54 protein-coding genes (1 of these 54 only partly in view) are annotated in these 57,671 nt (G+C 38.1%); 11 read left to right on the top strand and 43 right to left on the bottom strand.

Features of this window, described 5'->3' with window-relative positions; translation table 11 throughout:
- Both COJ96_RS18400 and COJ96_RS18395 read left to right on the top strand, forming a co-directional pair.
- On the top strand, nt 1-176 hold the final stretch of the coding sequence (locus COJ96_RS18400; RefSeq protein ID WP_098575256.1) for an FAD-binding dehydrogenase. 1,480 nt of this gene lie to the left of the window's left edge; the window shows 176 of its 1,656 coding nt (coding positions 1,481-1,656); the start codon falls outside the window, past its left edge; the stop codon is at nt 174-176.
- Between the two features lie 36 nt (nt 177-212).
- The gene (locus tag COJ96_RS18395; protein WP_098575255.1) at nt 213-530 is read left to right on the top strand and encodes an antibiotic biosynthesis monooxygenase; all 318 of its coding nucleotides are present in this window, start codon (nt 213-215) and stop codon (nt 528-530) included.
- An 88-nt stretch (nt 531-618) separates the two neighbouring features.
- Here COJ96_RS18395 and COJ96_RS18390 read toward each other — a convergent pair whose 3' ends face one another.
- From COJ96_RS18390 to COJ96_RS18370, 5 genes are all read right to left on the bottom strand, one after another.
- Nucleotides 619-3,756, bottom strand: coding sequence for an AAA family ATPase (locus COJ96_RS18390; RefSeq protein ID WP_098575254.1), 3,138 nt, complete (start codon nt 3,754-3,756; stop codon nt 619-621).
- Nucleotides 3,753-4,898, bottom strand: coding sequence for an exonuclease SbcCD subunit D (locus COJ96_RS18385; RefSeq protein ID WP_098575253.1), 1,146 nt, complete (start codon nt 4,896-4,898; stop codon nt 3,753-3,755). The genes COJ96_RS18390 and COJ96_RS18385 overlap by 4 nt, the downstream gene beginning before the upstream one ends.
- Before the next feature lie 189 nt (nt 4,899-5,087).
- On the bottom strand, nt 5,088-5,288 hold the full coding sequence (locus COJ96_RS18380; protein ID WP_007083969.1) for a cold-shock protein: 201 nt from the start codon (nt 5,286-5,288) through the stop codon (nt 5,088-5,090).
- 654 nt (nt 5,289-5,942) lie between these two features.
- Nucleotides 5,943-6,296, bottom strand: a complete 354-nt coding sequence (locus COJ96_RS18375) for an ArsR/SmtB family transcription factor (RefSeq protein ID WP_098575252.1) — start codon at nt 6,294-6,296, stop codon at nt 5,943-5,945.
- A 21-nt stretch (nt 6,297-6,317) separates the two neighbouring features.
- The gene (locus COJ96_RS18370) at nt 6,318-8,066 is read right to left on the bottom strand and encodes a SulP family inorganic anion transporter (RefSeq protein ID WP_098575251.1); all 1,749 of its coding nucleotides are present in this window, start codon (nt 8,064-8,066) and stop codon (nt 6,318-6,320) included.
- 339 nt (nt 8,067-8,405) lie between these two features.
- On the opposite strand from COJ96_RS18370, the gene COJ96_RS18365 reads away from it, so the two are divergent.
- Nucleotides 8,406-9,200 (top strand): TIGR00266 family protein, encoded by a 795-nt coding sequence (locus COJ96_RS18365; RefSeq protein WP_098575250.1) that lies wholly within the window; start codon nt 8,406-8,408, stop codon nt 9,198-9,200.
- Nucleotides 9,201-9,332: 132 nt separating this feature from the next.
- On the opposite strand, the gene COJ96_RS18360 is transcribed toward COJ96_RS18365, so the two are convergent.
- The 7 genes from COJ96_RS18360 to COJ96_RS18335 all read right to left on the bottom strand — a co-directional run bounded on the left by COJ96_RS18360 (nt 9,333) and on the right by COJ96_RS18335 (nt 15,654).
- Nucleotides 9,333-10,322, bottom strand: a complete 990-nt coding sequence (locus tag COJ96_RS18360; RefSeq protein ID WP_098575249.1) for an ABC transporter permease subunit — start codon at nt 10,320-10,322, stop codon at nt 9,333-9,335.
- Nucleotides 10,319-11,194: an ABC transporter permease subunit gene (locus COJ96_RS18355; RefSeq protein ID WP_098575248.1), complete on the bottom strand. Its 876-nt coding sequence runs from the start codon at nt 11,192-11,194 to the stop codon at nt 10,319-10,321. Before COJ96_RS18355 ends, COJ96_RS18360 begins: the two co-directional genes overlap by 4 nt.
- Before the next feature lie 135 nt (nt 11,195-11,329).
- Nucleotides 11,330-12,802, bottom strand: a complete 1,473-nt coding sequence (locus COJ96_RS18350) for a DUF4153 domain-containing protein (RefSeq protein ID WP_257148559.1) — start codon at nt 12,800-12,802, stop codon at nt 11,330-11,332.
- 69 nt (nt 12,803-12,871) lie between these two features.
- Nucleotides 12,872-13,507, bottom strand: coding sequence for an HAAS signaling domain-containing protein (locus tag COJ96_RS18345; RefSeq protein WP_098575247.1), 636 nt, complete (start codon nt 13,505-13,507; stop codon nt 12,872-12,874).
- Entirely contained in the window at nt 13,488-13,835 is a 348-nt protein-coding gene (locus COJ96_RS18340; RefSeq protein ID WP_026566891.1) for a PadR family transcriptional regulator, read from the bottom strand. Before COJ96_RS18340 ends, COJ96_RS18345 begins: the two co-directional genes overlap by 20 nt.
- A gap of 110 nt (nt 13,836-13,945) precedes the next feature.
- The gene (locus COJ96_RS28775; RefSeq protein WP_180230173.1) at nt 13,946-14,119 is read right to left on the bottom strand and encodes a hypothetical protein; all 174 of its coding nucleotides are present in this window, start codon (nt 14,117-14,119) and stop codon (nt 13,946-13,948) included.
- Nucleotides 14,120-14,211: 92 nt separating this feature from the next.
- Nucleotides 14,212-15,654, bottom strand: coding sequence for an amino acid permease (locus COJ96_RS18335; protein ID WP_098575246.1), 1,443 nt, complete (start codon nt 15,652-15,654; stop codon nt 14,212-14,214).
- A gap of 481 nt (nt 15,655-16,135) precedes the next feature.
- Here COJ96_RS18335 and COJ96_RS18330 point away from each other — a divergent pair, with 481 nt between their 5' ends.
- Complete coding sequence (locus COJ96_RS18330; RefSeq protein ID WP_098575245.1) at nt 16,136-17,554, top strand: sigma-54 interaction domain-containing protein; 1,419 nt, start codon at nt 16,136-16,138, stop codon at nt 17,552-17,554.
- Between the two features lie 220 nt (nt 17,555-17,774).
- Complete coding sequence (locus tag COJ96_RS18325) at nt 17,775-17,981, top strand: DnaJ-like cysteine-rich domain-containing protein (RefSeq protein ID WP_098575244.1); 207 nt, start codon at nt 17,775-17,777, stop codon at nt 17,979-17,981.
- A gap of 87 nt (nt 17,982-18,068) precedes the next feature.
- On the opposite strand, the gene COJ96_RS18320 is transcribed toward COJ96_RS18325, so the two are convergent.
- Nucleotides 18,069-19,100, bottom strand: a complete 1,032-nt coding sequence (locus tag COJ96_RS18320) for a VanW family protein (RefSeq protein ID WP_098575243.1) — start codon at nt 19,098-19,100, stop codon at nt 18,069-18,071.
- Nucleotides 19,101-19,456: 356 nt separating this feature from the next.
- Between COJ96_RS18320 and COJ96_RS18315 the strand changes: the two genes are divergently transcribed.
- Nucleotides 19,457-20,599: a polysaccharide deacetylase family protein gene (locus COJ96_RS18315; RefSeq protein WP_098575242.1), complete on the top strand. Its 1,143-nt coding sequence runs from the start codon at nt 19,457-19,459 to the stop codon at nt 20,597-20,599.
- A 58-nt stretch (nt 20,600-20,657) separates the two neighbouring features.
- On the opposite strand, the gene aspA is transcribed toward COJ96_RS18315, so the two are convergent.
- Together aspA and COJ96_RS18305 are read right to left on the bottom strand one after the other, a co-directional pair.
- Nucleotides 20,658-22,076, bottom strand: a complete 1,419-nt coding sequence (aspA, locus tag COJ96_RS18310) for an aspartate ammonia-lyase (protein WP_098575241.1) — start codon at nt 22,074-22,076, stop codon at nt 20,658-20,660.
- A 209-nt stretch (nt 22,077-22,285) separates the two neighbouring features.
- A complete protein-coding gene (locus COJ96_RS18305) occupies nt 22,286-22,708 on the bottom strand; it encodes a MarR family winged helix-turn-helix transcriptional regulator (protein WP_098575240.1) in 423 nt (140 codons plus the stop codon).
- Between the two features lie 198 nt (nt 22,709-22,906).
- Here COJ96_RS18305 and COJ96_RS18300 point away from each other — a divergent pair, with 198 nt between their 5' ends.
- Nucleotides 22,907-24,151: an MFS transporter gene (locus COJ96_RS18300; RefSeq protein WP_098575239.1), complete on the top strand. Its 1,245-nt coding sequence runs from the start codon at nt 22,907-22,909 to the stop codon at nt 24,149-24,151.
- 43 nt (nt 24,152-24,194) lie between these two features.
- Here the strand turns inward: COJ96_RS18300 and COJ96_RS18295 are convergent, their stop codons facing one another.
- The 10 genes from COJ96_RS18295 to COJ96_RS18260 form a co-directional block, all read right to left on the bottom strand.
- Nucleotides 24,195-25,079, bottom strand: coding sequence for a YitT family protein (locus COJ96_RS18295; RefSeq protein ID WP_098575502.1), 885 nt, complete (start codon nt 25,077-25,079; stop codon nt 24,195-24,197).
- 197 nt (nt 25,080-25,276) lie between these two features.
- Nucleotides 25,277-26,005: a sirohydrochlorin chelatase gene (locus tag COJ96_RS18290; protein WP_098575238.1), complete on the bottom strand. Its 729-nt coding sequence runs from the start codon at nt 26,003-26,005 to the stop codon at nt 25,277-25,279.
- 95 nt (nt 26,006-26,100) lie between these two features.
- The gene (gene cysC, locus COJ96_RS18285; protein WP_098575237.1) at nt 26,101-26,700 is read right to left on the bottom strand and encodes an adenylyl-sulfate kinase; all 600 of its coding nucleotides are present in this window, start codon (nt 26,698-26,700) and stop codon (nt 26,101-26,103) included.
- A gap of 15 nt (nt 26,701-26,715) precedes the next feature.
- A complete protein-coding gene (gene sat / locus COJ96_RS18280; protein ID WP_098575236.1) occupies nt 26,716-27,864 on the bottom strand; it encodes a sulfate adenylyltransferase in 1,149 nt (382 codons plus the stop codon).
- Between the two features lie 111 nt (nt 27,865-27,975).
- Entirely contained in the window at nt 27,976-28,689 is a 714-nt protein-coding gene (locus tag COJ96_RS18275) for a phosphoadenylyl-sulfate reductase (protein WP_098575235.1), read from the bottom strand.
- Entirely contained in the window at nt 28,686-28,751 is a 66-nt protein-coding gene (locus COJ96_RS29615; RefSeq protein WP_373561726.1) for a DUF2292 domain-containing protein, read from the bottom strand. The genes COJ96_RS18275 and COJ96_RS29615 overlap by 4 nt, the downstream gene beginning before the upstream one ends.
- A 191-nt stretch (nt 28,752-28,942) precedes the next feature.
- A complete protein-coding gene (locus COJ96_RS18270) occupies nt 28,943-30,676 on the bottom strand; it encodes a YhgE/Pip domain-containing protein (RefSeq protein ID WP_257148558.1) in 1,734 nt (577 codons plus the stop codon).
- Nucleotides 30,677-30,762: 86 nt separating this feature from the next.
- Entirely contained in the window at nt 30,763-30,978 is a 216-nt protein-coding gene (locus COJ96_RS29310) for a YhgE/Pip domain-containing protein (RefSeq protein ID WP_257148557.1), read from the bottom strand.
- Nucleotides 30,979-31,101: 123 nt separating this feature from the next.
- A complete protein-coding gene (ltaS, locus tag COJ96_RS18265) occupies nt 31,102-33,051 on the bottom strand; it encodes a lipoteichoic acid synthase (RefSeq protein ID WP_098575234.1) in 1,950 nt (649 codons plus the stop codon).
- A gap of 256 nt (nt 33,052-33,307) precedes the next feature.
- Complete coding sequence (locus COJ96_RS18260; protein ID WP_098575233.1) at nt 33,308-36,451, bottom strand: efflux RND transporter permease subunit; 3,144 nt, start codon at nt 36,449-36,451, stop codon at nt 33,308-33,310.
- A 153-nt stretch (nt 36,452-36,604) separates the two neighbouring features.
- Between COJ96_RS18260 and COJ96_RS18255 the strand changes: the two genes are divergently transcribed.
- Together COJ96_RS18255 and COJ96_RS18250 are read left to right on the top strand one after the other, a co-directional pair.
- Nucleotides 36,605-37,465: a TetR/AcrR family transcriptional regulator gene (locus tag COJ96_RS18255; protein ID WP_098575232.1), complete on the top strand. Its 861-nt coding sequence runs from the start codon at nt 36,605-36,607 to the stop codon at nt 37,463-37,465.
- Nucleotides 37,466-37,575: 110 nt separating this feature from the next.
- On the top strand, nt 37,576-39,180 hold the full coding sequence (locus COJ96_RS18250; RefSeq protein ID WP_098575231.1) for an MDR family MFS transporter: 1,605 nt from the start codon (nt 37,576-37,578) through the stop codon (nt 39,178-39,180).
- Nucleotides 39,181-39,222: 42 nt separating this feature from the next.
- Here the strand turns inward: COJ96_RS18250 and splB are convergent, their stop codons facing one another.
- Both splB and COJ96_RS18240 read right to left on the bottom strand, forming a co-directional pair.
- On the bottom strand, nt 39,223-40,251 hold the full coding sequence (gene splB / locus COJ96_RS18245; RefSeq protein WP_098575230.1) for a spore photoproduct lyase: 1,029 nt from the start codon (nt 40,249-40,251) through the stop codon (nt 39,223-39,225).
- Nucleotides 40,244-40,492, bottom strand: a complete 249-nt coding sequence (locus COJ96_RS18240) for a transcriptional regulator SplA domain-containing protein (RefSeq protein ID WP_098575229.1) — start codon at nt 40,490-40,492, stop codon at nt 40,244-40,246. The genes splB and COJ96_RS18240 overlap by 8 nt, the downstream gene beginning before the upstream one ends.
- 190 nt (nt 40,493-40,682) lie before the next feature.
- Between COJ96_RS18240 and COJ96_RS18235 the strand changes: the two genes are divergently transcribed.
- Nucleotides 40,683-41,018: a hypothetical protein gene (locus COJ96_RS18235; RefSeq protein WP_098575228.1), complete on the top strand. Its 336-nt coding sequence runs from the start codon at nt 40,683-40,685 to the stop codon at nt 41,016-41,018.
- A gap of 64 nt (nt 41,019-41,082) precedes the next feature.
- Here COJ96_RS18235 and brnQ read toward each other — a convergent pair whose 3' ends face one another.
- From brnQ to COJ96_RS29490, 3 genes are all read right to left on the bottom strand, one after another.
- Nucleotides 41,083-42,396 carry a branched-chain amino acid transport system II carrier protein gene (gene brnQ / locus COJ96_RS18230; RefSeq protein ID WP_098575227.1) on the bottom strand — a complete coding sequence of 438 codons (1,314 nt, stop codon included), beginning with the start codon at nt 42,394-42,396 and terminating at the stop codon, nt 41,083-41,085.
- A 134-nt stretch (nt 42,397-42,530) separates the two neighbouring features.
- Entirely contained in the window at nt 42,531-43,742 is a 1,212-nt protein-coding gene (locus COJ96_RS18225; RefSeq protein ID WP_098575226.1) for a GNAT family N-acetyltransferase, read from the bottom strand.
- 142 nt (nt 43,743-43,884) lie between these two features.
- A complete protein-coding gene (locus COJ96_RS29490; protein WP_306460602.1) occupies nt 43,885-44,655 on the bottom strand; it encodes a L,D-transpeptidase family protein in 771 nt (256 codons plus the stop codon).
- 43 nt (nt 44,656-44,698) lie between these two features.
- Between COJ96_RS29490 and COJ96_RS30130 the strand changes: the two genes are divergently transcribed.
- The gene (locus COJ96_RS30130; protein ID WP_483861184.1) at nt 44,699-44,986 is read left to right on the top strand and encodes a YczF family membrane protein; all 288 of its coding nucleotides are present in this window, start codon (nt 44,699-44,701) and stop codon (nt 44,984-44,986) included.
- Here the strand turns inward: COJ96_RS30130 and COJ96_RS18215 are convergent.
- From COJ96_RS18215 to COJ96_RS18155, 13 genes are all read right to left on the bottom strand, one after another.
- A complete protein-coding gene (locus tag COJ96_RS18215; protein WP_098575225.1) occupies nt 44,943-45,911 on the bottom strand; it encodes a spore germination protein in 969 nt (322 codons plus the stop codon). The genes COJ96_RS30130 and COJ96_RS18215 overlap by 44 nt on opposite strands.
- Nucleotides 45,912-46,067: 156 nt before the next feature.
- The gene (gene kynA / locus COJ96_RS18210; protein WP_098575224.1) at nt 46,068-46,916 is read right to left on the bottom strand and encodes a tryptophan 2,3-dioxygenase; all 849 of its coding nucleotides are present in this window, start codon (nt 46,914-46,916) and stop codon (nt 46,068-46,070) included.
- Nucleotides 46,917-46,960: 44 nt separating this feature from the next.
- Entirely contained in the window at nt 46,961-48,373 is a 1,413-nt protein-coding gene (locus COJ96_RS18205) for an amino acid permease (protein WP_098575223.1), read from the bottom strand.
- A 23-nt stretch (nt 48,374-48,396) separates the two neighbouring features.
- A complete protein-coding gene (gene kynU, locus COJ96_RS18200; protein WP_098575222.1) occupies nt 48,397-49,668 on the bottom strand; it encodes a kynureninase in 1,272 nt (423 codons plus the stop codon).
- Between the two features lie 54 nt (nt 49,669-49,722).
- Nucleotides 49,723-50,511, bottom strand: a complete 789-nt coding sequence (locus COJ96_RS18195; protein WP_098575221.1) for a 2-keto-4-pentenoate hydratase — start codon at nt 50,509-50,511, stop codon at nt 49,723-49,725.
- A 44-nt stretch (nt 50,512-50,555) separates the two neighbouring features.
- Nucleotides 50,556-51,335, bottom strand: a complete 780-nt coding sequence (locus tag COJ96_RS18190; protein WP_098575220.1) for a 2-keto-4-pentenoate hydratase — start codon at nt 51,333-51,335, stop codon at nt 50,556-50,558.
- Between the two features lie 69 nt (nt 51,336-51,404).
- Nucleotides 51,405-52,871 (bottom strand): aldehyde dehydrogenase, encoded by a 1,467-nt coding sequence (locus COJ96_RS18185; RefSeq protein ID WP_373561716.1) that lies wholly within the window; start codon nt 52,869-52,871, stop codon nt 51,405-51,407.
- Nucleotides 52,864-53,337, bottom strand: coding sequence for a RidA family protein (locus tag COJ96_RS18180; protein ID WP_098575499.1), 474 nt, complete (start codon nt 53,335-53,337; stop codon nt 52,864-52,866). The genes COJ96_RS18185 and COJ96_RS18180 overlap by 8 nt, the downstream gene beginning before the upstream one ends.
- A 23-nt stretch (nt 53,338-53,360) precedes the next feature.
- The gene (locus COJ96_RS18175; protein ID WP_180230172.1) at nt 53,361-54,371 is read right to left on the bottom strand and encodes an amidohydrolase family protein; all 1,011 of its coding nucleotides are present in this window, start codon (nt 54,369-54,371) and stop codon (nt 53,361-53,363) included.
- Nucleotides 54,356-54,895: a 3-hydroxyanthranilate 3,4-dioxygenase gene (locus tag COJ96_RS18170; RefSeq protein WP_098575219.1), complete on the bottom strand. Its 540-nt coding sequence runs from the start codon at nt 54,893-54,895 to the stop codon at nt 54,356-54,358. The genes COJ96_RS18175 and COJ96_RS18170 overlap by 16 nt, the downstream gene beginning before the upstream one ends.
- Before the next feature lie 35 nt (nt 54,896-54,930).
- A complete protein-coding gene (locus tag COJ96_RS18165; protein ID WP_098575218.1) occupies nt 54,931-55,497 on the bottom strand; it encodes an NADPH-dependent FMN reductase in 567 nt (188 codons plus the stop codon).
- A gap of 60 nt (nt 55,498-55,557) precedes the next feature.
- A complete protein-coding gene (locus COJ96_RS18160; protein ID WP_098575217.1) occupies nt 55,558-56,082 on the bottom strand; it encodes an FAD synthetase family protein in 525 nt (174 codons plus the stop codon).
- Between the two features lie 32 nt (nt 56,083-56,114).
- A complete protein-coding gene (locus tag COJ96_RS18155; RefSeq protein ID WP_098575216.1) occupies nt 56,115-57,593 on the bottom strand; it encodes a 4-hydroxyphenylacetate 3-hydroxylase family protein in 1,479 nt (492 codons plus the stop codon).
- Nucleotides 57,594-57,671 lie beyond the last annotated feature (78 nt).

Genomic DNA, 57,671 nt, shown 5'->3' with positions numbered 1-57,671 from the left:
GCAGAGTACTTGATATAACTGGAAAACCTGTGCCCGGTCTATACGCAGCGGGCGAAGTTTCAGGTTTTGGCGGAGGCGGCATTCATGGTTATCGCTCGTTGGAAGGAACGTTTCTCGGTGGCTGTTTGTTTTCAGGGAAGCAAGCTGGTCGCGCCATTTCTAAAGAATTATCATAAGTATGATGACGTTATTAAAGGAGGTGAGAATATAATATGTCTTCATTAGTGTTCATGGCGCTCTATCGTCCCAACCCAGGAAAAGAGGAGGAATTAAAAGAACTCCTTAAAGTACATATCCCAACACTCCGCGAGGAAGATTTGATTACTAGTCGAGAATTATTAACCCTACAAGCAGAGGATGGGACGATCATTGAAATCGCAGAATGGCGGTCAACAGAGGCCATTGAAAAAGCACACCAATCTTCTAAAGTCATGGCAGTTTGGAATAAAATTGGTGAACTATCCGAATTAACGAGTCTTTCCACGCTTGCTGAAGCTCAGCATCCGTTTCCTAATTTTAAGCCTTTATAAGTTATGTACTAATGAATTAAATAAATCCTAACCAACACTAAAAGCAGTGAGATTTAATTGAATCCACTGCTTTTAGTTTAGATTAACATTAATTTGTAAACACAAACTCCGTTCTACTTCCTGTCTGATCGGCCCTAACTTCGAGTCTGACGTCAATTCGTTCTTTGAGTTCCGGAACATGCGAGATAATACCAACTAAACGGCCGCTGCTTTGAATATCCATTAATGCTTCGATAGCCTGATCCAGGGATTCAGGATCTAGCGTACCAAAACCTTCATCAATGAACATCGTTTCTAAAGAAACCCCGCCGGCATAATTTTGCACTACGTCTGCCAGACCGAGTGCAAGTGATAAGGAAGCTTTAAAACTTTCCCCGCCCGATAATGTTTTGACATGTCGTTCCTGACCCGTGTACTGGTCAAACACAAGCAATTCCAATCCGCTTTGAGCATTCCCTTTGGAACGGTCGGTTTTCCTCAGCAATTGAAAACGCCCGGAAGTCATTTTTCGTAAGCGGCCATTTGCTTCACGTAAAATATCATCCAAGAATGAAGCCAGTACATACCTTTCGAAGGTAATCCGGAAGTTATTCTGGCCTTTAGCAATCTCAAAAAGATGACCAATTAACTTATAACGTTCTTCAAGAACTTTCATTTGTTCATTCAATTTTTCCACACGGTTGTGTATTTCTTCGTTATCCCTCTTTTTAACAAATAGATTGGTTTGCTGCTGAGTAAGAGCCTCGATTTCACTTGTGATGTTGGCAATTTCGTGCTTCAATCCATCGACATCTGGTGTTTTTACATTCATTAACTCATCGGTTAATTCTTTCAACCGGTCAGAAACTGAACGTAATTCTTCTCGATAACTGCGGATTTCAGTTTCAAGACTACGAATTTCTACTTCCGTGCGTTTTGCTTCAGCATAAGTACCGTATTTTTCAAAGCCCTGCTCTGAGAGTTTGTTAATAAAGATTTCTCGTTCGGAATCCAGCTCCTGTTTTTTACTCTCATGATGCTTTTTAGCATCTAATAATCTTGCTGTTTCATTTGAAAGTTTTTCTCTCACTTGCTGCAGGCCCTGCTGTGCCTCTTCCAACTGTTTTACTAACATTTGCTGCAGGTTTTTAGAAACCGTAAGTGCTTTTTCGTATTCCACTTCCGAGCGTAGATTCTCTGGAACGACTTTCATCATCCGAGAAAGGGTAGTCTTCTTTTCAGTGAATTGAACGGTTAACTCATTGATTAAAGCTGAAACCTGCTGTAGTTTGTTTTGCATATCTACTTTTTCAACTTCTATGGTTTCTAATTCCCTCTTCACTTTATCAAGATTTTTTATCTGTTCCCCAAGCTTTCCTTGCTTCTGAACCAGCTGGTTCATCGCCGTCAATGCCTCCATTTTTGCATCCTCTAATAGATCAGCAGTAAAATTTGCTCGGATGGAACGAATTTCGTTCATTATTTCTGCTACAGCTTCCCTTTGCGCTGCCTCAGCTGACTGACTTTGGTAAAAGGCTGCTTCATCTGCAGACTTTGCTTTTTCCCAGTTGGCACTTTGAGCCTTGGCTGCCTTCATTCCCTCTTCTGTCGGAATACTACCACTATTTTGTATCGCTGGTGATGGATGGTGCTCCGAGCCGCAAACTGGACAGGCTTCACCTGTTCGAAGTTTTACTGCTAATATTGCGGCCTGGCCGTGCATCCATTTACTCTCTAGTTGTTCCACCAATGCTTTTGAATCTGTATATCTAGCAGTAGTATTTTCATATCTCGCAGTGATCGACCGTAAATTTTGCTCAGCTTTTTGATGGCGGGCAAGCAACATTTCGTATTTGTCTAAGCGATCAATTTCTAAATTCAGTTTATCGATTCTGCCTGTATTTTCTAGATAGATAAGTTTCCCTTTTTCAATTTCTTCCTTTTGACGTTGTAGATTCACTTGTTTCACTTCTAGTTGTTCGAGAAATTGTTCTGTTTGATTAAGCTTTTGTTGCGCAGCTTTTAATTCAGCATCCTTGTTTTGTGTTTCTTTAAGTAATGTTGCAAACGAATAGACATCCTCCCTCATATTGTCTAATCGATTTACCTCATCAAGGGCGGCCTGGCGTTCTCCTTCTCGTTCCAGTTCGTTTTGTAAATGTTGTTCATGCTGTTTTAAAAGTCCTTCAAATTTCTCGATTTCCATCTGAATGGATTTCAGATTCCCATCAAGTTGATCCACTTCGCGCTTTAAGCGGTGGCATAGTTCTTCTTGCTGCGCTAAAACGGCGGCCTTATGGGCAAGCTGCACCTGCTTTTCTTTCCCGTTATACACTTCTTCCTGAGAATCAAGTCTTGCCTTTTGCCCCTTTAACTCCTCTTTTAATTGAAGCTTCTTTAATACTCCCTCTGCTTCAATCAACTGCCCCTTCAGATTGTCCTGTTTCTGGGCTTTTTCTTTTAATTGGAGATTCAATTTTTCTAATACTTCAGCCATACCAGCAATTTCTGTTAGTAAAAGCGGCATGATGATTGTATCGTTCACACTGTCTGCATCCAAATATTCACGGAGTTCTTGATTGGTTACAGCTTGTATTCGTCGAATCTGCTCATTTCTTGCTAGGACTTGGTCCTCAACCGACTTTTTTAGTTCAGTTGCTTCAACCTTTAGTTTCTCTTCCACCATTTTATATAATTGGGTATGGAACAACCGCTGTAAAATAACTTCTTTATCCTTACTGTCTGAGGTGAGAAGTTTACGGAATTCACCTTGCGGAATCATTAAAATCTGCCGGAACTGATTGGCATCAATCAACATTATTTCCTTAATTTTTTCTTCAACATCATTAATTTTCGAAGCGAGCAGTTTCTTTTCACCATGTTCTGTCCATATATATAACTCTGCTTTAGCACCTACTTGTGTATAGCCGTCGCCTTTATCTTTCTTCTTCAATTGCTGAGGTGACCTCGTAATCGAATATGCTTTGTTACGAAGAGAAAAATCTAGTGAAACCTCGGTTAATAACTCGTCTTTGGCAAACTGGCTGCGGAGTTCAGGACCATTGCGGTCCTCCCCACTTGCTTTTCCATAGATCGCATAACTAATGGCATCAAAAATGGTTGTTTTTCCGGCGCCGGTTTTTCCGGAAATAACAAACATTGTCCGATTACCTAGTGAGGTAAAGTCAATTTCTTCAAAGCCAGCATAAGGGCCGAAAGCTTGCATCGTCAGTTTTAATGGCTTCATTTCAATCCCTCCTCCTTTAGCACTTTTTCAATGACTTCTATCATCGCCGTTTTTTTATCAAGCGAAAATTCGGAGGTTGTCATTTCTGTGTAAAATTGTTCAAACAACTCAATTTCTGATTTTTTTTCACTTCGAATCGAGGTGAATGATTGTTTTTTCTTTAAGTCAGTTAAATCTAATTTTCGTTCAAGATGGAGGACGTTGGGGTACACTTGACGTAATTTATTAATCGGGTCGATTAAGGCACCTTCATCAAGGAGAGTGATTTTTAAATAATCATGGATCGCTTCTTTTTCATAAAAACATGGATCAAGTAATTCTTCCAGATGCCCTTCTATTTCCCGCATATCATGTTTTGGTGTCAGCGAGCGGTACCGGTGTGTAAAGTTACCTTTATCATCCATTTCAATAATCGAAACCGACTTTTTCTGTTTAGCTTCCGAGAAAGAATATTTTAAAAGGGAACCTGAATATTTCACTTTATTGTGGTTAATGGCATCAGGACTGTGCAAGTGACCAAGAGCTGTATAGGAAAAGGGTTCGAACAATTCTGCCCCAACACAACCAGAACCTCCTACAGACAAGATTCGTTCAGAATCAGATGTTTGACCTCCTAATACAAAGGCATGTCCAACCAAAACATTAGGCTCATTCGGATTAAGATTTTCTTCCATTTTTCCTACCAGGGCTTTCATTGCCTCTTGATGGGAATGGATGGAATCATCCCCGAGTAATTGACGGACTACACCAGGCTCAGCATAGGGTACTAAATAAAAATTCACACCGTTAACTCGAACAGGAGTAAAGCTGTTTGTTAATTTTCCTGATAAATAAAATTGGCTGTGTTTATACCAGGAACTTCCAAATGAAAGTCTTTCTGCGCTATCATGGTTCCCAGCAATCGCCACAACCGGTGTTTCTAATTCAACATTAATTTTAAAGAGAATTTCATCGAGTAATTCTACAGCATCAGTTGGCGGGACCGAGCGATCATATAAATCTCCTGCGATAACAACAGCATCCGGCTTTTCTTCCGCAACAATGGCCACAAATTGCTCAAGTACTTCACGCTGATTCTCTGTCATATAGACCCCATGAACGAGTTTGCCTAAATGCCAATCAGCTGTATGGATAAATTTCATCTACTCACCCCAATTTATTATTCTGCATCTTTCCAATACTACTATTATAGCAAAATACAAATGGAAATGAGGTTGGAAATGCAAGCAGATTACTGGAATATTGGGTATTTTATACTAGGCAGCAATTATAAACTTGGAAATACAAAAAACAGCCCGGATCTAGTCCGGGCTGTTATAGTAGATAACAAATTATTTTTTAGTTACGTTAGCAGCTTGTGGTCCACGAGCTCCTTCAACAACTTCGAAAGAAACTTCTTGGCCTTCTTCTAAAGTTTTGAAACCTTCTGTTTGGATAGCAGAGTAATGAACGAATACATCGTTACCGTCTTCAGCTTCGATGAATCCAAAACCTTTTTCTGAGTTAAACCATTTTACTTTACCGTTTTTCATGAAAAAAAATCCTCCTATTGGCTTATACACGTAAGCCATGTGTAAATTCACCAAATTACAACGTGATAGCTTTACCTTCATTTCCTCATCCAAACATCGTTTAAAACTTTGAACAAGCTGTGTAACATAAATCTAATCTCGTGCAACGGCTGACTAAATTTTAGCATTCTAGTAGTCTATATGTCAACATAGGACAAACCAATATACACCTACAGTTTTCTACATTTCTCAACTGTTTTCTAGTAGAATTCGAGTCATTTCGACATCGCTTACAAAAACCATCTTTCAGAAAATGAAAGTGTTTTCATAAAAAACGAACGATTAGTTAGCTATTGTTATTTTGTGATGATGTCGATAAATTTTTTCGACTTTTTTCTTAATTCAGGTCTTGGGGATCGCTCTTCGGACACTCGCTTACTTATTTGGCGCTCTCTTGTCCGAAGTTGGCTCGGCTTCGGACACTCGCTTACTTATTTGGCCCTTCCTTGTCCGAAGTCCCCTCGGCTTCGGACACTCGCACACATTATTTAACCCTCACTTGTCCAAAGTTGGATCTACTTCGGACACGCTATTACTTCCCTGGCTCTTCCTAGTCCAAAGTTGGATTACTTACCTTTTAGTGTATGTTTCACAATAAAGAAAAAACCGAAGAATTTAGTTCTTCGGCAACGCTGGTTCTTCTTCATCATCTTTAAATTTATCTAGAATTGTGATTGTATCGACAAGATGGTTGTTAAAGATTTGTCTTGCAACAGCTAACAATTCGATAATCATCGGATCCTTAAGTGTGTAGATGACCTTGTTCCCTTCCTTTGTTCCAGAAACAATATTTTTTGCTCTTAGGACAGTTAGTTGCTGTGAAACTGCCGACCCTTCACTACCTACTAGGGTTTGAATTTCATTGACATTCTTATCCCCTTCAGCTAAAAGCTCTAAAATGCGGATTCTCAATGGATGTGCTAGTGCTTTGAAAAACTCCGCTTTAAATTGCTGCATTTCAAGATTCAATTCGTCCACTCCCATGCAATTTTAGAAAGTAGCAGTAAGCTTTGTTCTGCTTCCCTCTACAGCCTCTGCTGCTGATAGTTTTTTACATTCCCTAAATGCAAAATGCTTACAGCCGAGGCATTTATTTTTGTTAATATGCTCAAGGGCATATTGAATGGCTTCTCCAGTATGTTCAAAGAAATGTTCCTCACCGATGATTTGATATAATCCTGTCTTTATCAAAACACTTTCCGGCTGCGGATTTAAGCCCGATATCATAATTATACCACTTTTTGAAAAATGGCGAACAATACTAGATAAAGTCGCTTCACCGGTTGTATCCATTAATGGAACCCTACTCATACGCAACAAAAGAATCTTCGGCCGATAATTGATGGTGCTCATGATTGTTTTCTCAAAAGTTTCCGCCGCCCCGAAAAATAATGGCCCTTCCACATTAAAAATACTAATTTGCGGACAATCATTTGTATCAGAGACAATACCTGATTCGACTTTTTCATGCTTGTGTTTCCGGTTCGGTAATGCTTTCGCCGTAACCATGACGTCGCTCATTCGTTTGGCAAAAAGGATGGCAGACATTACTAAGCCCACCTCTACTGCCGTGGTTAAATTTACAAAAACCGTTAATAAAAAAGTAACCAATAAAACCAGTGAATCTGTCGATTTTGTTTTTAATATATAGGAGAAAACTTTTCTTTCACTCATATTCCAAGCCACGACCATCAAAATTGGCGCCATACTCGCTAACGGGATATACGATGCATAAGGTGCAAAAAACAATAAGACCAACAAGACAACTACCCCATGAATCATTCCAGAAAACGGTGAAATTGCTCCATTCTTTATATTTGTTGCAGTCCGTGCAATTGCCCCTGTTGCTGGAATCCCGCCAAATAGAGGGGTAATCATATTGGCAATTCCTTGTCCGATTAACTCTTTATTGCTGTTGTGTCTGCTATTCGTCATTCCATCTGCTACAACGGCTGATAACAATGATTCTATTCCACCGAGCATCGCAATGATGAAGGCTGGCTTTAGCATCTTAACAATCGTCTCAATGTTCAGATCCGGAATATGGAGTTCAGGTAAAGTACTTGGAATTTGTCCATAGGCAGTTCCAATCGTCGCAATTTGTGTTGGGTAGAACAATGTTGCAATGACCGAAGAAACCACTAAGCCAATCAGCGGACCAGGAACTCTTGGCGCTATTTTTGGTGTTAGAATGACCGTGGATAAACAAATTGCAGCCGTTAATAGACTAAACATATTAATAGTGCCTAAATGAACAAGAATTTCTTGGACATTTCTAATAAATTCCTCGTGTTTCTTTATACCCTCCAAACCTAGGAAACTAGCAACTTGACCAGTAAATATTGTCACGGCGATTCCTGTGGTGAATCCAATCGTTACAGGTCTAGGAATATACTTTATTAAAGATCCAAGTTTAAAAATGCCCATTAACATGAGAATAAACCCTGCTAGAAACCCAGCGATGAGGAGATTTTCATAACCGTAGGTCATTACAATACCAAATAAAATTGGAATAAACGCACCGGTAGGGCCGCCTATTTGATATTTCGATCCGCCACATAAGGAGATAAGAATCCCTGCAACAATAGTCGTATAGATTCCATACTCTGGTTTCACACCCGAAGCAATAGCAAACGCCATCCCCAGTGGAATCGCGATTACCCCGACAATCAATCCAGACAGGAGATCCTTTGGTACACTCCTTATGGAATAATTATGGAATCTTTTATCAATTAACATATTAACCCTTCTTATCTTCTTATTTTTGTATATCTGATTATTTGAATATATGATAATTTATCTCCCGTTTCAAGTATTTCCGTTAAAAATTTATTTTTTAAGAAATTACTTGTTTGACCGACTTCGCCATGGTACAATAGCTAAGCGATGAGCTGAGTTGTGTAAGTCGAGAAACATTCCTTTATGGAACGCACTATGTGGAGTGTGGTTTTTCGCCTCAATATGCGAAGGACGTCTGTGTAAACAGGCGTCCTTTTTTATTGGCTAAAATTAGCACTTTATTCCTAAATTCCTTATAATATAAATAGATTTGCCATTTTAAAAAGTGGAGGGAATAGTATGAATAACCACGAAATTGATTTTAAAATCTTTGGAGATGACATGCAATTTGTTGAGGTTGAGCTAGATCCACAAGAGACTGTAGTTGCTGAAGCGGGCAGCTTTATGATGATGGATGATGACATACATATGGAGACTATTTTTGGTGATGGCAGTGCCTCTGGGGGTGGCAGTGGCCTCATGGGAAAATTATTTAGTGCCGGAAAACGCGTCCTTACTGGTGAAAGCTTATTTATGACAACCTTTACCAATAATGGCATGGGCAAAAAGCACGTTTCGTTTGCTTCTCCGTACCCTGGAAAGATCATTCCAATGGACTTAAGCCAACTGGGAGGGAAAATTATCTGCCAAAAAGATGCTTTCCTTGCTGCAGCTAAAGGAGTTCAAGTTGGGATTGAATTCCAACGTAAAATCGGGGCTGGCTTCTTTGGCGGTGAAGGGTTTATCATGCAAAAGTTAGAAGGCGACGGGCTCGCTTTTGTCCATGCGGGCGGAACAATTATTAAAAAAGACCTTTTGCCTGGCCAGTCATTGAGAGTAGATACTGGTTGTTTAGTGGCGATGACCAGCAGCGTTAATTATGATATTGAATTTGTAAAAGGCGTTAAAACAGCGTTGTTTGGTGGTGAAGGGTTGTTTTTTGCTACCCTAAGAGGCCCAGGTTCGGTATGGATTCAATCATTACCATTCAGCCGTCTGGCAAGCCGGGTATTTGCGGCAGCCCCTTCACGCGGCGGTGCAAAGGATGAAGGAAGTATTGCACGGGGCATTTTCGATATGTTTAATGGTGATTGATTTGAAGGAGCAGGACAAATGGGTCCTGCTTTTTTTTATACTACAAAAACCGAGCATCCGCCCGGTTTCCATCGAAAAATCTATTAATTAAAATCCCGATCATATCCCATGATCCTTGATTTTTACGAATGACTATTTTTGAACAAACTCAAATTGTTCAGCAGAAAAAGCGGCAACTTTTGAACTTAGATCTTTTTTCTTTTTCCTCTTAACCAACTTTACACCATATAAATTACCTTCTAGTTCATTCTTCATCATATTTACGATAACGATCACTATAAAAAATCCGAACACTGGAGTTAAGATGGCCCATGGCGCACGTACAAATTCACTAAAATTTTGACCGATCAAACCTGCCCATTCATTTGTTATGGTTGCTGGCTTCTCTGGTTCCTCATACCCCATGACACCTGCCCTATTTCTTCCTCCAAGAAACATTCCAAACAGACCAAGCTGCATGGTAATATGGAGGGTACTTATAAATTGCTGGACTGAAAACAGAATTCCGTAAGAACGGATATATGGCATCAACTGTTTTCTGACAATATGTAATTTCCCAGCCCCCATCAACTTTGAGCTTTGTACAAATGAAGTTTGTAATAATTGATCTGTTACATCAGAGGCGAAAATAGTGACTGATGGAAATCCGATAAATACAAGAATAATAATTTGATAGGTTACGATTGATGAAATAGCAACATCATTAAAATCGCCCACAATCGGAATCATCAACAGTATCGCAATGAGAATTGATGGGATGTAACGGAAAGTTAGGAAAAAGTCTTTCACATAACCTTTTAAGAATGGAGCCCACATGGATAGAAAAATACCGAAAATCCCCCCGAGAAAAACTCTTAATAATGCAACTCCAAAAGCTGAAATTAAGGTGAATTTTGCACCATATAGTAATAACCAATGCATGTCTTCACCATTTCGGTTGGTTCCTAATAAATGTTGTTCAGAAGGTGGAAATGGCGCCCTTCCGATGATATCACCCTGTTCATTTTTAACAAGCACCTGATGATTAAAATCCTTTGGCCCATAATAAGGATATAAAAGACTCATGATCAATAGAAGAAGCAGTAAGGTTGATCCAATAATCGTCTTTTTGTATTTTCTCATATACTAACCGCCCCCTTCCCTTTGATTAACTTAGAAATAAACCAGCCTGCAGTTTCAATTATCACCAATGGAATAGATAACATAAGCAAACACATAACAAGGATAAAAAATTCTCCATCCATAAAAATGATTTTAAACAATTGTTGATTAAACCCGCTAATATTAAATAAAATTTCGACCAAATAAATATTGGATAGTAATATCCATACGATTGTTCTTAACTGCAATATTAAAAGTGGAAAAATGTTTCTCAGCATATGGACAAGTAATGTCCAAATTCTGTCCATTCCCTTTGCCTTCGCATAGAGAACATATTGTTGTTCTTGTTCCTCATCAATAATCTTAATGAGAAATTGTAGTAATAAGAAAAATGGTAGAAAAGAAACGGTCATAATTGGAACAAAATAAGGCTTATGACCAAATAATCCATACAGTTGTAAAAATTTTAATCCTGTTGATTTATATAGGGTGATAACAAAAAACTGGAATAATAAAATAATGAGTAAATCCGGAATACCTTCGAAGAAATTAAGTCCATTTTTCAATTTATTTTTTACTTTTTCTGGTGAGAGGAAAATCAATAAAGCCGTAATCATTGCAAGGAAAATGATAAATAAAAGACTGCATAATAGAATTGTCATCGTATACTGATAGCTCTCAGCAATATGTAATTTTTTAAGAATTTCTATGTATTTATCTTGATTTGCTTGAAGTAACAATTGAAAATCGGATTTAAGATTTACCCAAAAACTTTCGAAGTTAACTTCTATATGATCCTTTCCAATCCCTAATAATGAGGGAAGATTAAAAATAAAAAGAAATCCTCCTATTATTAATACAATTCTGACAAGTCCCCGAAAAAATCGCTTCATTCTATCCCACCCTACTATTTTTGTAAAAAAATTACAGTCCCTTTCCTTTTTACCATTTTATTAGTATTTTTGCAATATTCCTAATTTATTTTAATAAAAAGACGCTTCGGCCCTCCCTCCGAAACGTCTTTTTATTCATTGGATATCTAACTTCCTAAGTTCAGATTCTAGCTGCTCTCGTTTTAGATTATACGACTGCCAGGGGAGGTCTTCAGCAAGGACATCCTGTTTTCGTTCTAAGAGAACTGTTTTTAATTCCGGAAAATCCTGGTCTTTTTCATAGAGTTCGATTAATCCTAAAACTCCTGTAAAGGATAGGTTATTGAGGTAGCGAACATCAATTTTCCCGCTGAACTCGTACCGATTCAGATTCTCACTCACTACAATTTTATCTAAATCAATTATTGTAATAGCCGTGTAATAGATTAATGATGAAATAAAGTAAAAATGAAATAATGATAGCTTATCCACCCATATTTTCACAAGTGTATATGTAAAAATAATAACAAGATAAATCATAAACGAATGGACAAGAACCCTTGTGAACGTAAATCCATACGCATCTTCATACATACTTAACCGCATATAAGCAGAAGTAAGCATAACAGAGCTCGCGAGGACAAGGATGGTTAACATTATTTGTGTGGCTCTTTGCAAAAACCCTGCTGCCCTCTTTACGTACGTTACTACGATGACTGTTATTGATAAATTGATCAGTGTAACAAACAGGAGCTCAAAAAAACCCTTTCGAGCGTATTCTGCATAGGTAAAGTCTTCCGATAAAGACCCGCTGAAGAAATACCGAAATTGAACGAGTATAAACAAAAGATACACTAAATTAATGATCACAAGAACTGTAATGGTGATTATCCCATCTAGTTTAAGGGGGTTCTCATTTGTTGGCTGTCTCATTACATTAATACGTCGGGTATAAAGGATTTGCATGAAACCAAAGAAGGCAAACGTGCAAATTAAAATCACTATAAGTCTAAAGATTCGTTCCCCATTGATGACTTGAAACCATTGGGGGATGCCGCCAATTAATTGTTCGAATTGTGAATCTGCCGATATTAGTAAGTTCAATACAACAAATAAGATTGGCAGTGAGATCGCAATCCCGAGAAATACCTTTTTCCATACTATCAGTTTGTCATCATGACCGCTTTGTTTTAAGATCTTCCCAATCAATGATACAAAACCGATATTAAATTTTACTGATTGGATTAAGCGTATAAATATCAACGTAATAAAAGCAGGTTTATTCCATTGAAAATTTTTCGGACTAGTTATTAACACCAAATGAAAGATTACCAGCCCAGGGATCACCAAGATATTTAAGCCATAAAAGAGAAAGTTATTAGTTAGGAAGTAGTTGGCCGACATCAGCCAAACACAACAAAGAATTAAGTATCCTAACCGTTGATGGGAAAATTGATAGCGTCGGTACCGCCAAAGAAACACTGAATAAAATGCGGAAATAAACACGAAATAGGATATCCCTATCTCACTACGAAAAAATGCTTCTTCTGCTAAAATACCAAGCAATAAACATAATAATAAGAAGATCCAAGCAGGCTTACCTATTTTTGTTTCTATTTTCGTTTCCATCTTCATCCCTCATTTTGTATAGATTTTCTATATATATAGTTTTACTAGGTATGTATCCAAAAAAAATGCTTATACCGAAGCTTTTCTTCCCCATTGATATCCAATCCAACTGATTGGATATAAGATGATGGTAAAAAGGATACAAGCAAAAATAAACGTTTTCGTTAACAATGGGGCAAACCATGAATGCGGAATAATTTGAAACACAGTAAGGATCATTAGAATTAAATTTGGAATAAGAGAAAGTAAAAACGTTTTATTTAGAAGCACCCTTCCGTTATGGCCAAACCCCTTTCCTATTTCGTATCCTAATAAGGCCCAAAAAAATAGATACAAAATAGCAATCAAGGTGGGAATCGCCGTCAGGTGGTTCCAAGCAGCTGTGAGCCATTTCCATTGATAGACATTGTGAGCAAGGGTAAGTAAACTCCCCCCTCCGAAAAAAAGTACATTTAAAAGGATAAACAGCCACTTCATATTGCTGGGAGTAACAGAAAACTCATCTCTCCAAATTTGGATAATTTCCTCTGAAGTGCCTAAGCGGGATACAATTGAATCATAAACTATATCCACATCCTGAACTCCTAATTCAAACAGAATTTCATCGATATGTGACTCATATTCACGGAGAATTTCTTCTTTATCTAAATGGTCTCCTAATCCCTTTGCCAATTCATTCAAAAACCTATTCTTCGGCCGTTCCATGCTTCGATCTCCCTATCACCTTGTTCATCACTTTAACAAAGTCCTGCCATTCACGTGTTTTTTCACCCAATAATTCTTTTCCTGCTTTTGTGATCTTGTAGTACTTCCGTGCCGGCCCCTTTTCCTGTTCCTGCCAGTAACATTCAATGTACTCTTGCTTCTCAAGTTTATGTAGTGCAGGATACAAGGTTCCCTCTTTTACACTCAGGTCATTATCACTTCGTTGTTCCAGCTCTTTCACGAGTTCATAGCCATACATATCTCGTTCGTTTAATAGCTGAAGCAGGATTAAGGACGTACTGCCCTTTACTAATTCGCGGTTAAACATCTTCTCACCTACCTAGATATTTTAGGTACATAGATATTCTATATTGAATCCTTCTAAATGTAAATAGCTTAAAAAAAAGTGACGATGCTTTCATCGCCACTTCACTTTGCTCATTTTACTCTTCCGTTATTTCTAAGCACCTTAATGTTTTGGTCACGCTCGCCTCCATCAGATAATTCCTCTGAAAACTCGTGTTTCGCTTCAGCTCCAACTACTTCACCATGCTTGATAGTCCTTGGTGGCAAATTATTATTTGGCGCCGCTTGTTCATTCCAATCTCCCATTACTATCACCTCGATACATAGTATTTAAAGTTTGGGTTTATCCTATTCAAAAAACAAAACGCTTGGATTTTTCCAAGCGTTTTTCAAAGTAATTAGATCACCATTTTTTTATTTTCGATCAGTTCAATTTCGTGTTCATCAATCATATCCTGTTCACGAAGCTTTTTAATTCTAAAATGGTAAATCAAGTAACATGCACCCACAAATGGAACTCCTAAATATAGAGCTAAGCGTTGTGCTGGGTCAAATGCTAAACTTACTAAAACCGAAACGTTTAATACTAAGGCGATTAGTGGTAAAACCGGGTAAAGTGGTGTTTTGAACTTAAGGTCTGCGACTTTTCCACCTTCGCGGATAAATCTTCTGCGGAAGGCAATTTGTGAAGCAGTAATGGAAATCCAGCCAACTTGAGCACCCAAACCAGCGACGGAAAGAAGCCACATAAATACCGTTTCTTCTGCAAAGAAACCTGAAAGTAATGATAATAAAGCAATACCAATTGTGAAAAGTAGTGCGTTAATCGGTACGCCTCGTTTATTTACTTTTGTGAGAATAGGACTCGCCATTTTTTCTTTTGACATCGCATACAACATCCGGGTTCCCGCATATAATCCAGAGTTTCCAACAGAAAGCAGTGCTGTAAGGATAACAAAATTCATTATATCTGCAGCGTAAGGAATACCAATACTATCAAATACGACAACAAATGGACTTTCAACAACCCCTGCTTTGTCCATTGGAATTAAACTAGATACAACAAATATAGCTAATACAAAGAACACAAGGGTACGCCATACAGTTTGTTTAATTGATTTTGGGATGGTCTTTTCTGGATTTTCGCTTTCCCCTGCAGCTATCCCAATCAATTCTGTTCCTTGGAAAGAAAAATTAACCGCGATCATGGTAACAATTAGTGCTGAAAATCCGTTGGGTAAAAGACCGTGTGCAGTAAAATTAGATAAATATGGTGCAGCTTGACCGCCATTCATGTCAATTAATCCAAACATGGCAGCGCCGCCTAATGCGATAAAAAGAATAATTGCTAAAATTTTTATACTTGAAAACCAAAATTCTGCTTCACCAAATGCTCTTGCAGATAGAGCATTCAGTAAGAATAAAATGACAGCAAAAATGCCACTCCAAATCCATACTTGAACATCAGGAAACCATCTTTGCATAAGTTGACCAGCAGATAAAAACTCTAAGGCAACTGTAACGGACCAGCCTAACCAGTATAGCCAGCCGAGTGCAAATCCTGTTCCTGGTCCAATAAATTTTGTCGTGTACGTTTGAAACGAGCCTGAAACAGGCATGGCTACAGACAATTCTCCGAGACAAAGCATGGTTAGAAACATGATAAAACCGCCAACTATATAGGCGAGGATGGCACCTATTGGGCCAGCCTGACTGATTGTGTAGCCAGAACCCAAGAATAAACCTGAACCGATTACCCCACCCAAAGAGATCATAAATAAATGTCTCGTCTTCATCGTCCGTTTTAATTCATGATTCGAATTGTTTTCCTGCAAATTCATTAAATTTCCCCCTTCTCCCCAAACTAAAGAATACGCTTCCAACTCTCAATATCCAAAAAAGTAGGATAATTTTTTGCTAAAGGCAATAATTAAACCTTTACCATAAGAAATTATAGAGAAATAGTAGTCTATTAACAACAGATAATAATTTCTAAATTATCACTATATTTTTATAAATGTAGAATGCAAATTTTGTGCCAAAATTAAAATCATCTAAAATGTGTATATTCTTTGAACAGACAAGCAAAATATTTTTGCATCTCAATAAAAATTTTGCACTTATGCCGCAAAAATAATTTTTCCATTAAAAAGGAAAACCATTTATCTACAAATAGCGAAAAATAAAGGAAATACCTAACTAATGCCAATATTCTTTGCAAATTTAACACTTTTTCAATAAAACTGCAAAACTATTTTGCATTATTAAGTTTTATTTGATTAAATAGTTGCATAAAGGATTAATCAAAGGGAATGAATCTAAATGGAGAAAAATAATCATACCGTCAATTATTTGCATTACCTAAATCGGATTTATAAACGGATCTTAGACGAGGTAGATGTGGGTGTCCATGCAGTAGATGAAACGGGGAAAACAATTATTTATAATAAAAAAATGATGCAAATGGAGTCCATGGACCTTCAAGATGTTATAGACAAAAACCTGCTTGATGTATTTATGTTTAAAGACGACCAATCTAGTACACTAGTAAAAGCGCTCCAGGAGGGCAAAGAAACAAGAAACGTCAAACAAACTTATTTTAATAATAAAGGTAGCGAAATTACGACCATTAACAATACCATTCCTATTTTTAACAACGAAAAACTACAGGGTGCTGTCGAAATCGCCAAGGATGTAACAAAGTTGGAACGTCTCATTAAAGGCAACCTGAATAAGGGGCAGACCAGATACACTTTCGATAAAATCATCGGAAACAGTCCAGCTATTAAAGAAGTTATTGAATCTGCCAAACGTGCAACTAGGACCTCTTCCTATGTTTTAATTGTTGGAGATACTGGTACAGGGAAAGAACTTTTTGCTCAGAGCATCCACAATGGGAGCACTCGGCTTTCTGGCCCGTTCATTTCACAAAACTGCGCTGCCCTGCCTGATAATCTAATCGAAAGTCTTCTGTTTGGAACAAAACGCGGTGCCTTTACGGGGGCGGTCGACACCCCTGGGTTATTCGAACAAGCCAATGGAGGTACCCTGCTTCTCGATGAGATTAACTCATTGAATCTAAATTTGCAGGCAAAATTACTACGTGTTTTACAGGAAAAAACGATAAGACGAATTGGGGATACGAAGGATACGCCTGTGGATGTTCGAGTCATTGCCAATATGAATGAAGATCCGATTGATGCGATTGCTAATAATCGGATGCGCAAAGACTTATATTATCGTCTTGGAGTTGTCACTATTTTTATCCCTGCGTTAAAGGAGCGTAAAGAGGATATTCCATTATTAGTGGAGAGTTTTATTCAAAAATACAATGAACTGTTTCAGATGAATGTAAAAGGTTTATCAGAGGAAGTTAAACAGTCATTTTTCGAGTATGACTGGCTGGGGAATGTCCGCGAACTTGAGCATATCATTGAAGCTGCGATGAACATAATGATTGATGAGGAATGGATTTCCTACTCTCATTTACCCTACCAATATCGAAGCAAAATGCAGATGAAAGAGAGAATGATTCCCCTTTCCACGGTGGACACCTTTATTAAGGAACATTCAGATGCAGCAGTACCACTAAAATATCAAATGGAGCTATTTGAAAAATCTTATATTGATCATGTATTATCCAAAAATGATTTTAATATATCCCGGACTGCTAACCTTCTCGGACTAAGCCGTCAAAGCCTGCAGTATCGGATGAAGAAATTAAATATTCAAGGCAAATGAAATATTATTAGTAAAGTCGGAAAGCTATGATGCTTTCCGCTTTTTTAATGCTGAATCTAGCACAAAACTACCTTTTTTCACATAAAATTATTATAGAAAAGTAAATTAGTTTGATAAATGGAATCTTTATTCCACTGAATTCCCTATAGGCAATAAACTAATACAAGCATAAATATTCCATTTATTCTCCATACTAAGAAGAAAAGATGAGGTGAATAAAATGGGACTACTCAACTCGTTTAACCAATGGAAAGAGACTAAATATCAAAATCATGTCTCAAATATGAAAGAGCAAGGCAAATGTCCTGACTGTCACGGCCGTGGCTATACCGTATATCCTTATAATGAATTTGCTTACTTTAATTCATTTGAATGCCCAGGCTGCCAAGGTACAGGTCAATATACTGATTGGGAAGAAATGCAGTAAATTGAGAATAAATACAAATCCCTCCATTAATTCCGTATGGATTAATGAAGGGATTTTTTTGATTTCATACCTTTATCATTTGGCTACTTAGATTCGTTTCTTAAGTTGACTTTGATACGTTTTTGACGTCCTAACTTCAACAGTTAGTGAACCTCCATTTACGGTCGCTTTTAAAATTAAAGGCACACCCGTAGTATTTTTAAATCTAAAATCTTTACCCCCATATGAAACTGTCGCATCTCTTCCTTTTGGCACGTAACCTACCGTTAAAGAATGGTGGTGTTTTTCGATGTACTGGACGGCTAATTGATCGATCGCATTATATAAAGTAGAAGAAGTTTGACATATGCCCCCGCCATACCCTTCAACCAACTTACCGTAATTTATTTCCGGTGCTTTTTGGTAACCGTGTTCAGCATCACTCGGGCCAACTGTTGTATTATATGAAAAAGAATCATTAGTCCCAAGGATGACGTTATTTATTGCCTCTGCTGAGAGTTTAATATTTTTAGTTCGTCCCACCGTCCCACTATTAAAATGGGTCGTATATGAGGCGACTACTACGTCATCTAATTGGGAAGCCTCATCAGCCTGATACCCGCTTGCATTCACATATAATGGCAATTCCACATTGCCGCCTTTTTCTGAAACCAACATGATCTTATCCGCCAATTCTTCTTCATCAAGAATTTGTTGAGGGGTCCCTTTGATGATATTCCCTTCTTCATCAAGTTTATCAAGAATCATTCGTTTGTCGTAGCCAGGCTTTGATTGGGTTCCTCGAGCTAGTTCTCTTGTCAATTTTGATATTTCGACTTTATAATTGTCAGGATTCGTTATGTATCCTAAATCCTTTGTATTAAAAGTTTTTACGATGTCTTTTGTGTTTGGATCCACAATATTTACATATACAGGTCTTGCTTCTTCCCTTTTTCGTTCTTCTTCCCGTTTCTTTGCTTCAGCCAGCTTCTTTTCTTCTTGTAACTTCTTCTCTTTTTCAATTTGTTGTTGCTTTTCCGCTGCCTTTGCCTCTTTTACTTTTGCGGTTTCTCCAGAACACCCAGCGCCAATTAAACACACCGCTGCCAATAGTGATATTACCCAATTACGCTTCGCCATTTTCTCCCACTTTACTCCTTTTTGTATAGCCTTATGCCCTTTTATATTGTTAGACGATATTCAAGGGGATATGTTTCATATGACTCTCCTATTCTATTCCATTTTTTATGCCAATGTCCTGCTAAAAAATTGGAAATCCTTATATAAAAAAGGAGATTAAATTGATGTTCGGGATTTGTTAAGCTTTTTTTAAAAGGTACGTAGCAACTAAGCCCAAATTCTCATATGGTATTATTAAAGCAGAAATTAATTTAATATCAATACTCCTTTAGTCCTCAATTTACTCCATCAAATGATTCCTTGCAAACAAAATGATTCTGCTCCCTAGCCATAATGGAAATTAAGGGGGACATACCATGAGAGAAATCTTAATTTTAGTTAGCATTTTATTATTTGCTGTATCTCTAGTTTTAGGCTTAGTATCTCAGGTCCATCGAAAAAGCGGAAAAGGAATTTATTATTCTCTAGCCACAATCTATCTAGTATGCGTTTTTTTCTTATTGTTTTTTCAAAACTGGAACATTGCTGGCCTTTGGAGTGGTGAACCTGTCGATCCCCCTAAAACGGAGTCACCTATATGGCCTGGACAAAATAATGATGGTAAGGACCCTGCTGATGAGGAACACTCCCCATCCGTGGAGCCTGAGGAAGAAGAACCAAATGACCCTCAACCCACTACTCCTGAACAAATTATTCTGGGTGATAATGAAATAGTTGAATACAAAGTGGTTAAGGGAGATACTTTATTTTCCATTGCCACTAGGGCCGAAGTGACGGTGGAAAAAATAAAGCAATGGAATAATCTATCCTCCGATGCCATCTTTGTAGATCAAATCTTAAAGCTTTATGGAAAGAATGTGGAGCAGGCTCCACCTAAGCAGGACCCTCCACCGACAACAGCTTCCTCTGTTATTATTTCAGAGGGAAGCCCTCAGCAAAAACAGATCGCATTTACCTTTGATGCTGGGAGTGATGCCGCAGGGATAAGAATATTGGATGTCCTTAAAAAGCATAAGGTCAAAGCTACGTTCTTCCTTACAGGTAAGTGGGTTGAGAAGTATCCTAGCCTTGCCAAGAAAATTGTCGAAGAAGGACATGAAATTGGTAACCATTCCTACTCTCATCCTGATGCCGTAAAAACAACTGCCAATGCGTTAAAACAGGATATCATCAAAGCAGAGGAAGCTATTATGGAGGCAACAGGAAAATCTCCACAGCCCTATTTTCGTTTTCCTTTCGGGTCGTACAATTCTACCGCTCTCAAAACTGTTGGTGCAGCGGGATATCCCTTTAGCATCCAGTGGTCACTTGATACAATTGATTGGAAACAGCCAGCCACTGAAGTCATCATTTCCCGTATAAAAAGTGGAGCAAGCAACGGTGATATCGTCCTTATGCATATCGGAGGAATAAATACACCGGAAGCCGTCGACCAAGTCATTCCATGGCTAAAGGCCCAAGGCTACCAACTCGTCCCGTTAAGCGTTCTATTAAAATAAAAAATGGTGCCTGACACCCCAATGGGTGTCAGGCACCAAATAGATTTAAATCTAAATATTAATCTCTATCTAGGAGGGCTGCCCCAGATATTCCAGGCTTGGTCATTTCATATATGTTTAAAATCAGATCTAATTCTTCTTCAGTAAGGACATCATATTTTAAGCATAGTTCACGAACCGATTTCCCAGTTACAGTTGCCTCTCTGGCGATTCTTGCTGCAACTTCATAGCCGAGATGCGGGTTTACTGCCGTTATTATGCCGACACTCTTTTCGACATTCTCTCTTAAGCGTGCCTCATTAGCCTCGATACCTACTAAACAATGGTCGGTAAATGAACGAAAGCCGTTGTTCATAATGCTAATTGATTGAAGTAAATTAAATACCAATACCGGTTCCATTACGTTCAATTCAAGTTGCCCTGCTTCTGACGCAAGACAAATGGTATGGTCATTCCCAATCACTTGGAAGGCAATCTGATTAATTAACTCTGGCATGACAGGATTCACTTTTCCTGGCATAATCGATGAACCTGGCTGACGTGCGGGCAGTGAGATCTCACCTAAGCCAGCACGGGGACCCGAAGCCATTAACCGGAGGTCATTGGCGATTTTTGACATATTCATCATACATACTTTAAGGGCAGCTGAAACTTCAGTATATGCATCCGTATTCTGCGTGGCGTCAACTAAATGTTCAGCATTGACCAATGGAAGCCCACTAATGTCCGCCAGTTCTTTAACAACATCTTCGATATATTGAGGGTCTGCATTTAAACCTGTTCCAACCGCAGTAGCTCCCATGTTCACTTCATACAAATTTTCACGGGATTGGTTAATTCGCTTTATATCCCGTTCTAGCACACGGGAATATGCTTCAAACTCTTGGCCAAGGCGAATAGGAACAGCATCTTGGAGATGGGTACGACCCATTTTAATTACCGTTTCAAATTGCTTTGCTTTTTCTTTAAATACCTTATGCATATCTTTCATCGTCATAATTAACTTTTCTAATACTCTTAGTGTGGCAATATGAATGGCAGTTGGAAAAACATCATTTGTGGATTGCGACATATTGACATGTGTATTGGGACTTAAATGTAAATAAGCACCTTTTTCATATCCAAGCAACTCAAGTCCACGGTTGGCAATCACTTCGTTTGCATTCATATTCATGGAGGTCCCAGCCCCACCTTGGATTGGGTCTACAATGAACTGATTGTTCCATTTCCCTGCAATAATTTCATCTGCTGCTTGGCAAATTACATCCCCAAGTCCACTATACAAACGCTTCGTTCTCGTGTTTGCAATCGCTGCAGCTTTTTTAATCATCGCAAGAGCAATAATTAATTCTTCATGAATTCGATAACCTGTGATTGGAAAATTTTCAACTGCCCTTAGTGTCTGAATACCGTAGTAAGCATTTACTGGTATTTCCTTTTCTCCTAAGAAGTCTTTTTCGGTTCTTGTAGTTTCCATGATTACCTCTCCCACCCTTAATAAAAAACTCTTGATGTGTAAGTGTTACTCACACCAAAATAATAACAGTTAAAACAACCTTTGTCTCTCTTTTCACTGTAATTACTCTGTTAATATAAAAATATCCGTAAAAAAAAAGAGGTTGATCAAAAAAAGTCTATCATAACTTTTGAGATCAACCTCTTTTTTCAATTAACTCGAAATAACTATTATTTAAAAGACCGATTGAATTTTTCCAAAAGTACCCCGAATAATTCACGTTCCTCATCCGACCAATCTTCTAGTAATTCAGCAACTCTCTTCAAGCGTGCCTGTTGATAATCAAATAATTCCGTTGCACCCAGTTCAGTTAATTGAAGAGAATAAGCTCGACCATCCAATGGATCGGGAATTCGATATAAATATTCTTTATGTTCTAGAGCGGCTGCCTGTCTACTGACTGTAGAAATATCCAGATTAAATTCATCTGCTAATACTTTTACTCCGACAGCACCCTTTTCATTAATTCTTCGTAGGATTAAATAGGCCGATCGATCAAGATTCCCCAATTTCTTATTACTTGAAATTGACGTGGTTCGGCGGATCAGAATGGCTAATTCAAGCTCGATTAATTCTAAAGAATGTCCATGCATTTACTTTTCTACCTCACTGTTATTTCCTCATATAAATTATGATAACATACTCACAATCTCATTTGTAAGGAAACACTATTTGACTGATATGGCAAAAGCACTATTGACGTAGTGGAAATTGATTGTATAATACAATCATATACTTTCATCATACAACTAATTCAAGAAGATGGAAATAATCACATAGGGGGAAATTTAATGGCATCAGCACCAAAAACTAATACCGCACCACCTCAACAGGGACAGTTGAAACCCAATGAAAAGGCAGGTTTACTTAGCCAGCCAAAAGCAGTTTGGGCCGTTTTTTTTGCAAGCATTATAGCGTTCATGGGGTTGGGTTTGGTTGATCCTATTTTGCCGGCAATTGCCGAACAACTTCATGCCTCACATAGTGAAGTTACCTTGCTGTTCACTAGTTATAATGCAGTTATGGCGGTTGCCATGCTTATTACTGGGGTGATTTCTACAAGGCTTGGCATCAAATGGACGTTATTGTCAGGAATTGTGATCATTGCAGTTTTTTCAGCACTCGGAGGATTTTCAAACGGGATTTGGACCCTGGTTGGACTTCGAGGTGGATGGGGACTCGGAAATGCACTTTTTGTAGCAACAGCTTTATCAGCCATTGTTTCACTATCAAATAGTGGAACTGCAAAAGCGATTATCTTATATGAAGCAGCAATCGGTCTTGGTATTTCTGTTGGCCCCTTACTTGGCGGATGGCTTGGCGGAATGTCTTGGCGAGGCCCATTTCTTGGAGTAGCCGCATTAATGATTATTGCCTTTTTTGGTCTCTTTATTTTAATGCCAAAGTCTACCACACCAACTGGCGTAAAATCACGTTCTTCGTTAATGGATCCATTCCGCGCCTTAAAACATCGTTCACTTTTAGTCTTCGGTATTGCAGCGGCACTTTATAACTTCGGCTTCTTCACTTTGCTTGCATATGCACCATTTGTTATGGGCTTGGATGAACATGGATTAGGATTTGTCTTCCTTGGCTGGGGAGTTTTACTAGCTATTACCTCAGTTTTTATGGCTCCAAAAATGACTGAATGGTTTGGAACCATCAAATCAATGTGTTTGATGTTAATATTATTCGCCCTGCTTTTGGTGGTAATGGGAATATGGACATCTACTCAATGGGTCATCATTGCAGCTGTTATTTTAGCGGGCGCCTTATTAGGTAATAACAATACACTAATTACAATAGCCGTGATGAATGCAGCCCCAGTTGAACGATCAACAGCTTCTGCTGCCTATAGCTTCCTTCGATTTATTGGAGGCGCGGTAGCCCCATTTACGGCAGGTAAACTTTCCGAAATCTATAACCCAAGTGTACCATTTCTAGTTGGAGGCGGGTTTGTGGTCGTTTCAGTCCTATTTATTTGGGCTAATAAAAAACATATTAATCATGTAGATAATATCGGAATTGGCCATTAATATATAAAAGGATCTGTGAAAGAATCGCAGATCCTTATTTTCATTAGTGAATATCTTTTTTCTTAAATCGGCCTCCACGAACTTCTGAAATGTCACCAATCGCTAAAAATGCGTTCGGGTCAATATCCTGAACAATCGTATTTAATTTTGACTCTTCCAACCTCGTAATAATACTGAAGATGACCTTCTTACTATCACCAGTGAAAGCACCTTGCCCATTAATATAGGTTACTCCCCTTCCAAGTCTTGCATTTATTGCATTTCCAATTTCTTCTGCATCGTCACTGATAATCCACACTGATTTGGATTCTTCCAGACCGGCTACAACGGTATCAATAGCCTTGGACGCAATTACATAAGCTAGCAAGGAATACATGGCACGGTCCCAACTAAACACAAAACCTGCTGCACCTAATATAAAAATATTAATAAACATAATAATTTGCCCAACAGAAAATGGAACTTTTTTGGTAATCAAAAGTGCCAGTATTTCTGTTCCATCTAAGGCACCACCATTGCGGATGACGACACCTACCCCTGTCCCAAGAATCATACCGCCAAAAACCGTGGCGAGGAGAATATCATCTGTAAATGCCGGAATGGGATGAAAAAATGAAGTGAAAATTGATAAAACAATAATTCCATACACGGTTGATATAGCGAAGGTTTTTCCCATCTGCTTATATCCCATATAAACAAATGGCAGGTTTAAGATGAGGAGGAAAATCCCTAATTTCCATCCTGTGATATGCGCAAGCATAATTGAAATACCTGTAATTCCACCATCAATAACATGATTTGGAACTAGAAATATTTCTAACCCTGTTGCCATTAATATTGCTCCTATGGTGATGGCGATTGCTCGGAGTACGATTTTCCTTAAAGGTAACTTTCGGTGTTGAACTTTTTCTTGTATAAGTTCTGTCACATCATCACATCTTTTCATAAAAATTTTCCATTAATTATTTCAATAATATGTGAAAAATCTATATCTATTGGTTAATTATATCACTTTTTCACAAAAAGATGAACTCGGGTTCATCTTTTAATAATTTACTTTGTTAATCTACCCTTTTTTTCCAAAAAAATAGCTAAAATCCTAAGATTTTAGCAAAGTAAATAAATTTACGACCCTTCTGTTGCACGTTCAGTGATAATATCTTCAATGACACGATGTTTACTTAGTTGACCGGTGTGAATGATCTGCTGACCTAATTTACGTTTCATCGATACCATTTGGTCCACTTCCTTTAAAAGAAGGCCGGAAAATAATAAATAAGGAATCACAATGATTTTTCCAGTCGCATTTTTTGAAATGGTCTCAAGACCTTCTGGAAGTCTCGGCTCAGTTGCTGCTAAATAACAAACTTGAATATTCTCTATTCCAAGTCGTTTACTAATCCCTCTAGCAATGTCGGCAAAGGCTGTGTGAATACTCTTGTCACTACTTCCCCTACCGACAATTAGAATCGAATCTTTAGGTGTTAGATCGGTGACCGTTTCCTTAACCATCTCAGCAATCCCATCGAGAATTTTTCCTTGAACCCCAAATGGATCTCTTATCTTTACATCGATGGTAGGATAGCGCTCGCTAAGAGAAGAAAGAGCTTGTGGAATATCTTCTTTAATATGACCAGCAGCCAATAAAAATAAGGGAACGACAGTTATCTCTGTCGCTCCCCTTTCTACACAGTGCAGAAAGCCCTCTTCAATACCTGGCTTGGTCAACTCGAGAAAACAGACTTCCTGAATTTCAACATTTATTCGTTCCATCACTCTATGAATAAAAGATTTAGCTTCTTCAGCTCCCTCTTTTGAACGTGTACCATGGCCAATGTATAGAATTGCTTTCACACTCACTGCTCCTTCCTTGCTTCACTTACTATCCTTTACCATTTAAGACATTACCATACTTTCCTCTTAAACGAGAGAAGGAACCACCGAATCTTTTAGAGAATGTTCTTCTCTTTTAGATAAGCAAATACTTGTTCCACCGCTTCTTCAACTGTTACTTGATCTGAATGAAGCGTAATCTCTGGTTGTTCTGGTGCTTCGTACGGCGAGTCAATTCCAGTGAAATCCTTAATCTCCCCGCGGCGCGCTTTCGCATACAGCTGCTTTGGATCTCTACGTTCACATTCTTCAATCGGGCATTGCACAAAGACTTCAATAAATTCACCGGCTTCGAACAAAGCACGGACTTGGTCACGATCAGAACGGAATGGAGAAATAAAAGCGGTCGTCACTACTTTGCCACTGTCGACAAACAATTTGGCCACTTCGCCAATTCTTCTTATATTTTCAGTACGATCATAATCGGAAAAGCCAAGATCTTTATTTAATCCGTGGCGAATATTATCCCCATCTAGAACATATTCACTGATTCCCTGGCGGAATAATTCGTTAGATACCGCATTAGCGATTGTTGATTTTCCAGATCCTGAGAGTCCAGTAAACCAAAGAGCACAGCTTCCATGCCCATTTCTTTCACGTCGATTTTCTTTTGAAATAGATGTTTCATGCCATGTAATATTTGTTGGTTTAGCCATAGATTTAATTCCTCCTTACACGGTAGCTGTTTCTTTCATTCCTTCAATCAGTACTTCAACAACCTCTTTACGGCTAAAGGTTGATGGTGGCAATACGCCTGCGCGAAGCATCTCTCTTACTTTTGTTCCGGAAAGAATTACTCTGTCCTCCTTGCTATGCGGGCAAGTTTTATCAGAAGCCATTCCTTCACATTTGTTGCAATAGAAGCTATGCTCAAAGAACAATGGCTTAATACCAAGCTCTTCTTCTGTAAAATTACTAAAAATGTGTTGGGCATCGTATGTTCCGTAATAGTTACCAACACCAGCATGGTCACGGCCAACAATAAAGTGAGTGCAGCCAAAATTCTTACGAGCAAGTGCATGGAAAATAGCTTCCCTTGGACCTGCATATCTCATTGCTGCTGGGTACACACCTAACTGTGCGCGCTCCTTTGGATAATAATTATCTAGTAACACGCGGTAGCTTTTCAGACGAACATCTGCTGGGACGTCATCTGACTTCGTTTCGCCAACTAGAGGGTTTACAAACAATCCATCAACAGTCTCAAGAGCCGCTTTTTGAATGTATTCATGGGCGCGATGAATCGGATTTCTAGTTTGGAATCCTACAACTGTCTTCCAGCCTTTTTCTTCGAAAATAGCACGTGTTTCCTTCGGTTCAAACCATACGTCACCGAAAACACCTTTTTCTGATTTCTTAACTAAGACGATTTCACCTGCCACATAGACTGGACCTCTTTCATAAAGGCGTTTCACACCTGGGTGGGCAGTTTCTCCCGTTTTATATACTTCAACTGCTTCTTTATCTAGGTCAGGTTCATACCATTCTGAAACCTTAATCACTCCATAAACCTCGTTATTATAAGTAAGTTTGAATTCCTCACCTACAACGAGTGATCCAGCTACCTCGTAGGAAACTGGAAGTGTAACTGGGATAGACCAAATGGTATTGTCTGCTAAGCGCATATTGTTAACAACAGATTCATAATCCGCTTTGCCAAGAAAACCTTTTAATGGACTAAATAAACCAATTCCGATTAATTCAAGGTCACTTAAGGCAATCGCATCAATTTCCAGTTCTTTTACTACAGAAGTTAGATCGTAATTAGGGTCAAACGCTTGAATAAGTTTTCCTCCATGAGGTTTTGGTAAGTATGACATTTTTAATCAACCTTTCATTAAAGTTTTAGAATCATGTTAGTATCGATTAACTTGAAGGTGTTTTTCCTTTCATACCCAATGATCGTAAGTAATGGGAAATGATCCTCTTTACTACGAGTGCAATCCACACTCAGTTTTACTGCTGCCTGACCAACGTCCAGCACGAGAATCACCATTGGTTCCGACCGCTTGGGTGCAAGGGAAGCAGCCAATACTTGGATAGTTTTGGTCATGCAATTGGTTATAAGGGAGATCCTTTTCCTTGATGTACTCCCAAACCTCATCCCAGGTCCAATGAATGAGCGGGCAAATTTTAATATTTTGGAATTTTTCATCCTTATTTAAGAATTGAGTGTCCTTTCTTGTTGGAGACTGCTCCCTGCGCAGACCTGAAATCCATGCCTCTCTTGGGGTTAGCGCCTCACGTAAAGGAATAACCTTTCTGATTTGGCAGCATTGATTAGGTTCCCTTTTCCATAAGGCAGAACCGTATTCCGCTGCTTGTTCATCTAAACTCAATTTAGGAGTTTTTCGTTCGATTTGAAGCTCTGGAAAACGTTCTTCTATTTTATCGATTACCTCATACGTCTCTGGAAAGTGAAGTCCTGTATCTAAAAAAACGATGTGCGCATCTTTTTTAACTTGATAAATTAAATCAATTAATACAATGGCTTCAGCACCAAAACTGGAGGCATAGACAATTTTTTCTTCAGGATACTGGCTGTATGCCCATTCTAAAACAGCACGTGCACCCTTTGTCTGGTCCTCTACGGAAAAAGTATCCGAAATTTGATTCCAGTTTTCATATGTCACTGCTTTTGTCATTCCTGTGGACCTCCTTGTTGAATTACTAGAGTAATAGATCCATATTTTAATGGATCGAGTATGAGCTTAAAATGTCCTTGTATTTATTATTTAAATTTAATCCTACCATACGCATAGGAATTGTCAAGTTGATTTATTACAATATTTTAAAAAGTATTAACGTAGGCTAAGGGATACATTTGTTTACTCGATAAATAAACAAAGCAGACATGATTACATGTCTGCGAAATCCTACTTATTTCCTAGAAACCCCCTATGGAATAATCCTCGATGTCCTTGCCTTTTCAGCTGTTTTTTGAATCTGTTTACTTAAAGGTTTCTTTAACATCAATGCTAAAAGTAAGCTCAACGCAATAAAGATAACAAGCGCGAACAAATCTTTTATCACGACCTCGACAATCATGCCGCCTACTGTTTCACGAAGCATACTCACGGCATAGGTAAATGGCATATAAGGGTTGATCGTTTGAAAAAATGATGAGGTCAAGCTCACAGGAAATGTTGCACCAGAACTTGAGATTTGCAGAACCAAGAAAATAATCGCTAATCCTTTTCCAATATTGCCAAACACCGAACATAAGGAATAAGTGATTGTAACAAATACCATGCTGATAAACATACAAAATACCACAAACCAGAGTTTGTCAATCGCATATGTATGAATGAAAAACAAGTCACCAAGGGACACAATCACAGCCTGGAAGATTCCGATAGTAAGAAAGGTAATAAGCCTTCCTAAAAAAAGCTGGTACCCTTTAAAGCTAGGGCCAGGATTATCAACATCTACTTTTAGTGAGGCAATTAATAATGTCGCACCAACCCAAAGAGCTAGCATCGTATAAAATGGTGTCATCGCCGATCCATAGTTTGGAATTGGAAAAAGCCGCTTCGTTTTTAATAAGATCGGATTCGAAAGGAAATTACTTTCTTTTTGCGGATCATGCTTTAGAAATTCGATTAAGTCATACATATTTACACTGCTTTCAAAGCTTCTAATTTTATCGGCAGCATTCCTTATGCTTGACTCAAATCCCGGTAAATCGTTGCGTGCTAGATCCGCTGCTTTGTGGACATACTTCACAAAGGCATAAAACCTCGTTCTAAATAAATCAGCCGCTTTTCGAATGTCATTCTCTAAAGATGGTAAATCCGTTCGCACAAAATCAGCAGCGCGATGGATTTTTTGCTCACTATTCGCAAAATCACTTTTAAAAAAATTAGCAGCTGTATTAGTCGCTTTTGTCAATTTATCAACTTTCTCAAGCAGCTCTGCCTGTGTTTCCACTATATTTCCATGAATTTTTAGAAGTTCTTTGTAAATTCTGTTAACCTCTTCTTGTTCTCCTTTGGATCCAGTCTGCGATACAGAAGCTCCCTTCATTTGTTCAAGTGATTGTAGAAGCATGTTTTCTATTTCTGATAGATTGGTTGCAGTATCAGTAATGAGTTCCTTCGCTCTCTGTAAACTAGAAATTTTCTCTTGAAGGGTAATCACTTTAGCTCCTGTTTCTTTGATAAGCGGTAACCGGTCCTCAATCTTTAAAATACTGTCTGCTGCCTTTTCTATCTCTGGGATCCTCTGCTCCAATTCAATTACTTTCTGTCCCTTTGCTTGTATTTCTGGTAACTTCTTTTCAAGTTCAATCGCCGCTTTCCCCATCTTTTCTATTTCAGGCAAAGCTTTTTCTAATGCAAAGATCTGCTTTTCCACATTATGTATGGATGGCAATTCTTGCTCCAATTCAATTCCGGCTCTATAAAACCCCTCGAAAATAGCTTCACTTACTATTTTTATAAAAGCTTGGCTGATTTGAGCGGTTACGCTTGAGGCTCCTGAACTTACGATTTTCGGAGCTACAGCATTTATTTTTTCATTTACCGCAAACTCGATTTCTGGTTTTTGGGGATTTACCTCTAAAATACTGGATAACTTTCTCGAAAAATCCTTAGGAATGATGAGATAGGCATAATAAAGTCCCCTCTCCACTCCCCTTTCTGCTTCAGTGCGATTAACAAAGACCCAGCCAAGTTGATGATTCTTTTTAAGATTCTTGACGGTATCGTTACCGACATTTATTTTTTTCCGCGTATTTCGGTTCCTTCATCTTCGTTACTAACAGCCACACGAATCCCAGATGTATTACTATACGGGTCCCACATTGACTTTATGTTCACCCAAGCATAGGCCGACGGCAAAACCATAAGTGCACCTATTAACAACACTACAGTAGGCACACGAAAGATATTTTTCCAATCAGTTTTATATATGTGCCAAACCTTCCCGATCATAATCCCCCCTATACAGACTTCCTACTGCCTATATCTTTTCACCTTTTGAAAATAATGATGCAAGCGGAATGTGTTTGTCGAGAAGAACAAAAAAACCGCCTGAGGATTTCCTCAGGCAGTTTACTATTTAGAAACGACATTTTCATCTTTATTATAGTTATATTGTGATCGGTCAACTGTAGTAAAGTTTGCAGGTTTGTAGAAACGTAATAAATCTCCATTTACGACTTTATCTGAAAGCTTTAATTTATATTCGACGATCTTTTGATCTTTTTTGGCTTCTTCCGTTTTTGTTTCATCCAATTTCAGACCAGTTTTAGAATCATAGAACTTTCCATCAATAGAAGTGATGGTTGAACTTACAAAATCACCATTTCTGAACGGCACTAAATCATCATGCTGTTTAGATAATAAGTCGGTTCCAAATTGGACATACTCTTTTGTGTCTGTACCTAGCAAGTGAAGTAGGGTTGGAAGAAGATCGATTTGGCCGCCATATTCGTGGTTTACTCCACCTTCCATTCCAGGGACACGAATGAATAATGGTACACGCTGTAAACCAGCACTTTCAAATGGGGTGATTTCCTTTCCAATTACCTGCTCCATAGCTTTATTATGATTTTCAGAAATTCCATAATGGTCACCATACATAACAATGATCGAACGATCATATAAACCTGATTTTTTGAGATAATCAAAGAATTGCTTCAAGGCTTCGTCCGCATATCGTGCGGTTTGAAAATATCCATCGACAGATTTATCACCTGTTGTACCTGGTGCAATTGTAGCATCCTCTTGATTAATTGGATACGGATAATGATTCGATACAGTAATAAATTTTGTATAGAATGGCTCTGGCAATGATTCCAAAAGTGGAATCGATTGTTCATAAAATGGTTTATCCATTAGCCCGTATTCAGCTAGATCTTTAGAATTGATTTGATAATAATTTGAATCAAAGAATTTGTTGTAGCCAAATGATTTATAAATTTCATTACGATTCCAGAAGCTTCCTGAATTCCCATGGAACACCGCTGAAGTGTAACCTTGCTGACCTAAAATGGCAGGAGCTGCCTCATAGGTATTTAGCCCTTTTGTTGTATAAGCTGAACCTTGTGATAATCCATATAATGAATTTTCTAACATAAATTCAGCATCCGATGTTTTACCTTGTCCTGTTTGATGGAAGAAGTTATCAAAGTAAAGGGTATTTTGATCCTTCGTTAAAGAATTTAAAAATGGAGTGACTTCTTCCCCGTGCAACTTATAATTAATCAAGAAATTTTGGGTTGATTCAAGATGTAAATAAATTACATTCATTCCTTTTCCAGCCCCAAAGTAAGCTGGATTTGGCTCTGCATAATTAGACTTTGTATAGTTTACAACTTCAGTAGTATCATCGCTGCTGGCCATAACTCTTTGAGCAGATGCTTTCGTACTTTGAACAGCATCATAAATAGTGTAATTGTACATTCCTAAATATTTTACGATATAGTTTCTATCGAATCCTCTTGTAAGTAATTGAGGACGGTCCGTTTCAGCTAAAGCTAAGTTCACACTTGAAATCGCAAGTGCCAGTGAAAATAGTGCTGCAACTTTCCCGCGATTCATATCCTTGACTTCTATTTTCACAAATCGGAAAACAAGTAAACCAAATAACACAATGACATCAAGAAAGAATAATAAATCGTATGGCTTCAATAAGGAAGTGACACTGCCGCTTACATCGCCAAAGTTTTGAGTCTGCGTTAAGGTTGGCAAGGTAATAAAATCACTAAAGAATCGGTAAAATAAAACATTAGCATATAAAAGAAATGATAAAACAAAATCTATAACCATTAGCCCTATATACTTTTTTCTACCTTTTAAAAAGAACGATACGCCCAAGAATAGTAAAGCAGATCCGAGCGGATTGATAAATAATAGAAACTTCTGAAGAGAATTTTCAATTCCTAAGTCAAATTGCGTTAATTGAACGATATATGTTTTTATCCATAAGAAAAATACTGTCAAAAAGAAAAAGCCAACATATTTATTAAAAATACTTTGACCTCTTTGCAATAAGTTAATCATAAAGCACCTACCTTGTTATCTATGATTATAAACTTTTAATTATTATTTTTATATTAATGAGAGACTACAGCCCTCAATATGATCTATCTCTATGTTAACAGCTAAATATGAACAATCCATGAACATTTAATAAAAAAAACAAAATGACCAGCACAAGAACATTACTATACTCTCTTTTTTTAAAATGTCAAGACTCTAAAAAAATAACAGCAGCTGAATGTTATTTTAACATAAAATCAGCTGCTGTTTCGTTCCTTTATACTGCTCTCTCTTTTCGCTTCATTTTCATAAGCGTTTCATAAACAATCGGTACAATAACTAAGGTAAGCAGCGTCGAACTTGTTAATCCGCCGATGACTGTCACACCTAATCCTTTTGAAATAAGCCCGCTTCCTTCCATTCCGAAAGCTAATGGAATCAGTGCACCAATGGTCGCAATGGCTGTCATTAGAATCGGACGGAGGCGTGTCCCAGCAGCCTCAAGAATCGCTTCTCTTGTTGATAACCCATCATTCTCTTTATGAATGACACGGTCAATTAATACAATCGCGTTCGTTACAACAATACCAATTAACATCAACGCACCGATCATTGCCGATACACTTAATGTTTCACCAGAGATCAACAAACCTAATAATCCTCCGATGATGGTAAACGGTAATGAGAATAGGATCGCTAATGGAGCTAATCCTCCTCCAAATGTAATAACAAGTACTAAATAAACTATCGCAATCGCTGCAAGCATGGCTAATCCTAACTGTGTAAAGGATTCTGCAATATCCTCTGATACCCCGCCAATCGAAACATCTACCGTTGAAGGAAGTTTTAGTTTATCTACCTTCTTTTGAACTGCGGCAGAAACTTTTGAAACATCTTTTGTCGTAATTTCAGCACTTACACTTGCATAAATACGGCGATCACGTCTGGTGATCGTATCCGATGTATGCCCCTTCTTAATATCAATAACATCCTTTATTGGGACTGCCATACCCATCGGAGATTGAATCGTTTTATCGGTTAAATCATTAATATTTTCAAAATCATCTTTTTCTACATCTAAATAGACATTCAATTCTTTGCCATCATTTTCAATAGTTGTCAGTACTTGACGCTGACCATTTCCTGTAAGTTCCATCCCTAGTTGCGCTGCGGTAAGTCCGAGTTGGCTTAACTTTTTCTGATCAGCGACAAGGGTATACTCTTCATAGGTATCAGCAATACTAGTTTTCACATTTTTAAGGGTGTCTTTACTTTTAAAAATTTTCTCTATCTTATTTACAACAGGTTCAATTTCATCCATATTGTCACCATACACATTAAATGAAAGTGCATTTGATGATCCCATACCTGAAAAGTCCTGACTTGCCCATTCTCCCTTGTCATTTCGTTGGTTTAGATCGTTAATTACATTTTCAGTTTCTTTTGAGAAGTTTTTGGTGTCTTTATCATATTCAACAAAAAACATGGCCGAATTGCTTTGTCCTGGATTCATTGGGTTTTCTCCGCCCACGGAAAACTGAATCGTTTTTACTCCGTCTCTGTTCCCAAAAAATTCCTCCGCATCGGTTGCAATCCGTTCCACTTCATCCAAGGTTTCTCCTGGTGCTGGTTTATAAGTGGCCACAACCATTTTTTGTTCATCAGATGGAAGGAAACTTACCCCAATCACCGGTACTAGGAACAAACTGCCAACTAATAATAAAATCGCTAATCCAAAGGTAATGATTTTATGGTTCAAAGACCAGTTAAGAAGCTTTTTATAGCCTGAAGCTAATCTGCCTGGTTTATTTTCAACATGTGTTTGCTTAACTGATACGCCTTTTTTAAATAAAGAGTGAGCCATCATTGGAACAATAGTAATCGCTACTAAAAGAGATGCTAATAAAGCAAAAACTATGGTTAATGCGAATGGTAGAAACATCTCGCCTACTGGTCCTTTAACTAAACCTAATGGAAGAAACACAGCAATCGTTACCACCGTGGATGAAAAAATCGGCATGAACATTTCTCTCGTGGCAGCAACAATTAAGTCTTTCCCACTTAAGGTTTCATTATTAAGAGACATCCTTCTAAAGATGTTTTCGATGACAACAATCGAATCATCAATTACACGGCCTATTGCAACAGTCATGGCGCCAAGGGTCATCATATTAAGAGTAATATTCATTTGTTTTAAAAGTAACATCGCAATTAATATGGATAATGGGATAGAAATAACCGATATGATGGTAGTCCGGAAATTTCTTAAGAAAAGCAAGATGATAATCATGGCAAATATTGCACCGAAAATGGCTTTATTCAGCATGGTTGCAACCGATTCTTCGATCGGTTTTCCCTGATCAAAAATCGTAGTAACCTTTAACCCATCAATCTTATCTTCAAAATCACCTAATTTATCTTTAACAGCGTTCACCACATCCACTGTATTTGCGTCCTGTGTGCTTGTAATCTGTACTCCGATGGACTCTTTGCCATTTGTTCTTGAAATTGATTCTGCCTTCCCTACTACCTTAATGGTGGCAATATCTTTTAGTTCAACACTAGGTATCGCAGGAGAAGCTTGAGCCGATTGGGTTGCTTGGCCAGCAGGAATACCTGTTTGTTGGCCCTGGTTTTGTTGGCTGGCTGCTGTACCTTGCTGCGCTGTGCCTGCTGATGAGATAACGGGAATTTTGATCGCTTTTAAGTCTTTTATTGTAGAAACATTCCCATCAATGACAACGGACTTTTGCGTATCTTTAAATGTGTACAATCCTAGTGGAATGGTAACATCCGATGCTTTGATTATATTCTTTACCGTATCTTCTGATAAGTTATATTGCTTTAATTTAGACTCATTAAATTTCAATTGAACTTCGTCAACCTGCTGCCCTGAAATTTGAACGGTTGATACTCCTTCAATACCTTCAAGTTCTGGAATAATATCCTCTTCGGCTGTTTTAGTTAATTCTGCCAAAGATTGTTTAGTATTTGTAATACTTAATGACATAACCGGGAAGGCAGAAAAACTCAACCGAGAGACTTCTGGCTCCTCTACCCCTTCAGGAAGTTCAAGATTGCTTAAGGCTTCCTTTACTTCATTTTGAGCCTTTTCCATATCCTTATCAAAATTATATTCTATTTGGATAGACGAAGCGTTTTGAAAGGAAGAGGAACTAACAACCGAAACCCCATCTAAATTTTCGACTCGTTTTTCAATCGGTTCCGTGACTTTCTCAGCTACCTGCTCGGGTGTCGCCCCAGGATACACTGCCAAAACTGAAACAAGCGGTGTATTAATATTTGGAATGGTTTCTAGTTTCATGTTCATTCCTGAATACAATCCAGCAATTGTAATAATAATGGTTAATAGCCATACGGCAAACTTGTTCTTCAATGAAAACTGAATGATTTTCTTCATTTTTCTCTCCTTCTTATACCATGTTGACATTTCAATTTGATTCGAATAGGATTGACTATGCGGTCATAACAAATTTAATCATACTGACCGGCCAGTCATAAGTCAAGAATTATACGTTCCTACTTAGGAACAGCTATTAATGGAGGGTTTTTTTTGACAGAAAAGGAGAAAGTAATTATTCAATCAGGGATGAAGCTTTTTGCTCAAAAAGGTTTTTCATCGACATCGATCCAAGAGATTGCTACTGAAAGTAATATTTCTAAAGGGGCTTTCTATTTACATTTTAAGTCAAAAGATGATTTATTACTCTCGATACTGGAATATATTTTTGAGACAATAGAATCTAGCAGGTTAGTTTTTGAAAACCAGGATATATCCCCGCGAGAAAAATTCATCAAACAAATCACTGCATTTTTCAGAACATTTATTGGTCATAAAGAATTTATGATAATGCTCTCCAAAGAACAAGCAATCCCAAGGAATGAAGAAATCAAAAAACTTTTATTCAAAAAACGTTTTGACTCTCATTTATTACATCGCAAAGGATTAGTTTCAATCTATGGTCAAAAGATTGAGCCCTATTCGATTGATTTAGCCCTGATTCTAGAAGGATTGTTTCAAACATATGTGGGATTAATGATGCTTGAGCCTGCTGAGTTTGAGATTGAGAAACTATCCCATTATTTAATGAAAAGGATGGATAGTATCGTAAAAGACATTTCAAGTGATGAACCCTTCTTGACCGAAGAAAAGATGGGGAATATTATAAAAAATTCGAAACAATTTTTCGAATCCGCCAATGTAAATAATATGATCAAAAACATAAGAAAAAAAATTAATCTGATGGAAAATAGAGAAGTATTAGAAATCTCATTAGACGTTCTTGAAGAGGAAGTAAACAAAAAAAGTCCTCGTCTTCCAGTCATCAAAGGAATGCTTTCCAATTTTAAAGGAATAGAAACACTAGACCCATTCACTAAGGAAATGGCTGATTTTTATGGATTTGAATTATAAAGGAAATCTTTAGTAGCTTTCCTTTTCTACGTAATTATTGACTGACCGGACAGTAATATTGTATATTTTATGACGGAACTTTTTTAATAACATCTAGATAGGAGAAAAATATGGCGATAGAAGATAAACGGATTAATACCAGATTAGTTATAACCGGTTTAATTATAGGTATGTTTTTCAGTGCATTAGAACAAACAATTGTCGGAACGGCCATGCCGACGATTATTTCAGAATTAAATGGCTTTACTATTTTTGCATGGGTTACGACGGCCTATATGATTACATCGACAACAATTGTACCCATTGTTGGAAAACTGTCTGACTTGTATGGGAGAAGATTCCTTTATTTACTTGGAACAATCATCTTTATTGTTGGTTCTGGATTGTGTGCAACTGCCACATCTATGGAACACTTAGTAATCTATCGAGGGCTTCAAGGGATTGGCGGCGGGATGATTATGCCACTGTCTCAAACCATTATTGGGGACATATTTACAGCTGAGCAACGAGCTAAATGGCAAGGTATTTTTGGCGGACTCTTTGGGTTAAGTTCAGTCATTGGCCCTTTCTTAGGTGGAATAATTGTTGATAGTATAAGCTGGCACTGGATTTTCTTGATCAACGTACCTTTCGGGCTACTTTCTGCAATTTTAATCTTTATGGGATTAAAGCATGAAACTACCGCAGTTAAAGGAATAGTGAATATTGATTATTGGGGAATTATTACATTAATTCCTGCCATTGTCTTATTATTACTTGGCTTAACATTTGGCGGGGATAAATTTGAATGGACCTCACCTATTTCTTTCCTTATTTTCGGAGGTTCGATTTTGCTTCTTATCGTTTTCGGCTTAATTGAGAGAAAAGCAGTAGAACCGATTTTGGATCTTTCATTCTTTAAAAATCGAACATTTGCAACGATGAATGCGCTAGGATTTTTGCTGGGTTTAGGCATGTTTGGAGCGATTATGTTCGTTCCAATGTACATGCAAGGAATTCTTGGTGTATCACCAACACAGGCTGGATCCACCATGACTCCTATGATGATTGCGATGATTGCGGCAAGTATAGTTGGCGGGCAATTATTACTTAGATTTAGCTTCCGTTCTGTACTAACAGCAGGCATGCTTCTTGGTGCTTTAGGATTCTTTTTAATGAGTACAATGGGTATCGATTCAAACGAATACACTGCCTATGCCTACATGGTAGTTCTTGGCTTAGGAATGGGCTTAGTTATGCCAACATTAATGATTGCAATCCAAAATGAATTTCCAAAATCCCAACTTGGAACTGTAACATCCGCCTCCACCTTCTTCCGATCAATAGGTGGTACAATTGGAATTACGATTTTAAATTCAATCATGAACCATACACTTAAAGGTGAAATGGTAAGTGTTGCTAATGATGCTGAAAATCCAATTGCACATAAAGCATTAACAGCCCTTTCTGAAAAAACAGATTCATTATTCAGTTTGCTGCTCAATCCGAGCCTATTAAAAATGCCAAAAGACATTCAAAATAGCGTAATTCATGGCATTCAAATTGCTTGGTCCGATTCTTTTTCTACGGTTTTCTTGACAGGACTAGTCTTTATAGCAATTGGAGTCTTTGTAGCATTGGCAGTTGGCAAAGGTCGGATTAAAAGGGATAACGAATTAACAGATGGTAGTGAACAATCAATCTCATCGTTTAAACCAGACCCAACGGAATCATAAAAATCCATAATAATAAGAGGGATTCCCCGGAATCCCTCTTTTCTATGTGAAATATTCTATTTTTGCCTGCGGGAAATAGGTGTTAATATATCCACCTAATGTATCCTTTATATCTTCTTGTTCTTCATTGGTATAGACAAATTTACCGATACCGTAACGCCCCCATTTCCATTTCCTCTTTGTCTCATCAAGTTCTAGTTTTGTCATCGGATAATTTTTTTGAATGACACGCTTCGCTGGTTTTGTAAACCGATGCTGAATCATTTCAAAGGTTAAATCTTTTTTAGCTGACTCCGGCAATTCAGCTTCCAGCTTTTCTAACATTTCTTTATACCCTTCTTTCCAGCCTTCATGCAGATAAATCGGAGCTATAATGAAGCCTAACGGAAACCCGGCTCCGGCAATCTTTCCTGCAGCTTCGATTCGTTCTGGCAGTCTCGATGTACCCGGTTCAAAATTCTTAATGATATAATCATCGTTTACACTAAAGCGAAAGCGGGTTTTCCCATTATGCTTTGCATCAAGTAAATGATCTACATGGGCGAATTTAGTTACAAAACGAAGTTTACCATATTCCGATTGTCCAAAAAACTCAATCGCTTTTTTTAGTGTATGAGTAAGATGGTCTACACCAACAATATCTGATGTACAGGATGCTTCGAACCTAGTTGGTTCTGGCGCACGTTCTTTCATATAATTATCAGCAGCTTCGAAGATATCTTCCAAATTCACATAGGTTCGAATATAAGGTTTACTTCCCATGGTTGTCTGTAAGTAACAATAATGACAATGTCCCATACAGCCGGTTACAAATGGAATTGCGTATTCTGCAGAAGGTTTAGACGTATCAAACTTTAACGTTTTACGAACTCCTACCACCAGCGTCGATTTTGCGGTCCGATATTTTTGAAAATCATTATCACCAGGTAAATTTCGAATTTGATTATGTGATGTTGTTTCCCTAATTTCAATCCCCATATTCTCAAATTTTGCTATTAATTCTTTGCCAAGCGGGTACTCAAGTGCGCTTGGCTCAACATAGACGAGCTGCGGAACAAAGGGTTTAACCATAATACCCCTCCATCTCTGTTAATCCAAACGCATCCTGATAGGCATATTCAGCTTCCTCCGCAGATGAGTAAACCGCCACTTCCTCTGTTAGAGGATAATACGTTTCGTAAATAAACAGAGAAAGTTCATCCGGGTTCTCAGGATTCTGAACAACCGCTGCTTGTTGAACATTTGCCACATCTTGAGCATGTGGATTCCGAATGATAATATAGACGACTTGTCCTGGTTGATATGATGTCATTTATTCACCTAATCCTTTCAAAGCTAAGTTTTTACTATTGATATTATTCTCCAGAGAAGATTTTTAAGTGGCATGAAATATTTCCATTTAAAACATGGAACAACCACTCTAGGTGATTAAGTATAACTTTAGTCCGTTAAGGGAAATTTAATTTTACGTTTGTAAAATTCTTAACTAGGGGATGCTGTTAATGGCTATTTTTGTCTATCAGACATTTGAAATTAAACAGGATAAATTTAAAGAAGGTATTGAAAATTTAAAAGAAATTAAAACATTCCGGAATGAAAATTATGATCATAATGTTGAAATCTTAACACCCGTGTCTGGTGAAGATCATACATATGCCCTTCTTACCAAATATGAGGGCTTGGCAGAAATGGAATTACAAAATAAAAAGATGTTTGAGGATGAAGAATATTTAAAACTAATTGGAGACTTTTTTCTCGAAAATATTGTTCAAGGAAGCATGTATACCCAAATTTATCGGGCCCTTACTGAGAAAAAAACAGACAAGAAACAATCCTAGTTTTCTAAGATTTAAATTATATTAAAAAAACACGACTGAATTGAGCCGTGTTTTTTATTTGCAGTTAAGCTTCCATTGGTTCTTTAGTAAATACTCCAAGTAAATATCCAAGTATTAAACCGATTAGGGCTGGAATTATCCATCCCATCCCTTCGGAATAGAAAGGAAGGATATCAAATGCCCCACTCCATTTATTGGAAAGAAACGTTTTATTAATTGTATCAATAATACTAAAAAGAGCAACAAAGCTGACAACCGTGATATAAATCTGACGGGATTTCTTAATTAAATCATCAAAAAGACCTAATAAAATAATCACGATGGCAATCGGGTAGATCATGCCTAGTATCGGAACCGAGATCTTTAAGATTTGAGTTAATCCTAAGTTAGCAATGGCAGTACTAAGAACTGCTAAAATCATAACCCATGTTTTATAATTTATTCTTGGAATAGCATTTGCGAAAAACTGACTGCAGGAAGTGACTAAACCAATCGATACGCAAAAGCAGGCAATGGTAAAAACTAACCCTAAAATTAAGGTCCCACTTTGACCAAACAAGTGTGTCATTACATTCGCCAATATTTGTGCTCCATTTTCCGTTTTTCCCAAGGATGAGCTAGCAGCACCTAAATATCCTAAGATAAGATAGATTACCGTTAAAAGTAACCCTGCTCCTAATCCGGCGTACATCATATATAACGATCTTTTTTTATGTTCCACGACACCTTGGGATTTTAACGTATTGGCAATGACAATACCAAATGCTAAAGCGGCTAATGCATCCATTGTTAAATAACCATCTAAAAAACCTTGAAAGACAGGATTGGAAATATAATTATCTTTTGGCGTTGCAAATGAACCGATTGGGTCAATTAAGCTTTTTATAAAAATAATGGCGATTAGAACCAGTAGGATTGGAGTTAATAACTTCCCAAAAAGGTCAATCAGCTTAGAAGGATACATACATAACCATGCGACTAATCCAAAGAAAACAATGCTATATAGCAACAATGACATTGGATTTTCGACCAGATTTTCTGATAAAAAAGGAGATAATCCCATTTCGAATGCCAGACTACCTGCCCTGGGTATCGCCAATCCAGGGCCTATTGCGATATAAATGAGAAACGGAAAGATAAAAGCAAAAATTGGATGGACTCGCTGATTAAGTTCGTCAAAGCTTCCTGACTTAGCCACTGCAACGACCCCTAAAATCGGCAATCCAACTGCTGAAAAAATAAAACCTGCAAGAGCTGTCCAAAGATGATCCCCCGCTGACTGCCCTAAAAACGGTGGGAAGATTAAGTTTCCAGCCCCAAAAAACATAGAAAATAGCATAAAACTAATAAAGACAATTTGTTTCACTGAAAAATTCATTTATAAACTCCTTCGCAAAAAAATATTATTCCATAATAATAAACTAAATTTACTCCTTAATGATATATTTATTTTAAACTTCTAATAATTTAAAAATTCCCCTTCCGATTTGGAAAGAGGAAAATAACAGCAATTCAAAAATAATCAGAGAAATAGGGCGTCTCTCGTTCAATTAAATTCTCTAATATCTCCACCGTTTGCTCATTACAGGATAGGCGGCCAATTGCTGCCAAATAAGACGGACGTTTGTATCCGAGCAGCATCGTTGTTAATGTCTGAATAGTAATCGTTACATCTGGCTGTCCCTCGCTAGGCACCAATTCCCCCTTACCTACAGAAGACACTTGCAGCGAATATATGCCCTGGTTCCATTCTAGGATTGGATCATCCACCTTAATCCTCATATGAATTTCAGTCCCTAGGGCTCTAAATGGAAATTGTTCGATGAACTGTGTGACATCAACAATTCGCGCCATGAAATAGGGAGCAATTGTTTCTTTAATATCCCCGTCCTCTAACCAAAAAGCCAGTGGATCATTGGTAAAAATATTCCCAACAACTTTAGTCACCATGGAGAAATGCGCACTGATAAAATTCCAAAGTCCGTTTCGAGCTTCTTCATTCATATAGATCATTTCTTTTACATGCAGTACATCATGAGAAATCCAGTACAGCAAATACCCTTGTGGCTGATGAGAACGATCATAATAAACTGCGGCCGTTAATTCATCCAGTTCCCATCTCCAGAATTCTTCCCAAGCTAAGTTGTTTCGTCTCATGGCGACATGACGTGTGCTAGAAAACAGCTCGTAAACGGTTTTTATATCTGAATGCTCTGTATTTAGCCGATCGACGTAACCTGAAACTTTCTTTACTTTGGGTAATTGATAGTCTTTGATTTCAAAAGTCATTTTATCAGAAATAATCTCCCATCCCCTTTTACGATAAAAAGGCAATGAATAGGGATATAAATAACAAATTGATTGTTTTCTTTCTTTCATATCAGCAAGTGCCTGCCAAATTAACTTATTCATCAATCCTAAATTCGCATATTCAGGATAGGTACCAACCCCTGTTAGGCCTCCCATCTCAAAGGTTCTACCATAAATATTCACTTGAAATGGGTAAACCGCAATTTGGGATATCAGTTTTTCACCATCAAACCAACCTAACACATCAGCCTGTTCGAGAACTGGCAGTTTTGCTAATGCTATTTCACGCTCCTCCCACCCCACCGTCTGTAAGTCTTTTTTAGTTACTTGGAAAACATAACGTAATAATTCATTGAACTGCCGCCAATGTTTTGGTTCCACTTTTTCCATCTTGAGCCTGTCCAGTCGACTCATACCCATTCCCTCCAGCAAATTTCAGTTATACTCTATGTTCATATAATTTGAGAAAATTTATGTAAACTTTTCCGAAAAAAACTGTATCGATAAAAAAAGAGTGCTCAATAATTTGAGCAACTCCATAAGCAAATCTTTATTATTACTTTATTCCAAGAGCTTTTTTGGTTGCTGGACCAACAATCCCATCCGCTGTTAATTTACGCGCTTTTTGAAATTTGCGCACGGCAGTATCGGTGTTTGCTCCAAAGACACCATCTACACCCTTTGTACTATATCCAAGGGACGTCAACTTACGCTGAAGTTCTTGAACAGCTGGACCCCGACTGCCTTTCTTAAGGATTTCTCCAGTGGTACTAACAGGAACCGATGGTGCACTAGACCCACCCTTCACTTTATATCCATTGGCTGATGCAATCGCATTGAATAATTTCCCAGAAGAAGTAATAATCACTGGGGTGCCAGTTGGAACTTGACTATACAGCCATTCGACTTCGTTATCGTACATCCGAATACACCCGCTGCTAACATATCCTCCAATAGAGCTTGGGTTGTTGTTTCCATGTATCGCATAGGTTGTTCCCCAAGTGCCCCGAGCATTTAATCCTAGCCAGCGATTTCCGAGAGGATTGCGAGGATCTCCACCTGGAATATGGCCCTTATAGTAAGGCCGATTCTTAATCTTAACTACAATCTTGAACTTTCCTTCTGGCGTATACGATTTCTTTCTCCCAGTTCCAACTTTAAACTGCTTCTTAAACACACCGTTTTCATAGTACGCGAGCCGATTGATACTCTTGTTAATAATAATCAATTTTCCACTAGAAGCTGCTGAACTTGTCGGGACCCCCACAAAAAAACTAGAAAACATAAAAAAGGCAAACACAAAAAATACTAACCACTTTCTGGGCAACCTAACCCCTCCTATAAGACATAAATACTAATCCGTGTATCCTATGTCGGAAGGGCTTGTCTACATTACAACTTTGTTAAAAATATTACAAATTAGGCTAAACTTACTATATTTACAAATAATAAGGAAAAAATTCGGGGTGATATGCTTGAAAAAATTATTATTAATAATCTTACTTTTATTTTCCCTTGTTATGGGAGTTAGTATCATAATTGATCTGCTTCAAGGTCTTAGTATATATGAGACTTTAAATTCGTTTAAAAAAATAAAACAAAAGTCTGATTATTTTATCCTTCCTGCCACTTGTTTTTACAAAGATCAACAAATCTAGTAATAATAAAAAGAAGAATGCTTAATATTAGGCAGATACTGGCTTTAACTTTCTCTTTATCACAGCAATTAGCAATAATAATACTGGAATTACTATTTGCATAGCCGGGAGTGCCTGTCATAAAAATGGCCACGCGTCCCTCAAGTAAATTTCCAATCACTGCATCCGGGCGCTCTGTATTTTGAACCGTTGGAAAAGGAGTACGAGGTTCATCTTCAATAAAGCCCTCAATATACGCTGATTCTAAAATACCGTCTACTTTTATTTTTTGAAGACGATTCTTCACTTCTTTTACAATAGACTCGTCAGCAATCCCCTTGATGTACATGATTTCAACTTGAGTTTGAGTCACTTCACCAATTTTCATAGAGTCTAGACGTAAATTTGGACTTTGGATACGGGATCTGACGAGTGAGGTGTTGGTTCTAAGGTTTTCTGTAAAGCTGTCTTTTGGTCCGCGGATAACGGTTTGTGTGGTTGGTTCCACAATACTGCGTGATTCAATTTCTTTTGTATCTAGGATAAGTGCACTCGTATCCCCATCTATTAAAATCACGGTGCCACCAGACACAATTGCTGAAAGGATGTCTTTAAAAGAGTTTTTTTCCTTAATGTTTGTGACAGCGATTACTTGTTGTAATTCATCTTTTATTGTTCTAGAAGCTGGGTCAAACTTATTTGTTAAAATTGGTTCTATTACATGTTCGTCAATTTTAGGTGTATTTGATATTCCGTCAATATGAATGACTGCAAAAGCAAACGGATTTTCTTTATGCTTGATCATCCGAACAATCAAATCAGAGCAATCACCTAAATCCTCTTTAATTTGTCCTACATTCTCAATCAAAATTTTGTTTATAAGATCTCCGGAGGAAGCAGTATTCCCTGAGCTTTTTTGCGGTTTTAGACTAGCTTTTTTCCACATAGGTATTCTCTCTTCCTCCTCTTTCCTCAGATTATTTTATATTTACCAAAATGCACTAATTTATGTAATATGCACCTCAGCATTTTATTTACATAAAAAAAACCGCATACCTCATCAAGCAAGGTTTCGCGGTCTTTTCCATCATTACCATCTATTTTATAACTTTGTCCGTAAACTCCACAGCTCGGGGAAAAATTGTTGATCTAGGACTCTTTTTAAATAGGTCACACCTGAAGACCCACCAGTCCCCTGCTTATGACCAATGATTCTTTCTACGGTACTCATATGGTTAAATCGCCATAATTGCTGTTGATTACCGATATCTACTAACTTCTCTGCCAATTCGTACAGGTCCCAGTATTGATCCACATTTCGATAGACAGTTAGCCATGCTTCTTCTACACTCTCATTTGGTTCATAGTTTTTTGACAAATCCCGATGTCGAACCTCATGGTCAATAGGTAGTCCACGTGCAACTAGGGCATTTATCGCAGCATCATAAATACTTGGTTGATGCAGGGCCGCTTGCATTTTTTCATATAGCTCTGTTTGATGTTGATAGACTGCTAGTGTATGAGCATTTTTGTTTCCTAAAGCAAATTCAATCAAACGATTCTGATAAGACTGGAATCCAGAAGATTGCCCCAATTTATCCCTAAACTCCAAGTATTCTGAAGGTGTCAGCGTCGAAAGAACACTCCATGACTGGATCAATTGCTGTTGTATCCTCGAAACACGCGAAAGGATCTTGAATGAAGGCTCTAAATCATTGTTTTGTATATATTCAATTGCAGCAGTTAATTCATGAATGATTAATTTCATCCATAATTCACTAGCTTGATGGATAACAATAAATAACATTTCATCATGGTGATCAGATACCCGATGCTGACTAGTTAAGATCTTATCAAGTTGAAGATAATCTCCGTAAGACATAGATTTTTGAAAATCAGTTTGAATCGTTTTCTCTAGACCGTTGTTCGTGTTTTTTTCTTGTGAGTTCATGGTATTAGTCCTCCATCATTCTAATGTAGTTATATTTTTAGGAATTAATTTACCTTTTTGTTTAAAATTGCTTCAGACTCATTCTTTTTAGGGTTGATTCTTCTTTTAAAAATAAAATAGGCTGCCGTTAAAAATAATAACCATGGAACACCGAATTGAAGCATGATTTTAAAACCTGTAAACCATGTGGTGATCATTAAACTGAGCAGAAGAATTGCTCCTAAAAGCGTCAAATAAGGAAATCCTGGCATTTTAACTGGCAATTTCCGTCCTCCTGATTTTTCCCACTTTCTTCTGAAAAATAAATGAGAAACAAACACCATAAACCATGTAAAAATGGCACCAAACATAGATATTCCCATCATAAAGGCATATGACGAGTCAGGTAATAAGGCATTGACTGCTGCAGCAAGAAATATTCCCAAAGTAGAAACGGTAAGAGCACTTAACGGTACTCCTTTTTTGCTTAATTTACCTAAAAAGGCAGGTGCATAATTTCCTCGTGATAGAGAAAACATCATTCGTGTCGAAGCATAAAGCTGACTATTCATGGCCGAGAGAGCCGCTGTTAAAATAATAAAATTCATAATTCCACTTGCCCCTGGAATATTTAAGAGTTCCATCACTTTTACGAAAGGACTTTCCTCCACTCCGGCTGATTTCCACGGAACAATCATTAACATAATGCCAATAGTAATAATATAAAATGTCGATAAACGAAAGACGGTTGCTTTCAAAGCTTTTGGTACCGCAACATCTGGATCCTTGGCTTCTCCAGCAGTAACGGCGATCAATTCCGTACCTAAAAAGCTAAATAGAGAAATAAAGATAGCGACCCACATTCCCCACGTGCCGAACGGTAAGAAACCACCTTCATTAACGAAGTTCTCAGGTCCCATTTCCGGCTTAGACTGCCCTCCTATGAAAACATATGCTCCAAGGAGAATGAATCCAACGATGGCACTAATTTTGATCATAGAAAACCAATATTCAAATGTTGCAAAAGTATTGACACTTGTTGCATTTACATAAATTAGGACAGCGGCGAACAATAAAATCCAGACAAACCCAGGGACACCTGGAAACCAATATTTCATATATACTGCAATGGCACTTACTTCTACTCCAACAGCAAGAACATTTGCAATCCAATACGAATAGCGGACCAGATAACCTGCGAACGGGCTTATATACTTCTCAGATATGGTTCCAAACGACCCTGAAGTTGGATGGGCCACCGTCATTTCTGATAAACATCCCATTAAAAGTAAGACAATGAAGGCACCAATCGCGTAACTGATTAATACACTTGGGCCAGCAGTACTGATTGCAAGACCGCTGCCAAGGAAAAGACCTGTTCCAATCGCACAACCCATCGCAATCATAGTCAGTTGACTGGTTTTTAATTCACGCTTTAATCCTGATCCATTTCCGTTATTAAAATTATTATTCGCCATATATTTCCTCCTCGACCCTTTAGTTAAGCAACGACTTCACGTTCATTTTTAAACTTTTCATATTGCTTTTCATTCATAATCTTCTTAAGAATCTGGACAACTTCCCAAACATCCGTATATGAGGTATAAAGCGCGACAGGAGCAAGACGAATGATGTTTGGAGCACGGAAATCTGGAATGATCCCATTTTCTTTCAACGCTTTACAAATTCGTGCTGCCTCTATATGCTCTAAGCTTACATGACCCCCACGGCGGAAATCCTCAACTGGGTTTCCAATTGTAAATCCCATGCCTGCTGCCTCTTGATCCAGTAGGTCCATTAATAATTGATTAATCTTTAATGACTTAGCACGAATATTTTCAATTCCTGCTTCTGCAAAAATCTCCAATGCGCCTAGTAACGGAGCAAGACTCAATACATGTGGTGTCCCAATTTGATAGGCTCCTGCGGAATCAGCCGGTGTAAGTGTGTGCTCCATATCAAATTGTTTCTCTTTTTTCGAACCGAACCAGCCAGCCAAACCTGGGGCTGTACCAAAATGTTTAGAATTCACATATAAACCGCCCACACTTCCAGGACCGCCATTTAAATGTTTGTAATTGCACCAATAGGCAAAATCAACGCCCCATTCACTAAACGAATGCGGAATCGCTCCAATCGAATGACACCCATCAAAACCAATTAGTATTCCTCTCTTATTGGCTTCTGCTGTTAGACGTTTCATATCTAATATTTGGCCGCTTCGATATAGGACGGTCGGCAGAATGATCAGTGCAATCTCATCTGTCATTGCATTAATAATATCTTCTTCCTCTAAAAAGCGTCCGTCACGGCTTTTTACACGTACAAGATGTGTCTCTGGATCCAACCCATGAATGCGAAGTTGGCTTTGCAGTGCATAGATATCTGAAGGAAAAGTTAATTCATCAGCCAAAATTTTTGTTCTTGTACCTTCTGGCTTATAAAAAGTAGCAACTAACTGATGCAAATTGACCGTTGTGGAACCTGTTACAATTACTTCATTAGCTGAAGCACCTACTAATGGAGCAAGCATCTCTCCTAGTTTTTCCGATAAAAAAAACCAAGGGTGTTTCCCATTTGTCCAGCCGTCAATCCCATGCTCTTTCCAATCATTTAATGACTCCAACAGCGTCCGCTCTGCTCTTTTCGATAGAAGGCCCAATGAATTCCCATCCATATAGATGGAATTCGGTTTTATGTAAAATTCTTCTCTAAATCTATTAAGGCTATCTTCTCTGTCTAATTGTTTTGCATATTTTAAAGTTATATGCATATGTATCTCCTCCAATCTTCCACACCATGTTATATAAATTATGAAGCAGTCTGATTATTTACTAGTAAAAGAAACACTGCCTAGTTCCGCAAATTGTGCCAAAATGGTATCACCTGGTTGAAAGCTAATGGCTTCTGTTATAGCGCCACTAAGAACGATATCGCCTTTCTTTAATCCCCGATCAGTTTCGCCGAGCTTATTTACAGCCCAAGCAACGGCAGCAGCTGGATCTCCTAATACAGCAGCACTGCTTCCCGTTGTTGCAACCTGTGAATTCTTAGACATATAAACACCAATTTCTTTCTGGTTTAAAGCATCCGGCGATACCCATTTGCTGCCTACAATAAATTTTGCGGAAGAACAGTTATCCGCAATGACATCTACTAGTGTGAACTTGAAATCTAAATAACGGCTATCAATAATCTCGATTGCTGGTGCGACATATTTCGTCACCTTTAGAATATCCTCAGCTGTAACACTAGTTCCTTGGATATCTTCATTAATCAAGAAAGCAATTTCGGGTTCTGCCTTAGGATGTATAAAACTGCTAAATGGAACGGGTTCCCATTCAGGTACAAGCATATCATCCATTAAATAACCGTAGATAGCTTCATGGACACCCATCATCTCCTGCTTTGCCTTACTTGTTAAACCTAGTTTTACACCAATTCGGCGAAGCCCCTTCTGTTCTTTTTGCTCAATTAATTTTTGTTGTATTTCATAGGCTTGCTCAAATGATAGTGTCGGATAACTAGTGGTAATTTTTTCGACTTCCAGCTTGTTCTTTTCTGCAGCTAATAGGTAGTTTACGATTTCTTGTTCTGTTCCTTGCAACAGCGACATAATGGTACCTCCACTTTTAATATTTATATTCGAGAAAAACTCACTTACTCAAATGTTACAGATACAGTTCCTAATGGACCAAAATCTGCACCAATCATGTCACCTTGGTTTACTGCAATGGCACCAGAAAGTGCACCGGGAAGAATTAACTCACCCGCTTTAAGAGTAATCCCAAATTCATGTAATTTATTGGCTAACCATGCGACTGCTTGTGCGGGGTGTCCAAGAGCGGCCGCTCCTGATCCTGTAGCCACAAGCACATCATTTTTATAAAGTACCATTCCTTGGGTTCGCAAATCAATGCCTTCTATAGGACTCATTTTCTTTCCAACTACTACTCTCGCAGACGAGCCATTATCTGCTACCGTATCAACCAACTTGATTTTCCAGTCAGAAATACGGCTGTCAATAATTTCGATGGTAGGTACTACATATTTGGTAGCCATTAACACATCTAAATAATTCACATTTGGCCCAACCAAGTCATGTTCCAAAATAAAACCAATTTCCGCTTCAACCTTCGGACTGATAAAATCAGCAATTTTTACTGTTTCTTCATCTGCTATTTTCATAGTATCTAACAGGTGGCCATAATCAGGCTCATCCACGCCTAGCATTTGCTGCATTGCGATACTGGTTAGCCCAACCTTTTTCCCAATTACTTTATGTCCCTCTATTAACTTTTTATCGATGACTGCGAGTTGAATTTGATAGGCATCGCCTACAGTTAGTTCCGAATAGCGCTCCGTTAGTGGTGAGACAGAATATTGATGACTTTCTGCATTGATTAATTCATTCGCAATTCCCTCTACTAATATTTCCATTTCCTCCTCCACCTTCCTTTTCAATATTCATAGTTAAAAAGTGGCCTTCCAGCCACCTTTTACTTTATTTTATAATTTCATTGTAATGGTTTTGGCTTCTGTATAAAATTCAAAACTATGACGACCGCCTTCACGACCAATTCCGCTCGCCTTTGAACCACCAAATGGTGTTCTTAAATCACGATAATACCAGCAATTGATCCAGAATAAGCCTGATTCGATTTGAGAGGCTACCCGATGAGCACGTCTTAAATCATTTGACCAAACTACTCCTGCTAAACCATAAATCGAATCGTTAGCAATTTGAATCGCTTCCTCTTCCGTTTTAAATGGAATGACGACTAATACTGGGCCAAAGATTTCTTCTTGTGCGACTCTCATTTTGTTATTTACATCATAGAGCACGGTTGGCTCGTAAAAGTTCCCTTCTGACAATCCAGCCACACGCTTACCTCCTACAGCAAGTTTCGCCCCTTCAGAAAGTCCAATTTGGACATAATGATCAACAGTTTCTAAATGACCTTTAGTAATCAGTGCGCCCATATCGGTCTTTTCATCCAATGGATCGCCCACTCTAATGTTCTTTGCTGCAGCAACAAATTTTTCAAGGAATTTATCGTAAATCGATTCTTGTACTAGTAAACGGGAACCAGCTAAACAGATTTCTCCCTGATTTCTAAAAATCGCTTCAATGGAGCCTGCGACAGCTTCATCTAAGTCTGCATCCTCAAAGACGATATTGGCAGATTTGCCGCCCAATTCTAATGATACGGGAATTAGTTGTGATGCTGCATTTCTCATAACCGTTTTACCAGTAGAACTTTCCCCGACAAAGGAAATTCTGCGGACGTATGGATGAGTGGTCATTGCGGTTCCCACTGTTCCACCTGGACCTGTCAGTATATTCAACACGCCGGGTGGTAATCCTGCTTCGTTGGCAATTTCACCTAACATGACTGCACTTAGTGGCGTATAGGATGCTGGTTTAACAATCACGGTATTACCAGCCGCTAACGCGGCGGAAGCTTTCCATGTCATTTGCATGAATGGTAAATTCCAAGGAATGATTAAGCTTGTGACACCGGCTGGAGCGTATTTGGTATAGCTCATATGCTTGGATTGTTCGTAATGCTCATGATTCATGTATTTTGCCATTTCTGCAAAGAATCTTAAGTTTGATGCTGCGCGCGGGATATCAAAATCTCTGCTTTCTCTTATTGGCTTACCTACATCTAATGTTTCAATTAACGCTAATTCCTCGACTCGTTCCATAACAAGATCCGCCATTCGGCAAAGAATCTTTGCTCTTTCTTCAACTGGCATTTTACTCCAAATACCACTATCATAGGTGCGCTTGGCAATCTGTATTGCTCTTTCAACATCTTGCTCACTAGCACTAGCAACTTCGGCTAATTTTTGATTTGTGGCTGGATTAAGTGTGTCAAAAGTTTCCCCTGAAATAGCGCTTACATATTCTCCATTGATAAATAACTTGGCATTGTTAATTTGTATTTGTTTTTCTATGACCTTACTCACCAATTTCACCTTCCCAAACTTCTACAATCATCTCGACCTCTACTGCATTATTGTGTGGCAGTTGTGCCATACCTATTGCTGATCTCGCATGCCTTCCCTTTTCACCAAACACTTCCACCAACAAATCGGAGGATCCATTCATTACTTTTGGATGGTCTTTAAAATCAGTAGTGCTGTTGACCATACCCAGGATTTTGACAATCCGTTTCACTTTGCTAAGGTCGCCAAGTTCATTCTTGATTACTGCTAATAGATTAAGCATACATTGTCTTGCCGCTTGGTAGCCTACTTCTATCGAAACATCGTCACCAAGTTTTCCCCGGTATTCATCAGTACCCTGACCTGATGTGAAAATTAGATTCCCTGTTCGTACACAGCTAACATAATTACCTGATGCAGGGCGGAGAGCCGGCAGCTTTATTCCTAGTTCCTTTAATCTTTCTTCTGGAGTCATCACTTTGTCTATCATTTTTTCATCCTTCTTTCTGGTTAAATTAGTTGATTAACTGGTAAATTTAAAAATCTAAGTGCATTTTCACCAAGCATCGCCCGTTTCTGTTCTTCACTTAGGGTGAGTGTGTCATCAATAATCCTTCCAGGTGGAGTTTCCCGTAGTAAAAATGGATAATCCGACCCCATAATCACTTGTTCTGCACCAAATTTTCCAACTAAAAATTTGATATTAACAGGGTTATTAACAATTGAATCATAGAAAAATTTCTTAGCATAAAAACTTGGCGGCTTCTCCGTAAGCTGCAAATGCGGCCACACATTCCATCCATGATCAAGTCTTGGAAGAATGTAAGGTAATGAACCGCCTCCATGAGAAAAACAAATTTTTAGTCCAGGAAATTTCTCGATAACACCACCTAGGATTAAACTGGCAGCAGCTAGTGCTGTTTCACTTGGCATTCCAACCGTATACATTAAGTTATGTGAGGAAAAACGGTCTCCGCCCAGTGTTTCCCATGGATGAATAAATATAGGGACATTCCATTTTTCACACATCGCAAAGAAATCAATTAACGATTCATCGTCTAAATTTTTGCCATTAATATTTGTGCCAATCTCAACCCCTTTTAAGCCAAGTTGATGTATACAGCGGTCTAGTTCAAGAATCGCTTCTTCGACATTTTGCAGAGGAACCGTCCCCAGACCAATAAACTTGGTTGGATGTTTAGCTACAGTTTCAGCAATGAAGTCATTTTGAAATCTAGCCATTGCTACGGCTTCTTCTATAGGTGCCCAATAGGAGAACGTAACGGGAATTGGCGATAAAACTTGTATATCTACATTTTCTACATCCATATCGTGAATCCTTTTTTCTGGACTCCAAACTTGGTCGGTCACTTCACGGAACACTTTTCCGGATACCATGATATTGGCACCGCATGAGCATGTAGGCTTTAGGACCGGCCACTTATCATTTTGGAACTTCGCCGCAAAATCAGGGAAATTTTCAGGGATGATATGTGTATGAAAATCTACTCGCATTTCCATTCACTCGCTTCTTCAGGCATAATATGTCCACAGTTCTTACAAGTGCGAAGTTCTAAATTACTGTTAAATCCCTGAATAGCTTCTTTTACCTGCACTTCAATATTCGTTAATTGGACGGTAACGCGGTGCATTTCATGATCACATTTATCACAGAACCAAACAAAATCCTCTAATTCCCCATCTGCTCTGTCACGTTCAATAACAATCCCGATTGTATCAGCGACACGGTGTGGAGAGTGGGGAACATTTGGTGGGAGATGAAATACTTCTCCTTCTTTCACGGTAATTACTTCTCTTTTACCTTCTGCATTAATAATTTCAACGTAGCAAGCACCCTTTAATTGGTAAAAAATCTCTTCAGATGGGTCCACATGAAAATCACGTCGTTTATTTGGACCACCGAGCACCATAAACATTAGTTCAGAATCCTTCCAAACAACTTTATTATTTACAGGCGGCTTAAGAGAATCCTTATTTTCGTTTATAAATCCCCACAGGTTAATTGGTTTTAAAGAGTTTGTCATTGAAATCTTCTCCTCTCAAATTTTAATACATATACTTATCCATTTACTGTTGCAAATTCTTCCTTTGCTGATTTTAATGCCTCCTGCATAAAGACCACTTCTTTGGCTAAAGCAGTAATTCTAGTCAGCACCTCTGCATCGATAAGTTCATTTTCTTTATTAAAATGATCGTTATTGACATATACATAGCCAGGTGCAACAAAGGCTCGGAAAAATCCTGCGATCGGTTTTAATTGATTTTCGATAACTAGGTAATGCTGGTATGTACCTCCTGTTGCGACAAAACCCATTACTTTGTTGCGAATATCCTTTGGATTGATTAAATCAAACAAATTTTTGAGTGTTCCTGATAAAGACCCCTGGAATATCGGTGTTCCAATAATATAGAAGTCAGCAGAATTAACAATATCGAGAACTTTTTTTGTGTCACCTGTATAGTTTGAAGGATTTCGTCCATCACAGAATTGCACATCATAATCTCTTAAATCAAGTAATTCTACTTCAACGTGAGGATGATGTTTCTTTACTTCCTCTAATACCTTTTGAACAACTATACTTGTTTTTGCTCCAATAATGGTGCCTGAAATTCCTAATAACTTCATAGTATGAACTCCCTTCTATTGCTGAGTGATATCAAGTAGTTTCATTTACTTTTCTCCTGATTATAGTCCTAGTAACGAGTAGGACTGCTGGAGATCTCCGTCTGAAATTAACTGGCGGATTCTCGTCGATGAAATAAGTTTTCCGCTTTTACAATAAACAGGAGGAGTGATATTGATATGAAAATACTTTTCTAAATAATTCACATCGCCTTCTCTATTTTTTCCAAAATGAAAATCAGCCCCCACTGTAACCTCTACCGGGTTTAACTTAGATAATTCACAGATAAAATCCTCAGGGGGCCTGGTCGCATACCATTCATCGAAGCTGGCAACAATTATATAATCAACACCTAACTTCGCGATCCTGCTAACCTTTTCCTGAATGGGTGTCAAAATTTGAACGCCCTTAAAATAATTTCGAGGAGGCGGATCGAAAGTATAGACAACGCTAGGAACCTGATTATCCCGACTCTTTTCCACTGCTTGCTTAATCACGGCTTGATGTCCTCTATGGACACCATCAAATGCACCAATGGCAATTACAGAACCTGCGAGTTTCAGAACTCCATCTTTAAGCATTTGCATTGTTCACACTTCCTCGTCATATTAATTGACGTTTATAAGCTAGTAACCTCATTTTTTTGCTTAAATATTTTCATTGCTTCATCAGCCAGTTCAAAGGAATTTTTCCTTTTGTGGTTGTTATAGAAAATCGCTCTTTTACGAATTGGATCTCCAGTATAATAGCGTTCATATTGAAGTACCCTTTGTCCGAATGCTTCACCGCATAAATCCCATGCTAATTTAAAGAGGTGGACACGCTCTTCCGCTGAAACGCCCTCTCTACCCAGATAATACTTCTCTAAATCCTCTCTTAATTCCGGATTCTCGAAATCGGCATCTGTCGGTGACATTAATAGTCCACCTGCACCAATGATTTGCATCACCTCAATCGCACGTGGGTACATTTTCGGCAGCAATCCTCTAATGGTTTCAAGTGGTGCATAGGCTGGCATCGCTTCGCCAGTAGCAGTTACTTCATGTTCATACTCTGAAATTCGGAGCAATGCCCTAATCGATTCAACTGATTGGACTAATTCTCCTAAATCATTTTGTACATTAAGGAAACTATCAACACCAATAGAGTCGGCGATTTTACAAGCCACTTCGGTTGCAAATTGCAGTTTGATTAACCCTCTTACACCAGACTGATGAGCTGGCTGCTGAGCGATTCCTGTTTTCGGGTAAAGTAAATTGGCTGCTTCTACATTGTTATAAAGGAATACACGCTCCCAAGGTACTAAAACATCATTAAAGACTAGGACCGCATCCATTTCTTCAAATCTTGATGCTAATGGGTGATCATAAACAGAACGCTTTCCATCCTGCATCGCTTCTCGGCAGATAATGCGAAGGCCTGGCGTATCTAGTGGAAGTGCAAACGCGAGCGCATAACGTTCATCTCCAGGCTTAAAGCCAGGGAAAGAATAGACAATTACTTCGTCAGTAATGGGTGCAAGAGTAGCCAGCATTTTCGCTCCTCTTACGATTAATCCATCAGGCGTTTCTTTAACCGCTCCTAAATGGGTAAACATATCTTGTTGTTCGTGTGAAGATTTACTCCGGTCATTCTGCGGATTGATGATGGCATGTGTTAAAAATAAGTCCTGATCACGGATATGCTTAAAATAAGAACGAATGTTTTTTCCCCATTCAGGATTGTATTTATCTAAAAACTCGGAATTACTCGCCATCGAAGTTACGACGACATTTAAGAAATCAGGAGTCCTGCCCATTAACCCAAATGTTGCTTTGGCAAACTCTTCGAACGTTCTTCTTCTAGCTTGCAAATCTTGATAGCTTTTAGGTACTAAGAATGCATTCGAGATTCTTTCTCCCGTTTCTTCACAAATATGAGTAATCTCCTCTTGATACTTGGCATCATGCTGCATATCATATAGCTTTGCAATTTGAAGAATGGGCTGATGAAAAACTGGTTCATCAAAAATATTTTTTACTTTTTTTCCTGATAACCAAACTTCTGGTGTTCGGGCTTTTAACGCCTCGATATACTGTGCTCCTGTACGAATTCCCATAAAACATCCTCCTTTTAATTTATATTTTTATTATAAAATTGAAATTTTTGAGTCATTGTAGTCTGATTAACATTTTTT

This window comes from Bacillus sp. AFS073361 (assembly GCF_002567005.1).
In the GTDB taxonomy this organism is placed as follows: Bacteria; Bacillota; Bacilli; order Bacillales; family Cytobacillaceae; genus Neobacillus.
The sequence above is the reverse complement of the archived record's forward strand: the minus strand, read 5'-3'. Positions and strand labels throughout refer to the sequence as shown.

Coding starts and splice junctions, on each gene's coding strand:
- COJ96_RS18395 (WP_098575255.1), top strand. CDS start 213: ATGTCTTCATTAGTGTTCATGGCGCTCTATCGTCCCAACCCAGGAAAA.
- COJ96_RS18390 (WP_098575254.1), bottom strand. CDS start 3,756: ATGAAGCCATTAAAACTGACGATGCAAGCTTTCGGCCCTTATGCTGGC.
- COJ96_RS18385 (WP_098575253.1), bottom strand. CDS start 4,898: ATGAAATTTATCCATACAGCTGATTGGCATTTAGGCAAACTCGTTCAT.
- COJ96_RS18380 (WP_007083969.1), bottom strand. CDS start 5,288: ATGAAAAACGGTAAAGTAAAATGGTTTAACTCAGAAAAAGGTTTTGGA.
- COJ96_RS18370 (WP_098575251.1), bottom strand. CDS start 8,066: ATGTTAATTGATAAAAGATTCCATAATTATTCCATAAGGAGTGTACCA.
- COJ96_RS18365 (WP_098575250.1), top strand. CDS start 8,406: ATGAATAACCACGAAATTGATTTTAAAATCTTTGGAGATGACATGCAA.
- COJ96_RS18360 (WP_098575249.1), bottom strand. CDS start 10,322: ATGAGAAAATACAAAAAGACGATTATTGGATCAACCTTACTGCTTCTT.
- COJ96_RS18355 (WP_098575248.1), bottom strand. CDS start 11,194: ATGAAGCGATTTTTTCGGGGACTTGTCAGAATTGTATTAATAATAGGA.
- COJ96_RS18350 (WP_257148559.1), bottom strand. CDS start 12,802: ATGGAAACGAAAATAGAAACAAAAATAGGTAAGCCTGCTTGGATCTTC.
- COJ96_RS18345 (WP_098575247.1), bottom strand. CDS start 13,507: ATGGAACGGCCGAAGAATAGGTTTTTGAATGAATTGGCAAAGGGATTA.
- COJ96_RS18340 (WP_026566891.1), bottom strand. CDS start 13,835: ATGTTTAACCGCGAATTAGTAAAGGGCAGTACGTCCTTAATCCTGCTT.
- COJ96_RS28775 (WP_180230173.1), bottom strand. CDS start 14,119: ATGGGAGATTGGAATGAACAAGCGGCGCCAAATAATAATTTGCCACCA.
- COJ96_RS18335 (WP_098575246.1), bottom strand. CDS start 15,654: ATGAATTTGCAGGAAAACAATTCGAATCATGAATTAAAACGGACGATG.
- COJ96_RS18330 (WP_098575245.1), top strand. CDS start 16,136: ATGGAGAAAAATAATCATACCGTCAATTATTTGCATTACCTAAATCGG.
- COJ96_RS18325 (WP_098575244.1), top strand. CDS start 17,775: ATGGGACTACTCAACTCGTTTAACCAATGGAAAGAGACTAAATATCAA.
- COJ96_RS18320 (WP_098575243.1), bottom strand. CDS start 19,100: ATGGCGAAGCGTAATTGGGTAATATCACTATTGGCAGCGGTGTGTTTA.
- COJ96_RS18315 (WP_098575242.1), top strand. CDS start 19,457: ATGAGAGAAATCTTAATTTTAGTTAGCATTTTATTATTTGCTGTATCT.
- aspA (WP_098575241.1), bottom strand. CDS start 22,076: ATGGAAACTACAAGAACCGAAAAAGACTTCTTAGGAGAAAAGGAAATA.
- COJ96_RS18305 (WP_098575240.1), bottom strand. CDS start 22,708: ATGCATGGACATTCTTTAGAATTAATCGAGCTTGAATTAGCCATTCTG.
- COJ96_RS18300 (WP_098575239.1), top strand. CDS start 22,907: ATGGCATCAGCACCAAAAACTAATACCGCACCACCTCAACAGGGACAG.
- cysC (WP_098575237.1), bottom strand. CDS start 26,700: ATGGCTAAACCAACAAATATTACATGGCATGAAACATCTATTTCAAAA.
- sat (WP_098575236.1), bottom strand. CDS start 27,864: ATGTCATACTTACCAAAACCTCATGGAGGAAAACTTATTCAAGCGTTT.
- COJ96_RS18275 (WP_098575235.1), bottom strand. CDS start 28,689: ATGACAAAAGCAGTGACATATGAAAACTGGAATCAAATTTCGGATACT.
- COJ96_RS29310 (WP_257148557.1), bottom strand. CDS start 30,978: ATGATCGGGAAGGTTTGGCACATATATAAAACTGATTGGAAAAATATC.
- ltaS (WP_098575234.1), bottom strand. CDS start 33,051: ATGATTAACTTATTGCAAAGAGGTCAAAGTATTTTTAATAAATATGTT.
- COJ96_RS18260 (WP_098575233.1), bottom strand. CDS start 36,451: ATGAAGAAAATCATTCAGTTTTCATTGAAGAACAAGTTTGCCGTATGG.
- COJ96_RS18250 (WP_098575231.1), top strand. CDS start 37,576: ATGGCGATAGAAGATAAACGGATTAATACCAGATTAGTTATAACCGGT.
- splB (WP_098575230.1), bottom strand. CDS start 40,251: ATGGTTAAACCCTTTGTTCCGCAGCTCGTCTATGTTGAGCCAAGCGCA.
- COJ96_RS18240 (WP_098575229.1), bottom strand. CDS start 40,492: ATGACATCATATCAACCAGGACAAGTCGTCTATATTATCATTCGGAAT.
- COJ96_RS18235 (WP_098575228.1), top strand. CDS start 40,683: ATGGCTATTTTTGTCTATCAGACATTTGAAATTAAACAGGATAAATTT.
- brnQ (WP_098575227.1), bottom strand. CDS start 42,396: ATGAATTTTTCAGTGAAACAAATTGTCTTTATTAGTTTTATGCTATTT.
- COJ96_RS18225 (WP_098575226.1), bottom strand. CDS start 43,742: ATGAGTCGACTGGACAGGCTCAAGATGGAAAAAGTGGAACCAAAACAT.
- COJ96_RS30130 (WP_483861184.1), top strand. CDS start 44,699: ATGTCGGAAGGGCTTGTCTACATTACAACTTTGTTAAAAATATTACAA.
- COJ96_RS18215 (WP_098575225.1), bottom strand. CDS start 45,911: ATGTGGAAAAAAGCTAGTCTAAAACCGCAAAAAAGCTCAGGGAATACT.
- kynA (WP_098575224.1), bottom strand. CDS start 46,916: ATGAACTCACAAGAAAAAAACACGAACAACGGTCTAGAGAAAACGATT.
- COJ96_RS18205 (WP_098575223.1), bottom strand. CDS start 48,373: ATGGCGAATAATAATTTTAATAACGGAAATGGATCAGGATTAAAGCGT.
- kynU (WP_098575222.1), bottom strand. CDS start 49,668: ATGCATATAACTTTAAAATATGCAAAACAATTAGACAGAGAAGATAGC.
- COJ96_RS18195 (WP_098575221.1), bottom strand. CDS start 50,511: ATGTCGCTGTTGCAAGGAACAGAACAAGAAATCGTAAACTACCTATTA.
- COJ96_RS18190 (WP_098575220.1), bottom strand. CDS start 51,335: ATGGAAATATTAGTAGAGGGAATTGCGAATGAATTAATCAATGCAGAA.
- COJ96_RS18175 (WP_180230172.1), bottom strand. CDS start 54,371: ATGGAAATGCGAGTAGATTTTCATACACATATCATCCCTGAAAATTTC.
- COJ96_RS18170 (WP_098575219.1), bottom strand. CDS start 54,895: ATGACAAACTCTTTAAAACCAATTAACCTGTGGGGATTTATAAACGAA.
- COJ96_RS18165 (WP_098575218.1), bottom strand. CDS start 55,497: ATGAAGTTATTAGGAATTTCAGGCACCATTATTGGAGCAAAAACAAGT.
- COJ96_RS18160 (WP_098575217.1), bottom strand. CDS start 56,082: ATGCAAATGCTTAAAGATGGAGTTCTGAAACTCGCAGGTTCTGTAATT.
- COJ96_RS18155 (WP_098575216.1), bottom strand. CDS start 57,593: ATGGGAATTCGTACAGGAGCACAGTATATCGAGGCGTTAAAAGCCCGA.